Genomic DNA, 57671 nt, shown 5'->3' on the forward strand with positions numbered 1-57671 from the left:
CCGCTCCAGTCACCAAACGCGCACGCTCACGTGAGGCAACAATTCCCCCAACGCGCGCATCTTGACGTGAGGCAACTAGGAGGTGATCGCGGAATGAGCAAGGAATTGCAACCGGCGCCCAACGAGACGGCGGAAAAGGACCCAGCCGACTGGGTCACGGGTGACGAACCGATGACGGGACCGCAGCGGAGCTATTTACACACGCTGGCGCAGGAGGCAGGGCGTGAGGTCCCCAATGATCTGACCAAGGCCCAGGCATCCGACCTGATAGAAGAGCTGCAGCAGCACACCGGGCGCGGCAGTAGTTGACCGCGCGCCAAACCGATGTGCAGTCCGGCTGCGCTCGTTTGCTGTTAAGACTTGGTACGAGTAACGGTGCCTGCGATCAACTTTCAGCCCGCTTGGTGCCGATGAACTCTAGCCCGGCGCGAATAGCGGGGCGATGGCGCAAGATTCGGTAATGAGCGAGTCGGCCGAGCCCACGCGTGGTCAGTAATCGTGCACCTTGCCACGACCATGCGAGCCGCTCACTCGCGGCATAAGGGCTGTCTGGGTCATCGGGATCATGGATGAGAAGCACCGGCGGGTAGTTGGCTCGTTGACCGATCCGCGTCATGTTCGTCTCGTGCAACGGCATGGCGATTCGTTTTTCCAGACGACGTTGCAGGCCCGCGCGGATCCGGCGGCCGAAGCCGTGCCGTGCGGCGAACAGGTCGAGATAGAGAGGGAAATCGCCCATGGGCGCCAAGAAGACCAAACGCCCGACAGGTGCGCCCTGCGCCGCCGCCAATGCAGTCGCGTTCGCTCCGAGTGAGTGAGCTACCACCGCGTGGGCGGGCCCGTGGGTCTCGATCATCGCCGCAACGGCGTCGGCGCACTCGATGAGAGTGGTACGTCCGGGCGCAAGGGCACCCGGACCAGATTCGTTGTGGCTAGGCAAGTCGAATGCGACGACACGATATCCCGCCTCAACCAGCGGCTTGACGAACACTGCCAAATGCGCGCGCTGCCCGCCCCAACCATGTACCAGGTATATCGGCGTCCCTTCGCCCCATTCCTCACCAGCGATCCGATGTCCATCCCAATAAGCTTCTAGCGGTCTGCCCGGGGACACGCCTGGCGGCATGCGCAGACTCGATTCGAGAACCGGTGGGGTACACCACAACTCGACTGCCCACCGCGATCCCAAAGAGGGCGCCAACCGCTCGAGCAGCCAAAAAAGTCGGCGCACTCGGGCAGCGACCGGGGGAAGGACTCCGGAGCCGACGACATCAAGCGGGGCAAGCTCGCCGGCCTGTGCTTGCGCCGACGCCGGTCCTGGTGCTCCTTCGGTCATGAATCGCGATCATAGGTAGGCAACACCCACCGACTATAGCTGCGCTACACCGCCTGGACCCGAGCGGACAACTTCTGGACCTCTGGACTCATGCGCAGGCGACCAACCTGGGTGTCGCTTGCTTCAATTGACCAAAGATCCTCACTACGACACGCGGGCAGCTGGCCGCGATCTGCTGGGAAAGAGAGAAACTGCACCAGAAACGTTTGCCCGCAGCGCAATCCGTGCTTGATGGGCGGTGACCTCAATAGGACCAGGGGTAGACAAACAGCGGCCCGGTGATGCCGTGAGCGAGGAGCCATGCCAGTGCGCACAAGATCAACAGCTGGACCACCCAATTCACCAAATGGATCCGGTGCGCCGAATGCAGCTCGAACCGGATGACCTTGTTGAGGCTGGCAAGATCGGCGGCACTCAGGAACACTTTCCCCGTCCCGACCCTGAGCATGTAGCCGCTCGTCCCATTGGGGCGATCCACGCGGACGAGGTGGATTCGATTCCCATCGCCGTCGCGCAGGCCGATGAGGCTGGTTAGCTCGGATTGTCCCACGGTGTGCCCACCTAGCTAGGGTTCTGGCCTCCTGCTGTTGGAGACTTCACGCTACTCCGCGCGGTAATTGCACACAATACTGTGTCCCACAGGTAATTTCGTTGCACCGATGTTATTCACTGGCATGCGTTCGGAGCGGCCTTGCACATGATCTTTCCCGCCGGTGGATTACCCAGCAGCCTTGCGGTCTCAGCGAGTCAATTCGCCCGGTCTGATCTCACCGACCTCACTGCGGATAGCCCAGCCGCTGTCGCTCGGTTCCACGGCTAGCAGCTGACCGGCGAGGCACCAGTGATAGCACGGATTTCCGTACTCCGGTTAGGGCGGACCAGTTGCGGCATCAGGCGTAGTCGGCTGATACCAGGCGCGGATCGTGATCGCAGGAGCCCAAGTTCCGCGGGTCCACCCACGCCAACCCTCGTGTCGGTTCCAATCCGGCGTGGCGGAGGCTGTTCCAATACTTGCGTGGTCGCAGAATTCCGGTCGAAATGGCGGAAGCGGTTTTCCGGTTTTTGTGGCGGATCCTAATGAGCGCTCTGTCGCAATATTACGACGGCTTCTTGTGAGACGAACTTCTGAGACGCAACGACCTGGCTTAACCTGTGAACCGGGCTGGCGGGTCCGAGACATCTCGAATGTCGTCCCTTCTGAGACGCCGAGCCTTACGAAAGTGACGGCGCTCATGGCATCTCGTCGGCCCACGCGATGTGTCCCTCGAAGCCAAGCGTTCCCGCCATGTCGCGGTAGCGATCACGATAGTCGCAGTAGGCGTGGTCGTCGCCGTGAGTGTGCGCCAACAGAGCTCGAAGCCGTAGCAGCCAGATCTCGCGTATCACCAGATCCTCATCGGTTTGTGCGGCCGCTAACCGTTCGATCGCGGCTTCGGCTTCGGCCATGTCATCCTCGGCCCCACGGTCCAGCAGCGTCTCCACCAAAACACCCGTCGCAGGCACGCACCACAGCAGCAGCCGTCCCTCGCGGAACAAATGGTCGACGGCGGCACGCATGAGCGGTATCGCCTCATCGCGATCTCCACGCCGAGCCTTCTCACGCGCCAAGTACACATTGACTAGCGGTAAATCGCCCAGAAGGTAGCCCTGGCGCATGAACCCGTCGCTGATCTCGGCCAGCACCTTCTGTGCGCGGTCACGCTCCGGAGCCGTGTGGCGGTGCACCAGCGCAACGCCCAGTGTCATTCGGGCTATGGTCACCCCGAGATCATCACCGCATCGTTCGGCATTGCGTAGGGCCTCCTCGATCTCGCGAACCGCGCGATCATCGGCAGCCGACACGCCGAACGGTAATCCCGCTAAGTAGACGAAGGCGACAACCGCAGCATAAGACCAGGGGTCGGCCCTGCGGGCCATCGCCAGGCCCTCCCGCAGGTCGTCGCGCCATCCGGTGCGACCCAGCCAATACCGGGCAATAGCCCGGTTCGCAAAGGCAACCGCTAGCGGAGATCCGAAAATGAAGTTCCCTTTAAACGGATCGCCGTCGGCCAGGTCGATGACCCTCTGTGACCACCGCAGCACGTCACACCACTCGCCGCTGTGAACCTTGGCATAGCTCACCGGGAAGGATAGCCCCACCGTCAAGGTCGCATCGCGGATCGACTCGATGAGGGCCCAGGCTTCCGATGCTAGCCGTGACGCCTCGCGCATCCGGCCCTGATAGGCACGATCAATCACCAGCCCCGCCATGGCTGTGGCCAGTGAGGCCTTGTCGCCGGTGTCGCGGCACAACTGACGTAATTCATCGAAGCGTGCGCCAGGAACGTTCACATGGACTCGCCAGGCCGTCCCGCACAACATGGTGCGCGGGGCGATGCGCATGGCCGCCCGGTTGGGATCGTCGCCGGGCAGTACGTCGGCGATCGTTTGGGCGCGTTCCCAGCTCACCCGGGCGGCGGCGATGTCGCGGTTGGTCGCCCACGTTGCGGCGCGCATGTGCCAGCCGTAGGCGGCGTGCCCATCACCGGCGGCCTCCAGATGTTCGGCGATCAGCGCGGCATTTTCATCAGCCGAGGCCGGGTTACGGGCCTCAATCGCGGCGGCCAGCCGCCGATGCAGCTCGGCGCGATCCGACTTGAGTTGTGATTCGTAGGCCACCATTCGGATCAGCGGATGGTGGAACACGTACTCGGGCTGTCGGGTAAAACTGATCTGATCGATCAGCTCGCCGCCCACCAGGTCCTCCAGGAAAGGATCAATCCCCAGCGTTTCCAGTAGGTTCCTGCTGAACTTCGCGCCGACGACCGCGGCAGCGTTCAGGGTGCGTTTCGCTTTTGGGTTCAGCCGGTCGATGCGGGCGGCGATAGTGGCCTGCACCGTGGCGGGTACGGTGACCTCGGCAGCGTCGACTACGGAGACGTAAGCGCTGCGGTTGCCGCGCAGCACAGCACGCTCGGCCAAATCCCGAACCATCTCCTCAGCGAAAAACGGATTACCGGCGGCCCGCGCGGCGATCACAGAGGGCAACGCGCCGACTGAGGGGTCCGGCCCGAGGAGCTGCGAGACCAGTGCTGCGATCTCCGGATCACTCAGTGGCGCAAGGGCTATGGTTTTGGCACCGGCCACCCGGCTCAAGGCGCCTTGATATTCGGGGCGGTAGGTGACCAGCACCAGCGAGGGCGTCTGCGGCATCACCGTGACGAATTCGGCGATCATTGATTCGCTGACCTCATCGATCCAGTGCGCGTCTTCGATGACATAGACCGCCGCGGTTCCGCGGGCCAGCGACGCGGCATTGACCAGCGCCGTTAACCGCCGCCGACGGGCATCCGGGTCGATCTTCGGCAGCTCCACATCGGGATCGGTGATGCCTAGCAGGTCATGGAGAAGCAGCACGTCCTCGGGGTCCGCGTCAGGAACGCGGTCGCGCACTCGATTGCGAGCGGTCTGTCCGTCAAGTCCCTCGACACCGCTGGCCGCCCGCAAAAACCGTGCAACGGCATGAAAGGGGACCTGGCTGGTGTGCGACTCGCAGAAGGCAGTGAACAGTTCCACGCCACGCCGTCCCGCCAGCACCGCCACCTCGCGCGCCAGACGACTCTTCCCAATGCCTGGTGACCCGACCACGCCAACCACCGCGCCGTGGCCATCGATTAGACGGTCCAACAGGGCATCAACGACGGCCATCTCCCAGCGCCGACCGACCAGAGTCGACTCAGCACGCCAGGCAGCGCGAGGTCCGTCGCCCATGGCCAACAGCCGCCGAGCGGGCACCGGCGCGTCGGCACCCTTGATCTGAACCAGCTGAGATTCGCCGAGGGCCGCCGTGCCCTCAACCAGTCGAGCTGTCGACGCGCTGAGCATCACACCACCCGGCGAAGCCGCCGACTCCATCCGCTGCGCCATCCCGACCTGCTCGCCGATAGCGGTGTAACCCCACGCACCCGAACCGATCTCACCGGCAATCACCTGACCGGAGTTAAGTCCTACGCGCAACTGCAGGTCTACACCGTCACGCTCGCGGACGTCGACGGCAAACCGCTTCACCTCCTCCTGGATACCGAGTGCCGCTAAACAGGCACGAAAAGCGTGATCCTCCAACGCGAGCGGTGCGCCGAACACCGCCATGATGCCGTCGCCGGTGAACTTGTCCACCGTGCCGCCGAAGTGCTGCACAACTGCCGCGCAGCGGTCGGCGAGGTCTGCCATGATTTCGCGCAGCCGCTCCGCGCCCACGGCTGCCGCGATGTCCATCGAGTGGACGACGTCGGCGAACAGCACCGTCACCTGCTTGTACTCCGCCGATCGAGTAACCTGCGCGACCGGTGTGCCGCACTCGTTACAAAACTTGGACTTCGGGGGCAGCTTGGTGCCACACGACCCACACGACAGTCCCGCAGTCGTCAGTCCACCGTGAACGTCGTCCACGCCAATATCGTGTCACTGCTGGTCAACGGTGTCCGTCATATCGAGATGTCAACCGCGAGACGACTAAGACGAAGTTTTGCGACTCTCAAATGCGGTCATTTCGAGACTGCGCCCAGTGCTGTTCGGGCCTGATCGATTTGGTCGTATGCGTAGGTCACCACCGCGGCGGTGGTCATGGTTCTACCCTTGCTGGCGTGCGATTTATAGATCGCCTCACCGAGCACATCGCGCAGGTGGGTAATCGCGGTGGTGATTTCGGGGACCACCGCCGCAGCAATGCGGGCGAAGCCGGCGATGGTGGCCGCCGGTTCGTAGCGGCCGAGCCGGTCGAAAAGAACGGCGAGGACGGCCAGCGGGGCGCGGATGTTGGTGGTGTTGCCACAATCGTGGTAGTTGCGGATTGCCAGAGTGAGGTGATCGAAAGCGGACACGGTGTCGCCGTGTTCGGCTTCGAGTAGGGCCAGACTGTTCGCCAGCATTGACGCGCGGGAGCGGTTGCCGCTGTCTTGGGCGATCACCAGACCCCGGCCGAGGGCGTTAAGCGCCCCGATGGGATCCGCGTCACGGAAAGCCAAACCGTAGGCATCGAGCGCCAACGCGAGCAAGTACGGGTTGCCTGTTGCCTCGGCAGCCTCGATGAGGCCATCCGCGGAATCCATCGCCTCCCTACCGGAATGGGCCACTGAAAGGGCGGTAACCAGCCATGCCCGGATGTACACCGGGGTGTCGCGGCGGCGCGCGAGCTGGGCGCGGCACAATTCGGTCAACCGCTCGGGCTGCCGGATGGCTAGGTATACAAGTCCAATCGCGGCTTCGATGCCGTGGGGCAGCGCATCGCGGTTCCTGCCGAGAACGATCTGACCGGCGTCGCTGTAGCCGACAGCCGCCTCGAACCGTCCCGCGAACCAGCACTGCGACGCGATCACGTACAGCAATGCCAGGCGGGGGTGGTCGACCGCGCGGGCGGGCGCGATCAGCTCTTCAGCCCAGGCGATCGGCTCATAGGTTTGGACCATAAAGCCGAGGAACCCCACATAGTTGGCGAGAGTGGCGGCGACATCCAGATCGCCGTGGTCGGCAGCCCACCGAAACGCGGTGCGCAGATTGGCCAGCTCGAGGGCGAACCAGTCGTAGGCGTCACGCTGGCGGGGGCTGTCCCACTGGGCCATGATGTCGGGTTCGCGTGCAGCAAAGTACCGCGAGTGTGCGGCCCGAATCTCGGACGCTTCGTCGCGGGCGACGAGTTGTTCCTCGGCGAACTGGCGGATCGTTTCCAGCATCGAATACCGGGTGCGGCCCGCTGTCCGGGTGGCGACGAGCAGCGACTTGCGCACCAGCGTGCCGAGCAGATCCAGGGTGGCGAAATCGTCTGGGGCGTTTGAGAATCCCGCTACGGCGCAGGCGCTCTGCAGATCGAATCCCCCGGCGAACACCGAACACCGATACAGCAGCGCCTTCTCCCGCTCGTTGAGCAGCTCGTAGGACCACGCCACGGTGTGGCGCAAGGTGTGGTGACGTTCTAGAGCGCGTCGCGAGCCCACCAGAAGCTGCAACCGCTGATCGAGCCGATCGCGCACCTCGCCCGCGGTCATGGCCGCCATCCGCGAGGCGGCCAACTCGATCGCCAACGGGATCCCGTCGAGGCGGCGGCAGATCTCCACCACCGCGCCCGCCTCGTCATCCTCGGTCAGCGAGAAGCGCGGGGCGACGCTGCGCGCGCGTTCGACGAACAGCGACACTGCGGCAGAATCGATGCCCGAGCCCACGTCCAGCGAGGGCACCGGCCACAGCTGCTCGTCGGCAATGCCGAGTCCCTCGCGGCTGGTGGCGACAATCTTGGTCGTTGCCGAGGCCGCGAGGATGGCCTCGATCAGATCGGCGGCGGCGTCCAGCACGTGTTCGCAGTTGTCCAACACCAGCAGCCGCACTCTGCCCTCCAGGGCGGCGGCCACGCTCGCGGCCACGGTCTTGCCGGGTTGTTGGGTGATACCCAGCACCGCCGCGACCGCGTCGGGCACCGCGGCCGGATCGGTGACCTCAGCCAGTTCGAAAAACCATGCCCCGTCCGGGAATTCGTCGACCAGCCGCCCCGCCACTTCGAGCGCTAGCCGGGTCTTGCCGACCCCGCCCACCCCGGTCAACGTCACCAACCGATGCGTCTTCACCGCGGCTTGCAGCTCGGCGACCTCCGACTCACGTCCGATCAAACCGGTTGTCGCGGGCCGCAGTTTCCCGGGTGTCGTGTCCAGCGCCCGCAATGGCGGAAACTCCGTTGGCAGGCCTACTGCTCGTAGCTGAAACACCCCGACCGGCGCAGGCACATCCCGCAACCGGCGCGGCCCCAGATCGAGCAGGTCTACTCCGCTGAGCAGAGATGCCGTCGACTCGGCGAGCAGGACCTGACCACCGTGACCCGCTGCCATTACCCTCGCGGCCCGGTTGAGAACGGGCCCGAAGTAGTCCCCGTCCCGCAGCTCGGCTTCGCCGGTCGCCAGCCCCATCCGCACCGGCAACTCCAGTTTGTGCTGAGCAGCAACAGCGGCATCAACCGCCGATTTCGGTGATGAAAACGCCGCGCATACGCCGTCACCGGTGTGCTTGAACAAGATGCCCCCGTGCGCTTCGACCGCCGAGCGTAATACCTCGTCATGGGCGGCCAGGGCTTTCCGCATGCCATCAGCGTCGGTCTCCCACCGACGGGTCGAACCCTCCACGTCGGTGAACAGAAAGGTCACCACCCCTGTAGGCGGGCCCCCTGCGGACACTCGCACAGGATGTCACACCAAGCCGACTGCGACCCGGCAAACCGCGACGGACTTCGAGACTCTCGTATGTCGCCAGGAGTAAATGGATTGATTGTGACCAACCCTAAGCCGATGCCTAGCGGGATTAACCCGTTTCCAGGCTTTGTGATGAATCCGCCATTTCTACGTCACGAAGTCTGGAATTCCGTCAATTAGAACTAGAACCTACAACCCGCAATCCGTCACCGCGCCATGTTCGTGAAGCGCGATAGGTGCAGCTGGTGCGCCACGGTCACCGTCTTGGTGGGGCCGTTGCGGTGTTTAGCGAGAATGAAATCCGCCTCTCCCCCGCGCGGATCGTCGCGCTCGAAGGCGTCCGGCCGGTTCAACAGGATCACCATGTCGGCATCCTGTTCCAGCGAGCCCGACTCTCGAAGGTCCGACAGCATCGGCTTCTTGTCGGTGCGCTGCTCGGGACCGCGGTTCAGCTGGCTGATGGCGACGACGGGTACCTCGAGCTCCTTGGCCAAGAGCTTTAACTGGCGCGAGAATTCGGAGACCTCGAGCTGGCGCGACTCGACTTTCTTTCCCGACGACATCAGCTGCAGATAATCGACCACCACCAGACGCAGGTCGGATTTCTGCCGCAGCCGGCGCGCCTTGGCGCGGATCTCCATCATCGTCAGGTTCGGCGAGTCGTCGATATACAGTGGCGCCTCACTGATTTCGCTCATCCGTCGCGCCAGCCTGGTCCAGTCCTCGTCGCTCATCCGACCTGACCGCATGTCGGCGAGCTTGATCTTCGCTTCCGCCGACAACAGACGCATGACGATCTCGGACTTGCTCATTTCCAGCGAGAAGATGACGCTGGCCATCCGGTGCTTGATCGAGCACGACCGCAAAAAATCCAGTCCCAGCGTGGATTTCCCGACTCCGGGCCTGGCCGCCACGATAATCATCTGCCCGGCATGCAGACCGTTGGTCACCTCGTCGAGTTCGGTGAAACCAGTCGGCACGCCGCGCGCCACGCCGCCGTTGGAGGCGATGGCGTCGATCTCGTCCATGGTCGGCTGCAGCAGATCCTCGAGCGGAACGAAGTCCTCGGAAGTCCGGCGCTCGGCCACCTCGTAGATCTCCGCCTGCGCACGGTCGACCACCTCGGCCACGTCGGCGCCCTCGGCGCCCGCGTAGCCGTACTGCACGACCCTGGTGCCGGCCTCCACAAGGCGCCGCAGCAACGCCTTCTCAGCCACGATGGTCGCGTAGTAGCCCGCGTTGGCCGCGGTGGGCACCGTCGAGATCAGCGTGTGCAGATACGGTGCCCCGCCGATCCGGCGCAGCAGGTTGCGGCGGTCCAACTCCGCCGCGACCGTCACGGCGTCGGCAGGCTCGCCGCGCCCGTAAAGGTCCAGGATCGCGTCGTAGATGTTCTGATGAGCGGGTCGGTAGAAGTCACCGGGACGCAACCGCTCCAGCACGTCGGCGATGGCGTCCTTGCTCAGCAGCATGCCGCCCAGCACCGACTGTTCGGCCGCCAAATCTTGCGGAGGCTGCCGCCCGAAGTCCTCGCTGGGTGGTGTTGAATCCATGCCCGACGTCAAGTCATCGACGACCGCCACGGATTCCCTCCTGCCCTGCGTCACGCATCCGAACATACATTCGAGAGTCGACAGTGAGCCTAAGCCGGGGTGCTGACAACCTTCGCCATGTAGCACCCGCATGCCCGGCGCCGGGACGACGTTAGACGTTGCTGGCTACTAGTTGAAAGGGGCGCTGTTTATGAAGCTGTGCATCGTGTGTGCATATCCGTCGACACCTGTGTTGAGCGGGGTGTGTAGAACCTGTGGATTAATGCAAAGGGCTAGGACATCAGTGCAGATACCGGCCATAGAACGCCATGAAATTCGTGTGGACAAGAATCTCTACGGCGTGTCGGGCCAGGTTACTGCCCCGGGCGTGTTGGCTTTCGGCGGTGTTTTCCCAGCGTTACGGGCCGGTAAAGAGCCCAGGCGAAATACACCCCAGAAATAGTTCGCCAGACGGACATCCGCGACCACCTTCGGCGGCGAGTGCGGGCGCACGCGCGAGCGCAACGCAAACTCGGCGGCGGCCGATCAGGCCGCCGCCGGGTTTGAGCAAATCTTGCGCGCTTAGCTCTGTGCGACGACCTCGAGCGCGACCTCGACGTCGACCTCGGGGTGCAGGTGCACCGCCACCGGGTGAGTCCCCACGGCTTTGATGTGCGACTTGGGCAGCCGGACGATTCGTTTGTCCAGGTTGGGGCCGCCGGCCTTCTTGATGGCCGCCACGACATCGTTGGCAGTCACCGAGCCGAACAGCTTGCCCGAATCCGCCGCCGTCTTCACCGGCAGCGGGACGGGGCCGAGCGCCTCGATGGCCGTCTTGAGCTCGTTGGCGTGCCCGAGGTCGCGCACCGCCTTGGTTTCACGGGCCCGGCGGATGTCGTCGGCCTGCTTCTGCGCGCCGCGCGAGGCCACGATCGCCAGGCCGCGCGGGAGCAGGAAGTTGCGGCCGTAGCCGTCCTTGACTTCGACAGTGTCGCCGACGGAACCAAGGTGGTCGACGTCAGCCGTCAGAATCAGCTTCATCGTTTCGTACTTTCGGTTGGCCTGCGGCGACTATCGCGCCGAGGAGGTGAAGGGCAGCAGCGCCACCTCGCGGGCATTCTTCACCGCGATGGCGATGTCACGTTGGTGCTGCACACAGTTGCCGGTGACGCGACGCGCACGGATCTTGCCGCGCTCGCTGATGTACGTGCGCAGCAGCGCGGTGTCCTTGTAGTCGATCGCTTGATCCTTCTTGGCGCAGAAGACACATTTACGTGCCTTGACCGGCTTTTCCGGAGCCGGCCGCCGCTTGTTGGACTTGGCCATGTCTGTCTTTCTTTCCGTTCTCTATTGCTGAAGTTTCTTGAATCAGAAGGGCGGTTCGTCGTCTCCGCCACCGAATGAGCCCGATGCGGGCGCACTGCCCCACGGGTCATCAGCGGGTGCGCTCGCGGCCGGCGCCGACTGCTGGCGCGATCCGCCGCCACCGCCGAAGCCGCCGCCGCCACCGCCGCCGCTGCGGCTGGCCTTGTTGACCTTGGCTGTGGCATACCGCAACGAGGGGCCGATCTCGTCGACCTCGACCTCGACGACGGTGCGCTTCTCACCTTCACGAGTCTCGAACGAACGCTGCTTGAGCCGGCCCGTGACAATCACCCGGGCCCCACGAGTGAGGCTTTCGGCGACGTTCTCGGCGGCTTCCCGCCAGATGTTGCACCGCAGGAAGAGCGCCTCACCGTCTTTCCATTCGCCGCTCTGGCGGTCATAGATCCGCGGTGTCGACGCCACGGTGAAGTTCGCGACGGCGGCACCCGACGGGGTGAACCGCAGTTCGGGGTCGGCGGTCAGGTTTCCGACAACGGTGATAGTGGTGTCACCAGCCACAATTTCCTCCTCGTTCCACCCTGTTTCTCGCCGCTCCGGTGATGGATGTCATGAGCGTACGTTCGCTGAGCTCTCCACAGCCTAGGCAAGTGCGCCGATGGGAAGCACGCGACGCAGCCGAGGTTGTTAGTGCTTGTCGGTGCGCATCACCTTGGTGCGCAGTACCGACTCGTTGAGGCTCAGCTGGCGGTCGAGCTCGGATACCGTGGCCGGCTCGGCTTTCAGGTCGACGACGACGTAGATGCCTTCGGCGTGCTTCGCGATCTCGTAGGCCAGACGGCGCCGGCCCCAGATGTCGACCTTGTCGACGGATCCACCATCCTTGCGGACGACGTTGAGGAACGTCTCCAAGGACGGGGCTACGGTGCGCTCGTCGAGCGTGGGGTCAAGAATGACCATGATTTCGTATGGACGCATGGAAACCTCACCACCTCCTCTGGTCTCAAGCGGCCACGGGCGTTCCGTGGCAGGAGGGTCGCCTGCGTCGGCAACCGCATCAGGCTACAGCAATCGTCGTTGAGCTGCGAAATCGCGCGGTTAGGCGGTCAGCCTGTGGAGGTCGGCTCCTGAAGAGTGCTGACCAGTTCTTCGGCAAGCGCGGGTGTCGCGGCTACCACCCCAGACCAGCGACGGCTGAGATCGGGATGGATTTCCAACGGCCTGCCGCGGACATCCAGGACGGCCCCGCCCGCGGCGGGCACCATCACCATCGCAGCGGCCAGGTCCATGATCCGGTGGCTGTCGGAGCCGGCATCGGCGAAGGCATCGGTGGAGCCCTCCGCTACCAGCGCTGCTTCCAGGCAGCTGGTGGACAGGATCCGCACCCGGGCGGCGCGCCTGGCGACCCGCCACCACGCGGCGTCGTCGTCGCCGTGCGGGCGAAGCAGGCTCACCGCGGCGCCGTCGAGGCCGGTGCGGCCGCTGGTGCGGTAAGGCACCGGCTGACCCGCCACCGCATGCCAGCACCGGCCGGTGTCGAACCAACACGTCAACGCCTCGGTGGCGGCGCCGTCGACGGCTACCACTCCGGCAAACGCTGACAGCGGGACTCCTGCGGCGGCGTTGGCGGTGCCGTCGACCGGATCGACGACCAGAGTCAGCGCCGACCCGTTGTCGATGACACCGATCTCCTCGCTGAGAAGGTTGACGCGATGCTGGTTGACCACGTCGGCCACCGCGGTGTCGACCAGGATGTCCAGCCGCATGGTCGGGGTGCCGTCGGCTCCCGTCTGCACCTTTTCCGACAGTGCCGCACGGTCGTATTGGGCACGGGCCGCTCCGAACGCCTCCGCCGCGGCCCGCGCGGCGTCGGCCAGCGCGGGATGCGTCCCCTCCGGCACTTGCGGTTCGGGCACCGGCCAGGCGATGTGCGTCATTGTCCGCTCACCAACACCGAGCGCACGACCGGCCAACGCCCATCGGTGGCAAGGAGGGTCAGGTCTGCCCGCAGGCCGGGCTGAAGGCGTCCGCGGTCGGCCAGTCCCGCGACGTCCGCCGGCCCAGATGTCACGAGCCCCACCGCGGCGGCCAGACCGATCCGCTCGTCGTCGACGAGCGCGAACACCGCGGCCAGCAAGCTGGACGGCAGGTAGTCCGATGCGATCGAGGTCACCAGCCCACGCCCAATCAGTTCCTGGCCGGAGGCGTTCCCGTTGTGCGACCCGCCGCGCAGCACGTTGGGCGCACCCATCACCACCGGCAGCCCGCGGTCGCGCGCGGCCTGCGCCGCCGCCAAGGTGGTCGGGAATTCGGCGACGGTGCCACCCCGGGCCACCAGCTCGTCGACCTCGGCCGCGGTGGTCAGGTCATGACCGAGCAACCGGATCCGGTTGGCTTGCGCCAGCTCGGCCAGCCAACCCATGGCCTCCTCGCGCAGGCCGAGGCGCCCGTCGCGTTCGGCGATCAGGTCGTCGACGTGGCGCGCCGCCTGCTCGGCGGTCATCCCGCGCGAGCCCATCATGTAGCGCTCGTAGTAGGCGCGGTCGGCGTACTGACCCTGCCCAGGTGTGTGGTCCTCATGGGACACCAGCGGCACATCCGTCGTGCCGGCAAGCTGATCCTTCAGCGCCACAAGGCCTTCCGGACTGCGGACGTCCAGCCGGTACAGAATCCGGTGGTCCACCAGCCCGTCGACACGCTCCTTGACAGCCTGGCAGAACAGCTTGGCGTCCTCGACGGTGCGCGGAGTCCCCCGGCCCATGCTCTGCTCGAATCCGGCGCCGTGGAACACCGTCGTCACACCCGCCGCGCGGAGCTTGCCCTCAAGGGAGAGCAGGGCGAACTCGATCGGCAGCTCGGCGCCGGGTCGCGGCAGCCGCTCCTTCTCCAGCGCGTCGCTGTGCGTGTCCACCACACCCGGAATGCACAGCAGCCCTGCACCATCCACGTCGGCCGACAACCCGGCAGCATGCGGCTCCACGGCCGCGATGACCCCGCCCCGCACCGCCACTACCGCGTCGTCGATCACGGTGTGCGGCAACACCGCCCGCACGTGGCCGAGCACGTAGTCCGCCGGCGGCGCCGCTAATGGCCAATGTTCTACCGTCCGTTCGAACACCTGGGTTGTCACGCCACTCCCTCCAGGATCTCCGCGGGGGCACCTTCCTGGGCGATGCGGCCGTCGCGCATCAACACCACGCGAGATGCCAACCGCAGCATCGCCTCCCGATCGTGGAAGACCGCAAGCACGGCTACGCCCTGGGCCGTCAATGTCGCGATCATTTCGAGTGCCCGCTCCCGGTTTGCCGGGTCGAGCGCCGATACCGGCTCGTCAAGCATCAACAACCGCGGCGGGCGGACCGTGCCCGCCGCGAGGTTCACCCGCTGACGCTCCCCGCCGGACAGCACCGAGCAGTCCACATCCCACAACGCCGGGTCCAGGTCGAGCCGCCGCAGGGCATCCGCGGCGGCCTCGGTCGCCTCCGCGCGGTCGATACCGCGGCGACGGGCAGCCGCGGCCACGAGCTGCAGCGGCCCGGTACGGGGTGGGGCGGTCAAAAACTGTGACACGTAACCGAATTCGCGTCCTCGAACCGCGGCCATCGCCCGGTCACACAGCTTTGTCAGCTCGATCTCCTGGTCCTCCCCGGTGCGCAGCACCACCGAACCCGAGTCGGGCAGATAGGTGCGGTTCACGCACCGCAGCAGCGAGGACTTGCCCGCGCCGCTCGGACCGGCCAGCACGACATGCTCTCCGGCCCGGACGTCGAGGTCGACGCCGCGTAGCGAATGCACGACGCGGCCGTCGATGGTGTGCAACGTGAACGATTTGCGCAGCCCGCGCACGCTCAGCACCGGTTTCGCCACGGTCACCTCCTGGCCGCGGCGACCAGCCGCTGTGTGTATGGATGGTGCGGATCGTGAAAAAGCTGATCGGTCAGGCCCCGCTCGATCACCCGGCCCAACTGCATGACGATGCTGCGGTCGGTCAGCGTCTCGATCACCGAAAAGTCGTGACTGACCACGACCGCTGCGATATTGGAATCGGCGAGCAGCCCGCGCAACAAATCGAGCACGCCGGCGGCCACCGACGCATCCAGTCCGGTGGTCGGTTCGTCCAGCAGAACCACCGGTGGTTCGGTGGCGAGCGCCTTAGCGATCTGCACCCGCTGCCGCATACCACCGGAGAACGTCCCGACCGGGTCGTCCATACGGGAAAGCGGAACCTCCACTCGCTCAAGGAGTTCCGCGGCCCGACTGCGAATGTTGTGGTATCCGCGCCAGCCCGCGGCGGTGAGCCGCTCGGCGATGTTGCCGCCCGCGCTGACCCCAAAATCCAGTCCATCGGCGGGATCCTGATACACCACCGCCATGCCATCGACGCGCAGCCGTCGGCGTTCCGCGTCCGACAGGGTCAACAGATCGGTGCGCCCGTCGTCCAGGGTCGCCAGGTGAACCGAACCCGCGGTCGCGCGCTCATTGCCGATGACACAGGACAGGACTGTCGACTTACCGGATCCGGACTCGCCGATGACGCCCAGGGCCTCGCCGGGTGCGACATCGAAGGACACATCCCAGGCCGCCACGACGGCCCCGGTGCTCGGGCTTATCGCAGTGCCGAATTCGGGTCCGGTGCCGTCGACCGCATACACCCCGCCGGCGCCGTGCACCTTACCGATCGAGTCCACCCGCAGCATCCAGTCGGTGGGATCGGACCGGACGTCGCGCCGCAGGAGCGAGCCCCGATGCAGGTGCGCCGGCGGTGTCGTGCGGGCGCCGGCGCGGCGCTCCGGGTTGGGTAGCAGGTGCAGCGGTGCGCGCTCGCGATGAGCCGTGCGGTCGGCGTCGCCGGCGCGCACCCGTGCGCACCACTCGGTGTCACTGCACACAAAACCGCCGGTGGGCCCCGCCTCGACAAGGAACACGTCGTCACTGCCACACAGCTTGCAAACCCCACCCGCGCAGTACTCCACCTCGAACGGCACGTCGTCGAACGTCAGGGGGACGACATCGGTGTGCGGTGGAACTGCGTAAATCCGCTTTTCCCGCCCGGCGCCGAACAGGTTGATGTGCTCGCTGTGATGCAGCCGCGGCACGTCCCAGCGCGGAATCGGCGTGGTGGCCATGACGTAACGCCCGGCCACCAGCACGGGGTAGCCCGTGGTGCGGGTGATCATGCCGTTGCGGACGATGTCTTCGTAGAGGCTCACCCACATTGCGGCGTAATCGTTTTCGGCGTGCATGCGGGCACACTCGGCGATGGACTTCTGCACCTTCCTCAGCGGCTCGGGCACCGGCACCTGGTACACCAGCAGGTCGCCGGGCGACAAAGCCTCCTCCGGGACGCGGTGTCGGGTCTGCACCACCGTCGCCTCCCGGGTGTCGGTCGACTCGGAGCAACCAGTGGTCGCGGCGATCATCCGGCGCAGATTGGTTGCGTTGACGCCGCCGTCGTCGCCCTGATCGATGACCTTCACCGTGTCGCGCGCGCCGATCACCGACAGCGTCACCTGCAGACCACCCGAGCCCCAGCCGCGGGCCACCGGCATCTCTCGCGAGCCGAACGGGACCTGATAACCCGGCACACACACCGCGGTCAGTGCGGCACGGCGGATCTCGCGCTTACCGCTCTCGTCGAGGATGCCCGACGGCGCCTGGTCATCGGCCAGCTCGCTCAACAGGTCGGTGGTCGTGGTCATTCGCAATCCCTTCCGGCGGGCTCGGGAACGCGCACGGCTCGGCTATCCCCGGCGGCCAGCGCGGCCTGCAGCGCCTGCTTGCGCTCCACCATGGAGCGGAACGTCACGTAGTGCGGAAGCTTGAGGTGCTCCAGAAATCCGCCGGAGTCCAGGCCGTCGGTGGTCAGCAGCAGCAGCTGTTCCAGCGGACCGGTCCTGCCGAACCGGCGGTTGGCGATGTCCAGGTTCGCCATCGCGATCGCCTTACGTTCGTTGTGCCCGAAGCACATTCCGTATCCGACGTCGAACCGGCTGCGGTCCTCCTCGGCGCCGTCGAGATCCTCGATGGCTTCGGCCTCGGTCACCCGGAACTCGCCGATCGTCACAGGCTCACCCGTGTGCGGATGCTTGACCTCCAGCGGCAACCGTCCGTGCCGTACCTCCCCGAGGGTGATCTCATGGATGTCACCGTCGGGACCAAGGATCGAGCGATACCACAACGCGATGAGCGCACCGGTTTCCGCGCGCGCCATCGCTGCGAGAGATGCCGACCGCGGCGCCGGAGGCCGGGGCGGAAGTCTGGTGATGTCAAAGGGTTCCGGGTCGTCGCCGGTGCGGTGGTCGACGACGAGTCCGGCCTCGCGCAGTAAGTCGAGAAAGCGCCGCGGGCCGCGTTGGTCCGCCGTGCGCGGTTTTGCTGCCGCCGCAGGTTCATCGTCCGGAGGCGGCGGCGGCGCGGCGGTCGGCCTCTCCAGCAGCCTTTGGGTGTAGTCGGTGGTGCGGCCCAACAGCTGGGGACCGTCGGGCTCGCGGAATGCCGGAACGATGCGGCGCATGATCGTGATCCGGTCGGGGTCCACTGGCTCGCTGACGGCAAGTCGCGGCAACGTCGAGCGGTGCGCGCGCAGCAGGTGCGCGGCTTCCAGCGGGTCGCCTTCGGCCTGGCGCAGCGCCGCAGCGGCGGCGGCCTCGTCGAACAGGCCGGCCTCGCCCATCACCCGGTCGACGGCCAACCGGAACCGCGCGACGATCTGTTCGGTGCTCGCCCACGGCACCGGCGCATGGTCGCGCGCCCGGCGCACCAAGTCTTCAGCGGCGAGGATCGCTTCCAGCCCACCACGCGCCCCCGAGTAACCCATCAGTTCTCCTCCGTGATCGTGGTGGTGCGCGGCAAGCCGACGACGCGCCCGTCATCGGTCACCAGCAGAATGTCGATGCCCGCCGGATACGCGGCCACCGCGTCGGCGCGGGCCGCGACGAAACCCGTGGGCAGGCCCTTTGGAGCGATGCAGGCGGTGCCACGAATTCCCGGCCCTGAGAGCGTCCAGCGGCGTGGGCCGCCAAGCACATCGCGTACGCTGAGCGCGACCAGGGCGGCCTCTTCCGGCGCCTGGGCAGACCCGCGGGCGAAGCCGCGAACCTCGTCGTCGCTGACCGGGCGGATAGCGGCCACCAGCTTCGCCATCTCAGCCGGCCAGGTGGGCGCCGAAGTGGCCGTGGCGACCGCGTCAGCCCAGCGGTCCCCGGCGTTCTCCAACACGCACACCCCGGTACTCAAGTCCGCCAGCGCCAAGACCGGCGCGATTACCGGGACCAGCACGTCCAGCGGCTGGCTGGGTAGCGCCATCGGGACGGCGGGTCGGGCCAGCGCCTCGAGCACCGCCCGGAAGGTCTGCTGCGAAGCCGCCGGGTGTAGCGCGGCCAAGGTCTGGGCGGTCATGCCAGCTCCTCGAATTCGACGATGGTGGGAGCCAGCTCGGCCCACTCGCGGTCCTCGCGCTCCGCTTGTCGGACCGCGACCGCGCGGCACAGCCGGTCCACCTCCGCGGCGTGCGCGCGGCTCGCCTCCACCTCGGCGTCCAACACGGCGGCGGCGAGGACGGCGGCGCGGTCGTCTCCGAGCCGCATCGCCCAGCCGCGGTGACCGGCCATTTCAACCTCGGCGCGACATGCCAGGACGTCGCCGAGCAGGAAACGCTCGTCGGCCACCGGCTCACGAACCTGCGCCGACACGAAGCCGACCTCGGGCGCCACCAGCACGCGCACGTCGACCCCGTCGCTAAGGCAGGCGTCGGCCAGCTCCTTCAACTCGTCGGCCTGCGCCAAAGCGAGCAGTCCGCAGCGCTTGGCTCGCCCCAAGGGTTCACGCACCCTTTTCTCCTTCCGCTGAATCGCCTGTGGTGCAGGGGTCTTCGAGTTCGATGACCACACGCACCGCATCTGCGCGGGTCCAGGCGCTGCTGCTGAGCAACACACCGCCCGTCCCCGCATCACGGCTGATGCTGTCGATGCGCCAGACAGGCACGCTCGCCTCGATCCCCAGGCTGTGCATCACCTCGCGGGGCGGCATGTCCAAGCTGGCGCGGCACCAAGCCCGTACCGGGCGCACCCGGCCCAGCTGGCGCAGCACTGTGTCCACCGACTCGACGCTTTGCAACGCGACGTCCAAGTCGGGCACGGCTTGTACCGGGATCAGCTCCTGGGTGAGCGAGGCCAGCAGATCGTCGATGAAGAAATGCCGCACGATCCGGTACATCGGGGTCCCCACGGGCCAGCCCAGCTGCTCGGCGTGCTCTTCAGCCAGCGCGATCCGCTGCACTTCCTTGGTCTGCGAGCGCGGGGTGGCGCCGCTCGCGATCACCGTGGCATGCCAAGACGGCGGCCTGGTCCGGGCGATGACGTAGTCGATGCGCCGATTCACGAAGGTGCCCGCACCCTGGATGCGACGGACCAGCAGGCGTCGCTCCAGTTCCTGCAGCGCCGAGCGCGCCGCGGCTCGCCCGACGCCGAACCGGCTGGCCAGTTCGGGCTCGCTGGCCACCCGGGTGCCCGCCGCGCAGGCGGCCAGCTCGCCCGCCAGCTGGTCAGCGATCTCCAGATACCGCGTTGATGTCACGCCACCAGGCTGGCCGGGCAGGTCGTCCGAACAACTTCGTCGTGGCCAACGCACGCGCCACCGAAGATGAACATCCGGCACAGTTGTTTCGACCCGTTCAACTCAGCTCATGCCGCAACCAGACCGCCAGCGCCTCGACCACCAGCACGGTGACGAACACCATCAACAAAATGGTTGTCACCAACCCGAATTCGAGAATCTGTGCGCCGCTGAGCAGATCGAAGCCGATCCCCCCCGCTCCTACGATGCCCAGCAGGGTGGCCGAGCGGATGTTCACGTCGAGCTGGTACAGAACGTGGCCCACCAAACCCGGTGCGGCCTGCGGCAGCGTTCCGGTGCAGAACACCTGCCAGCGGCTGGCGCCCGTCGCACGGATGGCCTGCACCGGGCCGGGGTCGACCTCCTCGAGCGAATCAGCGATCAGCTTGCCGAGCAGACCGATGGCACCCACACTCAGCGCCAGTGTTCCCGCCACCGCGCCGAGCCCGGTGATCACCACGAACACCACCGCCAGCACCAGCTCCGGAATACCGCGGATCACCACAACAAAAATCCGAAACGCCCTGGCGACACGCGGGTTCGGCGCCACATTGCGGGCGGCCAGGCAGCCGACAGGCACCGCCAGCACCGCGCCGATCAGCGTGGCGCCCAGCGCGATCTTGACGGTCAACCACAGGTCGCGCAGCAGCTGGCCGAAAATGCCCGCGGTGTCCGGCGGCCAGAACAGCCCGGCGTTCTGCCCGATCCCCCGCAGCGAGCTCACGAAATGGATCGGATCGAGGTCCGCGCCCCACATCGACGTCGATACCACCAGCACCGCCAGCACGGCATAACCGGCGCGGCGCAGCCGCGGCCCCGTCCACGGCGGGCTGATCTGATCGCCGGTCTGCAGTGGCGCGCCGCTGCCGGGCCGCTCATCGGTGTCGCGCAGCAGCGCCCGGCGGATCGCCCCGGACAGCAGCTCGACCAGGACGCACAACGCGAGAACCACCGCGGCCAACGCCATCCCGCGCCGGTAGTCCAGTTGCTTGAATGCGGTTGCGATCGCGAACCCCAGGCCGTTCACGCCGACGAAACCCAACAGCACTGAGATCCGCAGGTTGATGTCAAGGCGGTGCAGCGCGGTCGCCACGAACGCCGGCATCACCTGTGGCAGCACGCCACTGGTCAGCTCCTGTCCCGTGCTCGCGCCGGTGGCGCGAATCGCCGCGCGGGGTCCCTCGTCGATGTGCTCGATCGCGTCGGCGTAGAGCTTGGCGACCATTCCCACCGAGTGCAGACCCATCGCCAGGACACCCGTCATCGCGCCCAGCCCGAAGATCCGCAGGAACACGATGGCCAGCACCACGTCGGGGACGGCGCGGACGATGACGATCGTGGTGCGCGCACCAAACCGGGCGCCCGTGCTGGGTGCGGTGTTGGCAGCGGCCAAAATCGCCAAGGGAACGCTGATAACCACCGACAGCACTGTCGCCGACACGACGATGGCAAGCGTTTGCCCGCACAGCTTTAGCAACTCGGGGACGCTAGGGAAGTCCAGTGGCAACATGCGGCCCGCGAAATCGACTGCGTTGCGGCCGCTGTCGATGAACGTCGCGACGTTGATCCGCAAGTCGACGACCGCCCAGCAGCCCACCAGCGCCAAGGCGAGGATGACCAGCCAAGCCAAAGTCGGCCCGGCCCGCGGCGGCCGCAGTATGCGCTCGCTATCCGCGACGGTTGCGATGGTCACGCAGGAACGCTGGCGGCGAGCAACGGCCCGGGATCCACCTTGGTATACAACGACATCGCGTTGTCATGGTCGAGCGCCGCCACCGGGGAGTCCAGCACGACGCGGCCGGCCCGCAGCCCGATGATCCGGTCACCCCAGTTCAAGGCGAGCGGGACCTGGTGCAGGCTGCACAGCACCGTGAGCCGCTGCTCGACGCTGATCTCCCGAATCAGCTGCATCACCTGGGCCGCCGATTCGGGGTCCAGCGACGCCACCGGCTCGTCAGCGAGCAGGATCTCCGGCCGCTGCATCAGCGCCCGGGCCACCGCGACCCGCTGCTGCTGGCCCCCGGACAGGGTGTCCGCGCGCTGAAAGGCCCGGTCCAGCAGGCCAACTCGGTCCAAGTGCCCCAGCGCCGCGCGACGCATGTCCCTCGGATAACTGAACAGTCCCAGTCGCGCCCAGCGCAGCCGGCCCAGCGCGCCGGTGCACACGTTCTCCAACACGCTGAGGCTGCCGACCAGGTGGAACTGCTGAAAGACGAAGCCGACCCGGCGGCGCAGGCGGCGCAGTTCGCCGCTGTGCGCCCGGCCGACGTCCGTGCCCAGCACCGTCACCGTGCCGGAAGTGGGTCGCTGCAACCCGTCAACGTGACGTAGCAGGGTCGATTTGCCCGAACCCGATGGTCCCAGTAGGACGGCGATCTCGCCGGGCGCCACCGCCAGCGAGACATCGTCGAGCGCCCGGATCTCCTGGCCGAACCGGGTGGTGACATGTTGTAAGCGGACGACTGCGTCTCCGGTCATGATTGACCCGCACACTGCTTGGCGTGGGTGGTGCGGCAGACGTTGCGGACGGTGTCGTAGAACGAGTTGTCCACCGTGGCGTAGCCCCAGCCTTTTGCTTCGCCGAGGTGGTTGCACGCCGGAGTGCAGATGCCGTTGGCGTTCATGTAGTCGACGTTGGCGTTCTGGAAGGCGTCAGACAGTTTGGTCTTGAGGATCGGCGCGAGGTCGTCGCTGATCGCGATCGGCGAGCCGGGTATCAGTTCGGACTTCCAGACCACGTTGAGCTGGCCCGGTTTCAGCTGGCCCTTCCCCGGAAGGGTGGTGTCGATCATGCTTTCCTGGGCGAACCCGGCGTCGCACTGGCCGTTGAGCACCGACAGCGCCGACGCGTCGTGGCCGCCGGCGATCACCTGCGTGACGTCCTTGTTGGGATCGATGCCCGCCTTGATCAACGCCGCGGACGGGTAGAGGAAGCCCGATGTCGAGTTCGGGTCGACGAAGCACACCTTCTTCCCCTTGAAGTCGGCGATGCTGTTGATACCGGTGCCGGGACGGGTGATCCCGTAGGAGTGGTAGCCGGGCGCAGCACCCTTGGCGACGGTCTCCGCGGCGATCGGTGTGACCTTGACCCCACTGTTCTGCGCGGTGACCAGCGAGAACGGACCGTACTGAGCAATTTGGACGGTGCCGGTGCGCTGAGCCTCGATGACCGACGAGTAGCTGGTGGCGCTTTGGAAACGGATCTTCTTGCCGGTCGCCTTCTGCAGCAACGTGATCAGGGGCTGGTAGCCCGCCTGCATGCTCTGCGCATTCTCCGAGGGAATCGCGGCGAACACGAGCTCGTCGGGGTTGCGGCCGCCGCCGGAGCCATTGCCGCTCTTACTGGCGTCGGCGCTTTGGCCGCACGATGCCAGCAGCAGCGCGGTCAGCACCGCCATGGTGGCGAAACGGACCGAGCTTCGGGCGGGTGTGGACATCCGGATCTCCTTTTTGACAGCCAAAAGCCAGAGCAGACGTCCAGATGGTTTCGGGGAACGGTGCAGCGCAGAGGAAGCAGCGGTTACCGGACGGCGAATTTCCGTTGTGAATTAGCCCCACTCGACCGCATGAGCCTCAACTTCAATAGCCGTTCAACGGGAGGCGGTTGAATCCCGATGCGACGCCGTCTGGTCACCGGGGCCGGTCGCCGCGTCATCATCGGCTGCGTCGACGGTTTCGGTCGGAAGCGCCGGCGGACGCCGCATTGCGACCGGACACAACCAGTCCGGCAGCCAGCCGGGCGGGTCGTCAGGTGCGCGATCGAACGGTCCGCCCGCTGGATCGTCGACCCGTCCGCCCCATCGCACCAAGTCCTCACCCGGCCGGTAGATCTGCCGAATCACGAGAACGCACAACACGATCACCGCGACATCTCGCGCCAGCACCGCGGTGGTGAAGAACTGCTCCGGTAATGACCGGCTGGGGTTGCCGTACAGGTAATACATCCGCGGCACCCACACCACCGCATCGATGGTCATCCACGCCAGCAGCACCCGGCGATGCGGCAGTGCGAGCACTGCCAGCGGCACAAGCCACAGCGAGAATTGCGGGCTCCACACCTTATTGGTCAGCAGGAACGCCGCGATCACCAAGAACAACAGCTGGGCCACCCGCGGCCGCTGTGGGGCGGTCAACGCGACGAATGCGATTGCGGCACAACACGCTATGAACAGCACCGCGACAACGGTGTTCAGCGTCGTCGGTGGCTGCCAGAATCCGAGCTTGGGATCGAAGCCTCGCCAGCCGGTGAACGATTTGATGACGTTGTACAGCGAGTCCATGTCGTCGCCGCGCCGCGTGTTGAGCCGGAAGAACTCCGACCATCCGCGCGGGAAGAAGATCAGCACGGGCAGGTTCACCAACAGCCAGGTCACCCCGGCCGCCACGGTGGTGCGGCCCCACGCACGCAGCCGTCCGGTGCGGATTCCCAGCAGCAGCATCGGCCCTAAAAACAGCAATGGATACATCTTCGCCGCGGCACCCAAGCCGATCAGCACGCCGGCCAGCACCGGTTTTCGTCGCGCCCAGGCCAGCAGACCCGCCATCGCGAATGCCGTTGCCAGCGCATCGAAGTTGGTGAATATCTGGAAAATCAATATCGGGGAGCCGGCCACCAGGGCCGCGTCCCACACGCGTCGCCCGGCCAGGCCCGCGCTCGCCCAGACAGTGGCCAGCCAAGCCAGCGCCAGACCGAATGCGGCAACATCGAAGAACATCACCACCTCCGCGACCACCGGAAGCGGGGCAAGCTTGCTCAGCGCGGTATAGGTCTTAGCCAACGCCATCGAGACGTACTGGTATATCCCGGTCAACACCGGATACTCCATGTAGCGCACCGCGGGCTGGCCGTCGTAACGGATCTGCTTTGCGCCGGTGCCGTCGGTCTCGACCCAACTCGACTTGTAGGGAAATCTGCCCTGGTTCAACAACTCCGCGCCGTAAAGCGGCACGGTGTCGGAGTAGCACAACTCGTAGTAAGCCCGTTGATTATCCCAGTTGGCCACCCGCTGATCGCCGGTCCCGCTGCCGGTGCTTTGCAGACAGGCTGCTTTCGTCGACCAACCGAGGGCCAGGAAAACCAACGCGATCAAGAACATCACTCGCAGCGGGGTCATCAGCCGAGAACGGCCGATCAGCGCGTGCCGGCCCACCGGCCCACCGATGACCTCGGCGAGCGCGCCGCCCAGAAAGTCGGTGCGGCTCGGGCAGTCTCGGCTCTCGGCGCTACGCAGATCCGCGGCCAGCCGCTGCGGGGAAATGGTGGCACCGTGCTCCGCCGCGCCGGTCACGGTGGCGGTGGCGGCGCCTGCGGTCCACCCGGCGGGATGCCACCACCCGGCGGGCCACCGAACGGACCGTTGCCGCCGGGCGGGCCACCGAACGGACCGCCGCCACCGGGCGGGCCACCGAACGGACCGCCCGGCTCCGGCCCGGCCGGCGGGCCACCGCCGGGTGCCGGTGGTGCCCCGGTCACCGTCGTGGGCGGCCCGATCGGGATGGTGATGCCCGGTGCGACTTCGATGCTGGGCTGGATGACGGTCTCTTTCGGCGGCGGGGGTGGCGGAGGCGCGGGCACACCTGCGTAGCCGCCGATCTCGGTCGGCTTGGGGAAGGATTCGTTGGACGTGCCCTTGAGTGCGCCGTCCATGGTGGACTTCCAGATGTCCGACGGCAGCCCCGAGCCGTAAACCGGTGAACCCCCAGCCGTCACCAGCGGCGCATCGCCTTTCACCGTGCCCACCCAGACCGCTGTCGACAGCGACGGCGTATAGCCCACCATCCAGGCGTCCTTGTTCGAGCTGGTGTCACCGAGCTGCGTGGTGCCGGTCTTGGCCGCTGACGGCCTACCGCCGGCCAGGGCGTGGCCGCGTGAATAGCTGGCGATCGGTGCCATCGCCGCGGTGACGTTGTCGGCAACGGCCTTCGGGACGCGCTGCTCATTCTTGTTGTTGTCGGAGGTGGCGGCGTCGAAGAGGACCTGGCCGTCGGAGTTGACCACCTTCTGCACGAAATGCGGCTGGTGGTAAACGCCGGAGGCGGCCAGCGTCGCATACGCCGAGGCCATGTCGAACACGCGGGTTTGGTACTGGCCGAGCACAATTCCGTTGTTCGGTGGTCCACCCTGGCCGTCCTCGGACAGGGTGTGGTCGACGCCGGGGAAGCTGGTGGCGATGCCGGCTTGGTGCGCCGCATCGGCAACGGCCTGCGGTCCGCCCTTGAGCTTGAGCATCAGCCGGTAATAGGAGGTGTTCAGCGACATCTTGAGCGCCTGGGCCAGGTTGCAGGTTCCGCAACTCTCGCCCTCGACGTTGGTGATCTTGATGCCGTTGACCGTCAGCGGGGAACTGTCGATCTGATAACCCAGGCCGATGCCCTGTTCGAGCGCGGCGACCAGCGCGAACACTTTGAACGACGACCCGGTCTGCAGCCCGGCCTGAGCGAAATCGAAACCGTAGGCGTCGGTGCCGCCGTAGTACGCACGTATCGCGCCGTCGTGCGGATCGACCGAGACCACCGCCGAGCGCATCTCCGGGTCCTGGCCGTCGAGGTTGTTCGACACCGCCTTTTCCGCCGCCTGCTGGGCCTTCGGGTCGATGGTGGTGGTGACTTGCAGACCCTGGGTGTTCAGGGTCCGCTCGTCGATGTTGAACAGCTCCATCAGCTCTCTGGTCACCTGGCGCTCAATCAGCCCGTTGGGCCCGGTCGTCTGGTTCTGGGCGCGCGCCTGATCCGGAGGCACGGTCGGCGGGAACTCTTGCGCGGAACGGTCACTCGGAGACAGCGCCTTGGTTTCCACCATGCCGTCGAGCACCCACGCCCAGCGGGCCCGGGCGCCCTGTGGATCGACCGCCGGGTCGAGCGAGGACGGCCGCCGGATGAGCGCCGCCAGCAGCGCGCCTTCGGACACCGTGAGCTGCTCGACGGGTTTGTTGAAGTAGGACTTGGCGGCGGCCGAGATCCCGTAGGCGCCCCGGCCGAAATAGATGATGTTCAGATAGGCCTGCAGCACATCGTCTTTCGACCACTCCCCCGACATCTTGGTGGCGATGACCAGTTCCTTGGCCTTGCGCATCAGACCGCTGACGCCGTGCTGGGCCGAACCCACCAGTGCGTTCTTCACGTACTGCTGGGTGATCGTGGATCCGCCCTGCAGGTCGCCGCTGCCGAACAGGTTGTTGTTCACCGCGCGCACGAAACCGCTGAAGTCGAAGCCCGGGTTCGAATAGAAATTGCGGTCTTCGGCGGCGATCACCGCCCGGCGCACATGTACCGGAACCTGGTTGATATTGACGTCGACCCGATTGCCTTCGGGCGGGATGATTTTGGCGATCTCCGAGCCGTCGCTGGCCAGGATGGTCGAAACCTGGTTGGTGCGAAGGTCACCCGGTTTGGGAATGTCGACGATGAAATACGCCATCGCGAACGTGACGATCGGCAGCAATACCAGCACGGCCGCGCAGAGATAGGCCCCGCGCCGTACCCACAGCCAGTTGATCTGCTCGGTCCACGCCCAGTCGCGCCATGGTCCGGCGGGCCACCGACCGTGACCGCCGGGTCCCTGCGGGCCTCCCGGTCGCCGGGGCGGAGGGGGCGGTCCGCTCGGCGGACCGCCGCCGAGGCCGGCCCGCTCGCGGCGGCCGGAGGTCGGACCCCGGCGATCGAGTGCGGCCTTGACCTCGTCGAGCGCGTCGCGTCGCAGGGGCGTCGAAGGCGGACCGGCCAGCGCGGCTTTAACTTCGTCGATGGGATCGTTGCGCCGCGGCGCCCGGTCATCTTTGACCGGCGGCAGGATCGTGGTCAGTCGATCGTCGGGCGGTGCCGGACGGCGGCGGCTGGGCGGCGGTGGCGCAGCCCGACGTTCGGGGTCGCGAGGACCGGCGTCCGGACGGTCTGGTTCCGGACGCTCGTTGCGACTCTGATTGCCTCCATGCTCAGACGTTGGCCCGCGAGGGTCACCGGACGACTGGCTGCGGCGTCCTTCGTTATTCAATGGCCGTGCGGGCCCCGTTGCGCGCCGTCCGGGTGCGTCCGGTTCCCCTGGGAGGAGGTGCCGGGCGTGCCGCACCGAGCACATACGACTTGACGAGATGATTCCAGCTGCAAGTCCGGCATACCTCCACCACGTGGACAGCGAACTCGTCGAAGCGGGTTGCCAGCATCACCAATTCTTCGGCCGTGCGGGCCGAGCCCGACACCGGACCCAGGTGTTCGCCGAACACCCACGACACCAGTGTCAGCTGCTCCTTGCGGCAGATCGGGCACATGACCTGGCTCGGTTTTCCGTGAAACTTGGCGGCTCGCAGCAGATAAGGGTTCGCGTCGCACACCTCGGACACACCGGTGCGGCCCGAGTACACCTCGGCCAGCAGTGAGCGCCGCCGGAGCGCGTAGTCCACCACTTGTCGCTGCAGTCGCACGCCCACCAGAGTACGTCGCCTTCCCGACCAGTGATACGCAACCGAACCGTGGCGGTCCGCGCCTGGGCGATCGCCGGCGGTTTCGGCGCCGAACAACGGCCGGACTTCTACGATCTTTCCCGTGGCGAAATGGCTCGGGACATCTGGCGGGACACCCTTTGCTCGCGGGACGACTACCCGCGCCAAGGACAGCGACCGCCAAGACACCTGCACGGTCCTCGATGGCGCCCTGGCCGACGGCGAGCTCTCCGCCGAAGAGCACCGGGAGCGGGTCAGTGCGGCCACCAAGGCGGTGACGCTGGGCGAGTTGCGGGCCCTGGTCGACGATCTGCAAGGCAATCCCGGGCAGCAGCTGCCGCCCCTCGATTCGCGGCCGAAGCTGCCGCGTGTCGGCGGGTGGGGCGTGCCGGCCGCCGCCTTCGCGGTGTCGGTGCTCCTCGGCATCGGCATCGGCTGGGGTCTGTACGGCAACACCCGTTCGCCGTTGGACTTCACTACCGATCCCGGCGCCAAACCCGACGGCGTCGCCGCCGTGGTGTTGACGCCGCCCACTCAGCTGCACTCGGTAGGCGGTCTGACCGGGTTGCTCGAGCAGATGCGCAAACGATTCGGCAACACCACCGGCTACCGGCTGGTGATATATCCGACCTACGCCGCACTGGACCGGCCGGATCCCTCCGACGACCGCCGGGTGCTGGCCTATACCTACCGCGGCGGGTGGGGCGATCCGACCAGTTCGGCCAAAAGCTCCTCGGACGGTCCGGTCCCCGTCGACCTGAGCACGTTCGACGTCACCAAGACGGTGGGCATCATGCGCGGCGCTCCCGAGACGCTGCGGATGAAGCCGTCGGACGTCAAAACCACCTACTTAATCGTCGAGCCGGCAACCGACCCGACCACGCCCGGCGCGCTTTCACTCTCGTTGTACGTCTCCAGCGACTACGGCGGCGGCTACATCTCCTTCGCGGGTGACGGCACCGTCAAACAGATGAGCTTGCCCACGTAAACGCCGGTCACCGGCACGCCCGTGTCGTCCCGAGAGTGTGACGAACTGCAAACCAACGTCCAGTGGTGTTGTGGCTAATATATCGAGACGATACGATTGCGCGAGGCGTCGAACCGTCGTAACCAGCCATGCAAAAAGGGGGTGTATCGATGCTCGAGCTTGCCATCCTGGGTCTCCTGATCGAATCGCCCATGCACGGGTATGAGTTGCGCAAACGGCTGACCGGTCTACTCGGCGCGTTCCGGGCGTTTTCGTACGGTTCGCTCTACCCGGCCCTGCGGCGCATGCAGGCCGACGGGCTGATTGCCGAGGACGCCGCCCCGGCCGGGACGCCCGTCCGGCGGGCCCGGCGCGTCTACCAGCTGACCGACCAGGGCCGTCGGCGCTTCGGTGAGCTGGTGGCCGACACGGGTCCGCACAACTACACCGACGACGGCTTCGGGGTACACCTGGCCTTCTTCAACCGGACTCCGGCAGAGGCGCGGATGCGCATTCTGGAAGGCCGCCGCCGTCAGGTCGAGGAACGGCGGGAAGGTCTGCGTGAAGCCGTGGCGCGGGCCAGTAGCTCGTTCGATCGCTACACCCGCCAGCTTCATCAATTGGGGCTCGAGTCCAGTGAGCGCGAAGTCAAGTGGCTCAACGAGCTCATTGCTGCGGAGCGGGCTATGCCCGGCCTCTCCGAGCAAACGTAAACCCCCGGCACGAACCCGCATCCCAGTCCAGAGGTTAAAGGTTAGGAGAACGCCCATATGAGTGACCAGAACGCGCCGCAGGCGTCGACGGAGGTACGAGTCGCCATTGTCGGCGTCGGTAACTGCGCGTCTTCGTTGGTTCAGGGCGTGCAGTACTACCACGACGCCGACGAGAACAGCACCGTGCCCGGCCTGATGCACGTGAAGTTCGGCCAGTACCACGTGCGCGACGTGAAGTTCGTCGCCGCGTTCGACGTGGACGCCAAGAAGGTCGGATTCGACCTGTCCGAGGCGATCTTCGCTTCGGAGAACAACACCATCAAGATCGCCGACGTGCCGCCGACCAACGTGACGGTGCAGCGCGGTCCGACGCTGGACGGCATCGGCAAGTACTACGCCGACACCATCGAGGTGTCCGATGTGGAGGCCGTCGACGTCGTTGCGGCGCTGCGCGAGGCCAATGTCGACGTGCTGGTCTCCTACCTCCCGGTGGGCTCCGAAGAAGCCGACAAGTTCTACGCACAGTGCGCCATCGACGCCGGCGTGGCGTTCGTCAACGCGTTGCCGGTGTTCATCGCCTCGGACCCGGTGTGGGCCAAGAAGTTCGCCGACGCCGGTGTCCCGATCGTCGGGGACGACATCAAGAGCCAGGTCGGCGCGACCATCACACACCGCGTGATGGCCAAGCTGTTCGAGGACCGCGGCGTGCAGCTGGACCGCACCATGCAGCTCAATGTCGGCGGCAATATGGACTTCCTCAACATGCTCGAGCGCGAGCGGCTGGAGTCCAAGAAGATCTCCAAGACGCAGGCCGTCACCTCCAACGTGCAGCGGGAGTTCAAGACCCGGGACGTGCACATCGGACCGTCCGACCACGTGGGCTGGCTCGACGACCGCAAGTGGGCCTACGTCCGGCTCGAGGGCCGCGCCTTCGGTGACGTGCCGCTGAACCTGGAGTACAAGCTCGAGGTGTGGGACTCGCCGAACTCGGCGGGCGTCATCATCGACGCGGTGCGGGCGGCCAAGATCGCCAAGGACCGTGGCATCGGCGGCCCGGTGATCCCGGCGTCGGCCTACCTGATGAAGAGCCCGCCGCAGCAGCTGCCCGACGACGTCGCGCGCACCCAGCTCGAAGAATTCATCATCTCGGGCTAAGGCCTTCGATCGCGCCCCGCACCATTAGGTGACGTTCCGAAGTCGCTAGCACCGGCGCTAGCGAACCGCGGATCGCCTGATGGTCGGGGCGCGGTGCCATGTGGTGGCTGAGGCCTTGGCGCCAATTCATCGACACGACGCTGTGCAGGTGCTTAGCATCATGTCTCGATGACCGTTCAACCCGCAGCGTTCCTCCGCACGACGCTCCCCCTCGACCTGTCCCGGCTCGAAGAATTCGATAGCGGCCGGTACCACTCCATTTGGCTGCCCGATCACATGGTCAGCTTCTGGCCCGACTCGATCTGGACTCCCGAGTTCACCGACCTGGCCACCGCGTCCCTGTCGCCGCACCGCCACCTGGATGGGTTGGCGGTAGCGGCCGCGGCGGCCGTGCTGACCGAGCGGGTTCCTCTGGTCAGCGCCGTGGTCGATACCGTGCGCCGCCATCCCGTCATGCTCGCGCAGACGGCGCTGACCATCGATCACCTCGCCAAGGGCCGTTTCATTCTCGGGCTGGGCAGCGGCGAGAGCGAGAACACGCTGCCCTACGGCTTCGACTTCTCCCGGCCGGTCAGCCGGTTCGAGGAAGCCCTGACGGTGATCCGGCTGCTGTGGGAGAGCGACGGCCCGATCGACTTCGACGGCCAGTTCTATTCGCTGCACCATGCCCGATTGGATACCGAGCCCTACCAGGGTCGCCCGCCCCAGCTGTGGATCGGCGCCAGCGGCCCCCGGATGCTCGACATCACCGGCCGGTACGCCGACGGGTGGTGGCCGGCGGGAGCGTGGACTCCGGAGCATTACGCCGAGATGCTTTCGGCGGTAAGGGCATCCGCAGAGCGCGCCGGCCGCGATCCGATGGCGATCACCCCGTGTTTCATCCAGGTTTGTCTGATCGGCGAAAACGAAGACGCCCTCGCCGACATCTTGGACGCTCCGCTGGTCAAGGCGTTCCTGTTGCAGGTCTCGGCAAAGACGTTGAGCGGCTTCGGTTTCAAGCACCCGATGGGCGACGGCTGGCGCGGGTTTCAGGACATCGACCCGGCCGTGCTCACCCGGGATCGGATCGTCGAGTTTCTGGACGGCGTCCGGCCCGAGATGGTCCTCGCGGTGGTACCTCACGGCACGCCGAAAGAGGTCGCCAAAATCGTCAAGACCTATGTGGACGCGGGCTTGCGGGTGCCCAAAATTCTCGATTACGGCGCGATGGCCGGTCTGAAATACGCACAGACTTCGGCGGCCAACGTCCGCGCTGCCGAGGACGAACTCGTGCAGCTCTGCGGAGACCTGTCGTGACAACGCTTTTGGACGCTACCGAGATGCTGGCCGCCGCTGAGGCGGAAACCGGGCTGCGCGACTACGGCGATCCCACGTTGCCGGAACGCTTCGCCGTGGCCGTCGATCATCTCAACGGCCTGGGCATGGATGCCGACGGCCGGTTCGAGGCCGCGCAGGTATGTCGCTGGCTGCTGACGTCGCGTCTGGAACTGATCGAAGACCGCAATCGCTATCCGATCGGCGCCGAGGTGATCGAGTCACCGATGTTCGTCACCGGCGAACCCCGTTCGGGGACAACGCTTATGCACGCTCTGATGTCCGTTGACCCGCAGGCACGGGCGCTGCGGTTTTGGGAGGTGATGTACCCGTCTCCGCCGCCCGGGCTTGCCGGAGCCGATGACGACCGGCGCGCCCGGGCCGATGCCGACTGGCGCGAGATCAACGCCAAGATGCCGAAATGGCTGCACAGCCACCCCTACAACGACATGCTGGGTGACGGGCTTCCCGAGGACGAACGGACCTGGGCGTTCGACTTCCGGGTGATGACGCCCACCGCGTGGTGGCGGGTACCGATGCAGTCGCTGGTCGGCGGTCTGGCCACCGACCCGGCCGCGCAATACCGGCTGCACAAGGCGATGCTGCAACAACTACAGTACAACCGGCCGCGAAAGTACTGGGTGCTGAAGGGCTTTCACGGCTTCCGGCTCAAAGAGATGTTCGACGCCTATCCCGACGCCCGGTTGGTGTGGCTGCACCGCGACCCGGTTCAGGTCGCCGCATCGCGCACCATGATGATGGCCGACATCGCCGAAGGCATGGTCGGGCCGGTCGACCTGCACGCGCTGGCCAAGATGCACCTCGAGCTGACCCGCGCCAGCATCGCCAACACGATGAGCAATCCGCTCGTCGATGATCCACGCATCCTGCACGTCCGCTACGCCGACTTCATCGCCGATCAAATCGCCACCGTCCGGCGCTACTACGCGTTCTGTGGACGCGAGCTCACCGCCGACGCCGAGTCGGCGATGCGCGCCTACCTGGCCAACAATCGCGGCGACCGCTACGGCAAGTTCCGCTACTCCACCCAACTGCTGACCGACATCGGCGAAGACCTCGACGCGCTGCACGCCGAATTCCGGCCCTTCCGTGAGCGATTCGGCGTGGCGATCGAGAACCGGGCCTGACATGTCCGGCGTGCACAAGCGGCTGTCGGTGCACAACGTAACCTTCTACGGCGAGTCGCTGGCCGCGCTCGAGGCGCACTGGGCAGCACTCGGTGTGTCCCGGCTGAGCATCCTGGACAGCCAGCTGCTCGATCCCGAGTTCGCAAAGTTATTGCAGCGCAATGCCTACTCCGTCGAGGCGGTATGCCACATCTTCGGCGGGGGCCGGCTGGAAACCGGCGCGCCCGCGGCGCGCGACGCGCTGCTGCGGGTGATCGATGCCGCGGCCACAGTGGGCGCACGGGTGGTCTACATGCTCACCGGCGGCCGGGGCGACCTGAACTGGTCACAGGCCGCCGATCGCTTCCGCGGCATGATCGCTCCGTGCGTCGAACACGCGAAACGCGCCGGGGTGGCGCTGGCCATCGAGAACGCCTCCAGCCTTTACGCCGACATCCATCTCGCCCACACCCTGCGCGATACCATCACGCTGGCCGAGGCGAGCGGACTTGGCATTTGCATCGAGCTGTTCCACTGTTGGGCGGAGGGTGATTTCGAAGCGATGGTGCAGCGGGCATTGCCACGAACCGAGCTCATCCAGCTCAGCGACTACGTGCTGGGCGACCGGGCACTCCCGGGTCGCGCGGTGCCCGGCGACGGCGCGATTCCGCTCGAAGCGTTCGTCGGCCAAGCGCTGGCCGGCGGCTACGCTCACGGATTCGACCTGGAACTGATCGGTCCCCGCATCGACGCGGAGGGCCGCTTGCAATCCGCGCAACGCGCTTGCCTGGTCGTCGGAGCGATGCTGGACAGATTGGGTGCATGACAATGGGTTTCGGTGACGGCGCCGACGACGCGTCGCTGCAATCGGCATGGACCGATTTTTGTGCCCGGCTACAGAGCGCGGGCGAGCAGGTCTTCAAAGACGCCAACCCTGCCGACGGCCTGCACCGCGCTGACGCCTACCGATTCCTCACCCAGAACCTGGGCCAAGCCTTCGATCTGGCCCTCGAAACCCGAGACACCGGTTACCCTGCGCTGCATACCTTCTGCGGCCCGACCCGCAAGCTCGGCGGGGACTGCGGCGACTTCACCTATCAACAGGCATGGATCGACGGGCACTCGACATACCGACTCACCGGCACCCGCGGCACCTCCCGCTTTTTCAACGTCACAGTGCAGGGCCGGCGCGTCCCCGGCCCCGGGGTATTGCACGAACCGTTCGGCGACACACCGGAGGCCAACCTGCTCGGCCACCAACTTGATATCGCCGAGGATGGGCGGTTCGAGCTCTACATCGGCGGGCCCGAACAGGGACCGAACTGGCTGCCCACCACGCCGGAGTCACGAAAACTGTTCATCCGTCAGGGATTTGACCGCTGGGATGAGTCGCCGGCGCAGATGCACATCGAACGCATCGACATGGCCTCCCCCAAACCGTTGCCCACCCCGGCCGACATGGCCGGGGCAATGCGGTGGGCGGGTGAATTCGTCACCGGCCTGATGTCGGACTGGCCGGAATTCCCCTTCCACTACGGAGGGGTCGACGCCGAACACCCGAACACATTCCCGCGCGTCGGTGCGACCGACGCCGATAACAAACGTGGCCGGGCCGCGGCCAACATGTATTGGGAGCTCACCGCCGACGAGGCCCTGATCGTGGAATTCGATGCCCACGCCGGGCTGTGGATGTTGACCAACATGGGTGTCTTCTTCAACAGCATGGATTACCTCTATCGCCCGGTGAGCTACACGCCGAGCCGCACCAAGGTCGACCGCGACGGGCGCATCCGTCTGGTTATGGCTCACCGTGATCCCGGCGTGCACAACTGGCTGGACACCCAGGGCTTCGAGCGCGGCAACCTGACCTACCGGCACATGCTCGAGGGCGAGCCCGTCACGCTGGACACCCGGCTGGTCAAGCACGACGAACTGCCCGAGGCCCTGCCGAAGGAAACCGCCATGGTGAGTGCAGCCGAGCGCACCACCGCGATGTGGGAGCGCTTCCATGGCATTCGCCGCCGCTATGTCCTCTAGACGCCCGGTCCTCTAGACGCCGGCGCTAGTGTCAAAGATCGTGACCGAGATCTCCGAAGACGAATTGGCCGGGCTGTCCGAATTCTCCCTACTGTCCGAGAACGCCGAGCAGGCCGGGGTGTCCGGTCCACTGCCCGACGTCGAGCGGGTCGAGTCCGGCACGGGCGAAAGCAAAATCAGCGCGTTGCGCTGGGGCAGCACTCCCCCGCGCATCGTGTTCTTCCACGGTGGCGGACAAAACGCGCACACCTGGGACACCGTCATCGTCGGCGTTGGTGAGCCAGCACTGGCGGTCGACCTTCCCGGCCACGGCCACTCCGGCTGGCGCGAGGACGGCGACTACTCGCCGCGGCACAACGCCGACACGTTGTTGCCGATCCTGCGCGAGCACGCCGCATCGGCCGACCTCGTCGTCGGCATGTCGCTGGGTGGATTGACCGCGATCCGGCTGGGCGCACTCGCACCCGAACTGGTCAAAGAACTCGTGCTGATCGACGTCACCCCCTCGGCGCTGCAACGACATTCCGAGCTGACCAAGGAGCAGCAGGGCACTGTGGCGCTGATGCACGGGGAACGCGAGTTCCCCAGTTTCCAGGCCATGTTGGACCTGACCGTCGCCGCGGCGCCGCACCGGGAGGTGAAGGCACTGCGCCGCGGCGTGTTTCACAACTCGCGCAAGCTGGATAACGGCAAATGGACGTGGCGCTACGACGCCATCCGCACCTTCCCCGACTTCACCGGCCTGTGGGACGACGTGGATGCATTGCGCGCGCCCGTGACCCTGGTACGCGGCGGATCGTCGGGTTTCGTCACCGACGAGGACGCGACCGAGCTCAGCCGTCGCGCAAAGCATTTCCGCTCCGCGCACGTGGTGGAGAATTCGGGCCATTCCGTGCAAAGCGACCAGCCCCGCAAGCTGATCGAGGTTCTGCGTGGGGTGCTCGAGGCGCGCTGAGCCACCATGACCGACCAGGATCGTCCCGCTAGGCCTGCCGGACGACCGCGCGACACATCGATCGATGAGCGGGTCCTCTCGGTGACGCGTGACTTGCTGGTGGAGGTTGGCTGGGACGAGCTCAGCATGCGGTTGGTCGCGGCGCGCTCCGGGGTGGGCCGGTCGAGCCTGAACCGTCGCTGGTCGTCGAAGGCGGAGTTGGTGCTGCACGCCATATTGGGCGAAGCGCCCGATCTGGCACGCTTTTCCGGTACCGACCTGAGTGGGTGGATTGATTGGGTGGTGCGCGGTAGCCATGAGCTGTTCAACAGACCCGACGTGCGGGCCGCGGTGCCCGGGTTGCTGCTGGCGCTGGGTGAAAACGATGAACTCCGGAAAGGGTTGTGGGAGAAGTTCAGTGGTCCGGCCGTGCAGTTGTTCGGCGAGCGGGTATCTTCGAGCACTCCCCCGCACCGGCGTCGTGCCGATCTCGACGCCCGGGCGGCGCTGGCGATGGCGGCCGGCGCAGCGCTGTTCGTCACCACGGTTGCCCGCGAGGACGACTCCGAAGCGCTACGACACCGGATCGCTGCTCTGTTGCGGACGGCGCTCTTCGATGCCACCGGCAAGCAGTGACTCGACGATGGCGGCTTTCGGGCAGCGCCAGGTGATGCCAAGGTCGCGGAGCGTTTCGGTGTCGTCGGTGGGTGTGGCGGCGGTAAGCAGCAGCGCCGCTTCGTAACTGAGGCCGTCGCCGAGCGCGACGTATCGACCGGCGGCGTCGGTGAGGCGACCGATCCCGCGCAACACGCTCGCGGGGAACGGCACCCGCCGTATCCGCCGACCCAAACCCTCTTCGAGTGCGTCGATCATCTCCGCGAAGGTGAGTAGCTGCCCGCCACAGACGTATCGGTGTGGACCACGACCCGCCTTCATGATTCGCGCGTGCACGTCGGCGACATCACGCACATCGATCATCTGCATGCCGCCACGTACACTCGGCGCCACCCTCCACCGCACGATCGGTGCCCATCCTTGTTCGGTGACGCCGGCCGCGGTGCCGAAGGCCGGACCCACGACACTCGAGGGATACGTCACCACCACCGGCGCCCCGGTCTCCTGCAACCGCCGGGCGACGCGATCGGCGTAGCCCTTGGTCTTCGCGTAGGCGCTGCGGCCACTGGCCGTGGGCGTATCGGCAGTGATGATCCCGTCGGGCGGCGGGAACAGCGCGCTGTAGCTGCTGACCAACACCACCGGGTCGAGCCCAAGATCGACCGCACGGGTCAAAACCGCTTCGGTTGCATAGGCATTGACGTCCCACATCAACTGGGCGCGACGTTCGTCGGTGCCCACCACGCCGGCGGCATGCAGCACCGCGTCTGTTCCGGCGAGAAGTTGCTCGATCGTCGAAGCGGATCGCACGTCACCGTCGAGCACCGTCACAGTCCCGAGGCCACGGAACCGGTCGATGACGGTCCCGGGCTCATCGGGAGCCACCAACAGTTTCACGTGATGACCGGCCTGAAGCAGCGCCCGCACCGTATGCGCGCCGAGGTATCCGGTTCCGCCGGTGACCGCTACATGCACTCTTCGTCTCCGCCCTTTGGTCGAGCCGCCGTGTTTATATTTCGGTGCCAATGGTATCGAAACTAGCGTAGACCTCGATGCGGCTGGGTCCCCTGACCCTGAAAACCCGCTTCGTGAAGGCGGCGACGCTCGAGTCGGTGCCCTCAGGCTGACGCGCCTACGGTGAAGGCATGACTTCTGACTTCCCCGTTCGCATCGGTGTCCAGTTACAGCCGCAACACGCTCCGCAGTACGGCCAGATCCGCGACGCGGTACGTCGCTGCGAGGACATCGGTGTCGACATCGCCTTCAACTGGGACCACTTCTTCCCGCTCTACGGCGATCCCGACGGCGCGCATTTCGAATGCTGGACGATGCTCGGCGCCTGGGCCGAGCAGACATCGCGCATTCAGATCGGCGCGCTGGTGACGTGCAACTCCTACCGCAATCCGGAACTGCTGGCCGATATGGCCCGCACCGTCGACCACATTTCCGACGGCCGGCTCATTCTGGGCATCGGTGCGGGCTGGAAACAAAAGGACTACGACGAGTACGGCTACGAATTCGGTACCGCCGGCAGTCGCCTGGACGACCTGGCCGCCGCACTGCCCCGCGTCAAGGCGCGGCTAGCCAAACTGAATCCGGCTGCCACCCGCGACCTCCCGGTGTTGATCGGCGGCAAGGGCCCGCGCAAGACGCTGCGCATGGTCGCCGAATACGGCGACATCTGGCACGGCTTCACCACCGTCGAGACCTACCCGGCCGCAGCGGCGGTGCTCGAGGAGCATTGCGCCGCCGTCGGGCGTGACCCGTCCACCATCGAGAGGTCAGCCGGTGTCGAGAACAACAGCGGGGTGCGCCGCGGCGAGGACCTGGACGGGCTGATCGCGAACGCCGAAGGCCTCACCGCGCTGGGCGTGACGCTGTTAACCGTGGGCGTCAATGGCCCGGACTACGACCTGACCGCCGCCGAAGCGCTATGTAAGTGGCGCAATAGTCGTTGAACCGGTCACATTTGCATCAAGTTGATCCGTCAAACAGCTAAACGCATCCGTCAATTCATGAGAAACTCTCAGCGCCAGATGGACCAACCCGGCGTGAAAGAGACTCAACAAAAAGATGCCGAAGAAATACGGGGTCAAAGAAAAAGACCTGGTTGTTTCGCACGTCCTTCACCTGTTGTTGACTGGGAAGCTGCGTAGCGGGGACCGCGTCGACCGCAACGAAATTGCGTTGGGTTTGGGAGTCAGCCGGGTCCCTATTCAAGAGGCGCTGGTTCAACTCGAACACGACGGCATTGTGTCCACGCGTTATCACCGTGGCGCATTCGTCGAGCGGTTCGATGAAGCCACCGTCCTCGAGCATCACGAGCTCGACGGACTGCTCAATGGGATTGCGTCCGCGCGGGCGGCGACCAGTCCCACGCCGCGCATCCTTGGACAGCTCGACACGCTCATGCGTTCGCTGCGCACGGCCAAGGACGCACGCGCGTTCGCCGACATCGCCGCCGAATACCGGCGGACCGTCAACGACGAGTACGCCGGACCTCGGCTGCACGCCACCATCCGCGCCTCGCAGAATCTCATCCCCCGACTGTTCTGGACCACGTATGAGAGTGGGCGCGACGAGATGCTGCCGTTCTATGAAGACGAGACATCGGCGATACACCGGCGCGATCCCGAAGCGGCGCGGGTGGCGTGCGTCGACCGCTCCTACCTGATGGCGCAGACCATGCTGGCCGAACTGTTCCGGCGCCGGGTGTTCAGCCCGCCCGACGACGTCAGTCGAGTCGTTCCCGGCCCCCTTCAGGTGATCGCCGACGCGGACACCATCTGCGGCGAAGCATCGCTGGCGCTGTAGAACCGCCTCTGAAGGCGCCGCATCACCGTTAAGTCGTTACGGTGACACTGATGAATTCGCGTGTGGGCCGACACACCAAGCGCCGCGGAAGGGCATTCGGCCTGGCCGCGACCATTCTCATGCTGTGCGGCATCGCGCTGGGCGGACCGGTCGCGCCGGCGGCCGCCGACTGGAATCAGTGCGCGCCGGCAGGCGTGGACAGCGCCAGGGCGTTGCCGAAAGATCTGACCGACACCCCGACCACCGGCGAGGTTGACCGCGACACAACGGCATCCGTCCAGCCGCTCGGTGCGGTGGGTGTCGACACCCTGGGTCTCGGTACGCCCGGACTGCTGACGATCGGCACGCTGTCGGACGCTCCGCCCAACATCTGCATCAACGCCACCGGCGAATTCAGCGGCTTCGACAATCAATTGCTGCGGGCCATCGCCGACAAGCTCGGTCTGCAAGTCCGCTTCGTCAGCACCGACTTTTCCGCGCTCCTCGCCCAGGTCGCGTCCCGGCGCTTCGACGTCGGCTCGGCCGCGGTGAAAGCCACCGATGCGCGCCGGCGCACCGTCTCATTCACCAACGGCTACGACTTCGGTTTCTACTCGCTGGTGGTGCCCGCCGGTTCGGCGATTCACAAGTTCAGTGAGCTCGCGGCCGGCCAGCGGATCGGCGTCGTGCAAGGCACCGTCGAAGAGTCGTACGTCGTCGACATGTTGCATCTGCAACCCGTGAAGTATCCGGGTTTCGCCACCTTGTACTCCAGCCTCAAGGCCCGCCAAATCGATGCGTGGGTGGCGCCCGGAACCCTTGCGGCGACCGTCATTCGTCCGGGTGATCCGGCGATGGTCGCCGCAAACACTTACAGCCCAGGCAATTTCGTTGCCTACGCGGTCGCCAAAGGCAACACGCCGTTGATTGACGCACTCAATTCCGGGCTGGACGCCGTCATCGCCGACGGCACCTGGGCGCACCTCTACACCCAATGGGTGCCGCGCACGATGCCACCCGGCTGGAAACCCGGCTCCAAAGCAGCGCCGGTCCCGAAGCTGCCGGACTTCGCCGCGATCGCAAAGCAACACCGCTTCGCGGCCGGGCCGCCCGTCCCGAAATCACCGCTGGCCCAGTTAGCTGACTCCTTCTTCGACTGGGACATGTACCGACGAGCCATCCCGATCTTGTTCACCACGGGGTTGCCCAACACCTTGATCTTGACTACCAGCGCCCTCGTTATCGGGCTGGCGTTCGGGATGGTGCTGGCGATGGCCGGAATCTCGTACCGGCGCTGGCTGCGGTGGCCGGCGCGGGTGTACACCGACATCTTCCGCGGCCTGCCCGAAGTGGTGATCATCTTGCTGATCGGGATGGGTGTCGGGCCGTTGGTCAGTGGACTGACCAACAAGAACCCCTACCCGCTCGGCATTGCCGCACTGGGATTGATGGCCGCCGCCTACATCGGCGAGATCCTGCGCTCCGGCATCCAAAGCGTCGACCCCGGCCAACTGGAAGCCTCCCGTGCCCTCGGCTTCAGCTATGTCACCGCGATGCGGCTGGTGGTGGTACCGCAGGGAATCCGGCGCGTGCTGCCGGCACTCGTCAATCAGGCCATCGGACTGCTGAAGGCATCCGCTCTGGTCTACTTCCTCGGCCTGATCGCCGATCAGCGAGAACTGTTCCAGGTGGGGCGAGACCTCAACGCGCAGACCGGGAGCCTGTCACCGTTGGTCGCGGCCGGTCTGTTCTACCTGCTGTTAACCATCCCGTTGACGCATTTGGTCAACTACATCGACACCCGCCTCCGCCGTGGCCGGCGCGCCGCGCCAGAGGACGACGCCGCCATGCTTGCGACGAAATTCGGCCAGGAGATCACGTGACCGCCGGCATCCAGGGCCGCGCGTCAGTTTCGCTGGCGGCCAAGGACGTTCACCAAACCCTGGGCGGAAGCAAGGTGCTGCGCGGTGTCGATATCGAAGCGCCGGCAGGCAGTACCGTCGCGATCATCGGGCCGTCCGGCTCGGGAAAGTCCACGCTGCTGCGCACCCTGAATCGCTTGTACGAGCCGGACAGCGGCGACGTTCTGTTGGACGGCAGATCGGTATTGCGCGATGATCCCGACAAGCTCCGCCAGCGTATCGGCATGGTGTTCCAACATTTCAACCTCTTCCCGCACCTCAGCGTGCTGGACAACGTCGTGATGGCGCCGCGAAAGTTACGAAAGCTGGCTGCCGACGAAGCCCGCGATCTGGCGCTTGCACAGCTGGACCGAGTTGGTCTGAAGCACAAGGCCGGTGCCCGCCCCAGCATGCTGTCGGGCGGCCAACAACAGCGGGTGGCCATCGCGCGTGCGCTGGCAATGGCGCCACAGGTGATGTTTTTCGACGAAGCGACCTCGGCGCTGGACCCCGAAATGGTCAAGGGAATACTGCAACTCATTGCCGACCTCGGTGCCGATGGCATGACAATGATTGTGGTCACCCATGAAATGGGGTTTGCCCGGTCAGCATCCGACACCGTGGTGTTTATGGATCACGGCAAGGTCGTGGAATCCGGCCCTCCCGAGCAGATATTCGAAGCCGCAGCGACCGAACGGCTGCAGCGGTTTTTGTCGCAAGTGCTTTGACTCCACTAACTGGTCGGCAATAGCTCCCTTGTAAGCACCTCATATCGGGATAGACTCCCGATTTATGGCAGACAGCGAATCGAAGCCGGCCGAGGTAGCCGAGCTCGCCGAAGGTTTGCATCGAGCGCTGTCCAAATTGTTTGCGATTCTGCGCCGTGGGGATCCCAGCGGCGCAGCGGCCGGGGAGTTGACCCTGGCGCAGCTGTCGATTCTGGTCACGTTGCTCGATCAGGGCCCGATCCGGATGACCGATCTCGCTGCACACGAACGGGTACGGACCCCCACCACGACCGTGGCGATCCGCCGGCTGGAAAAGGTGGGACTGGTCAAGCGTTCCCGCGACCCGTCCGATCTGCGCGCAGTGCTCGTGGACATCACCCCGCGAGGACGGGCCGTTCACGGTGAGTCGCTGGCCAATCGGCGCGCGGCGCTGGCCGCGATGCTGAGCCAGCTTCCGGCATCCGACCTCGACACCCTGATGCAGGCGTTGGCACCGCTGGAACGGCTGGCCTCCGGGGACCCGACATCCGGACCCGCAGGCGTGCCGCCGGCCCGCCAAGAGGCCTGAAAAGGGCCTTTCTTCAACGCTTTTCGTCTGCCTCGGTGGGATCGGTAAACTGCGGTGCATGCCCACTGCACTCATCACCGGGGCCGGCGGCGGTATCGGTTCGGCGATCGCCACAGCGCTGGCCCCCACACACACCCTGCTGCTGGCCGGCCGGCCATCCGATCGGCTCGACGCCGTCGCGGAGCGGCTCGGTGCGACCACATTTCCGCTGGACCTCACCGACTCCGGTGATATCGAATCCGCATGCGAAATCGTGGACGAACTCGACGTGTTGGTGCATAACGCGGGTGTGGCCATCCCCAACAATGTCGCTGACTCCAACGTTGACGAGTGGCGTGCCACCTTCGCCGTCAACGTCTTTGGACCGGTAGAACTCACGCTGGCGCTGTTGCCGGCGCTGCGACGGGCCCGCGGCCAGGTGGTGTTCATCAACTCCGGCGCAGGCCGCGCCGCTTCACGCAACATGGCCTCGTATTCGGCCAGTAAATTCGCGCTACGCGCCTTTGCGGATTCGCTGCGCAGCGACGAACCGGAATTGCGGGTCACGACCGTTTATCCGGGCCGCACCGACAGCGACATGCAGCGCGAACTCGTGGAATTCGAGGGTGGCACCTATGATCCGGCCAACTTTTTGCGGCCGGAGACCGTCGCGGCCGCGGTCGCGCATGCGGTGGCCACCCCACCCGACGGACATGTCCACGAGCTGGTGTTGCGGCCTGCCCAGCGCTAGGCGGCGCTAGACGACCAGGTTGACCAGCCGGCCCGGGACGACGATCACCTTGCGCGGGCTGGCGCCGGCCAAGAAGGCCTGCACCTTTTCGTCGGCCAGCGCCGCGGCCTTCAGGCTGTCTTGATCCGCGTCGGCCGCCACCACCACCCGTCCACGCACCTTGCCGTTCACCTGCACCGGGTATTCCACCGTGTCGTCGACCAGATAGGCCGGGTCGGCGACCGGGAACGGTCCGTGCACCAGCGAGGTGTCGTGGCCCAGTCGCAACCACAGCTCCTCGGCCATATGCGGGGCCAGCGGCGCCAGCATCAGCACCAGCGGCTCGACCGCGGCGCGGGGTACGGCGTCACGGTGCTCTTTGGTGAGGTGGTTGGTGTATTCGATCAGCTTGGCCGCAGCGGTGTTATTACGCAGTGCGGCATAGTCTTCCGTGACACCGGCGATGGTGCGATGCAGCGCTCGAAGCGTCTCGGTCGACAACTCTTGTGCGGGACCGTCGACCACGCGTGTGTCACCGGTCTGCTCGTCGACCACCAATCGCCACACGCGTTGCAGGAAGCGGTGGGCTCCGACAACATCCTTGGTCGCCCAGGGCCGAGAGGCCTCTAGCGGGCCCATCGACATCTCGTATACGCGCAGTGTGTCGGCGCCGTACTCATCGCAGATCTCGTCGGGTGAGATCGAATTCTTCAGGCTCTTACCGATTTTGCCGAACTCCTGAAAGACTTCGGCCTCTCCCCCGGGCCCCGGATAGAAGAACCGACCGTCCCGTTCGACCACTTCTTCGGCCGGCACGTACGAGCCGCGCGAGTCGGTGTAGGCAAAGGCTTGGATGTAGCCCTGATTGACCAGTCGACGGAAGGGTTCCCGAGAACTGATGTGGCCAAGGTCGTAGAGGACTTTGTGCCAAAACCGCGCATACAGCAGATGCAGCACCGCGTGTTCGGCACCGCCGACGTACAAGTCGACCCCGCCCGGATCTTGCGGCCCATGCTCAGCCGGCCGCGGGCCCATCCAGTAGGCCTCGTTCTCCTTGGCGCAGAACCTTTCCGAGTTAAGCGGATCGGTGTAGCGCAGCTCATACCAGGAGCTGGCGGCCCACTGCGGCATTACGTTGGTGTCGCGGCTGTAGGGCTTCAGGCCGTCGCCCAGATCCAGCTCCACGTGCACCCACTCTGTCGCCTTGGCCAACGGCGGCGAAGGTTCGCTGTCGGCGTCGTCGGGGTCGAACAGCACCGGTGAGTAATCCGGCACGTCGGGCAGCTCGACCGGCAGCGCGGCTTCGTCGAGCGCATGCGCACGTCCGTCACTGTCGTAGACGATGGGAAACGGCTCACCCCAATACCTCTGCCGCGCGAAAAGCCAGTCGCGCAACTTGAATTCGACGCGGGCCCAGCCGCGGCCATCGGCCTCCAACCGGGCGATGATCTTTTCCTTGGCCGCGGCCACATCTAGTCCGTCGAGGTAGCCGGAGTTGACCAGTAGCCCGTCGCCGGCGTAAGCGGACTCCGAAATGTCCCCGCCGGCAATGACTTCCACAATCGGGAGGCCGAACTCGTGGGCGAAGGCCCAGTCACGCTGGTCGTGGCCGGGAACCGCCATGATCGCCCCGGTGCCGTATCCGGCCAGCACGTAGTCGGCGATGAAGATCGGCACGGGTTTCCCGTTGGTGGGATTGGTCGCGTAACTGCCCAAGAAGACACCGGTCTTCGCCTTGCTTTCCTGCCGCTCGAGGTCTGACTTCGACCCGATCGCTTGCCGGTAGGCGGCGACGGCCTCGCCCGGCGTGGCGGCTCCATACCTCCACCGCGGATCGGTCCCGTCCGGCCAGGCGGAGGCCACCAACTCGTCGACCAGTTCATGCTCGGGGGCCAGCACCAAGTAGGTGGCGCCGAACAACGTGTCCGGCCGAGTGGTGAAAACTTCGATGTCGACGGTGTCGCCATCCGCCTTGGTCGCCGAGAACAGCGCCTTGGCGCCGATGGACCGACCAATCCAATTGCGCTGCATGGTTTTGACCGGTTCGGGCCAGTCCAGCACGTCGAGGTCGTCGAGCAGCCGATCGGAATACGCGGTGATCCGCATCATCCACTGCCGCAAGCGTTTCCGGAAAACCGGAAAGTTGCCGCGATCGCTGCGGCCGTCGGCGGTGACCTCTTCATTGGCCAGCACGGTGCCCAGCCCGGGGCACCAATTCACCATCGAGTCGGCCCGATAGACCAGTCGATGGCTGTCGATCACGTCGGCCCGCTCCCCCGCCGACAACTCGGCCCAGCGCCGCCCGTCTTCGAGGGCGCGGGCACCGGAATCGAATTCGGCGACCAGGTCGGCGATGGGGCGGGCCTTATTGGCGGCGGTGTCGAACCAGGCGTTGTAGATCTGCAGGAAGATCCACTGGGTCCACTTATAGAACTCGACGTCGGTGGTGGAGAAGCTGCGCCGGCTGTCATGGCCGAGGCCCAGGCGTCCCAGCTGGCGCCGGAAATTCACCACGTTGGCTTCGGTGCGGGTACGCGGGTGGGTGCCGGTTTGCACTGCGTATTGCTCGGCGGGCAGCCCGAAGGCGTCAAACCCCAACGCATGCAACACGTTATGACCGGTCATCCGGAAGTAGCGGGAATACACGTCGGTAGCGATGTAGCCCAGCGGGTGGCCGACGTGCAGCCCCTCACCGGAAGGGTAGGGGAACATGTCCAGCACGAACAGTTTGTCGTCCGGGACAGCCGCCCCGTCTGCCGGAGCCAGCGAACCGACCGGGTTGGGCACGTCGAAGGTCCCGAGCTTCGCCCAGTTCTCCTGCCACACGCCCTCGATACGGCCCGCCAGCGCCGCGGTGTAGCGATACGGCGGCGCGTCAGAGTCGGGCGCAGCGGCGCCGGCACTGCTTGCCGGCGAAGTGGTCGGGGAGTCGGTCACCTGAACAGGGTATAAGGAGCGACACGGCCGGTCCGCCGGCCACAGGTTGGTCTCGGTTCCGTTGCGCACCGATCAGGGGTTCATCCCAGGTGTATTTCGAGCCTGTTCACCCCCTTTGACCTCTGGTTACAGTCAGCCACTATCGACGGCTTCTGGTACTGAGCCATTGGAAGGACCGACGCAGATGATTGACATCGTCCCCGTCCACCGGGCACTGCTCGGCGGTGTGGTCGCTGGCCTGATGGGCTTGGCGGTTGTTGCGGGCGGCACGGCATCGGCAGACCCGTTGCCCCCGGCGCCCGCACCCGTCCCCGCGGTTCCCGCACCGGCGCCGCAAAACCTCGGACCCGAGCTGGTGCCGCCGAGCAGATACCTGGCCGCCCCGCCGGCCGCCAACACCTTGGCCCCACCGGTTACCGCCGTTGCGCCGGGAACGACGGCACCGGCCGCGGCCATACCGGCCACACCGGCGCCCGTCCCGGCGACGTCGGGGACCATCCGCGAATTCCTGCAGTCGAAGGGCGTCAAGTTCGAGGCGCAAAAGCCCGAGGGCTTCAAGGCACTCGACATCACCTTGCCGGTGCCCACGCGCTGGACGCAGGTACCCGATCCCAATGTGCCCGACGCGTTCGCGGTCATCGCCGACCGGCACGGCAGCAGCATTTATTCGTCTAACGCACAGGTCGTGGTGTACAAGCTGGTCGGCACCTTCGATCCGAGTGAGGCGATCACCCACGGCTACATCGACAGCCAGAAACTGCCGGCGTGGCAGCCGACCAATGCATCGATGACCGATTTCGGTGGCTTCCCGTCGTCCATCATCGAGGGCACCTATCGGGACGGTGACATGACGCTCAACACGTCACGGCGCCACGTCATCGCCACGTCGGGACAAGACAAGTACCTGGTGTCGCTGTCGGTGACCACCGATCGTGCGGTGAGCGTCGCCGACGCGCCGGCCACCGACGCCATCGTCAACGGATTCCGGGTGACCGCCCCCGGCGCGGCCGCCCCGGCCCCGGCCCAAGCACCCGCCGCCTCGCCGGTTGGGCGGCCCGCTCAGGCTCCGGTGGCCCCGACACCGGCTGCGGCTCCCGTCGCTCCGGCACCGGTCGCGGCTCCTGTGGCTCCGGCACCGGCTGCGGCTCCTATCGTCCCGGCACCGGTCGCGGCTCCTGTGGCTCCGGCACCGGTCGCCGCTCCCGTCGCCCCAGCCGTACCTGCCGCTCCGGCACCCGCCGCGACGCCGCTGGTTCCCCTCGCCCAGACAGCACCTACGGCCCCGGTGGGGCTCCCCGCGCAGGCTCCCATGCCGAGCCAGCCGCGCACGCCGAGCCTGCTGGCCATGGTGCCGGGGTTGCCACCGCTACCGAACTTTTCGTTCCTGCAGCACTGACCGGGCGGCGGTCAGCCGCAGAGCCGGCTGCGCGGGCCGATAACCCGGCTCGTATTGTGAGCCCATGCTGATTGCGGGCGTGCTGTGCATGTGTGCGGCGGTGGCCTCGGCGGGCTTTGGCACCTGGTCACTTGCGCACAACCGGGACTTCGGAGCCACTGCTGTGGCGCTGCGCGCGATGGCGCCGACCCAGTTGGCGGCCGCGGTGATGCTGGCTGCCGGTGGTGCGGTGGCCATGGCCGCGGTTCCAGACACCGCGCTGGTGGTGCTCATCGTCTGTGTCGTGGGCGCCCTGGGAACGCTGGCGGCAGGCTCGTGGCAGAGCGCGCGCTTTGCGCTGCGCCAAGAAGCCGCGGCGCCCGCCTGCGTCGGCAGTTGCGCCGGCTGCACGCAGTCGTGCCACTGACCTAGAGGCCGGGGGAGCGGAACGTCAGCCCCTAGTTCCGGCTGATGTCGATGGGGTGGGTGGCTAGCAGCGAGAGCGGCAGCGGCTGACGACGCAGCACTTGGCCCCACAGATCGGACCTCGGTCCGATCAGGACGTCAGAGGGCAAGGCGGACAACACAATCCAGTCGTCACGTTCGATTTCGCCTTCAAGCTGGCCGATGGTCCAGCCGGAGTAGCCGGCGAAGATCCGCACGCCTTCGACCAGCGGTGCGATCAGTTCGGGGTCGGCGTCCAGATCGACCATGACCACCCGGCCGTCGACGTGTCGCAGACCCGGCGCGTCTTGCGGATCGGCGCCGATGCGCAGCGTCGCCAGGCACAGCGCGGCGTCACGCTTCACCGGTCCTCCGATGAACATCGTCTTCGGCTTGGCCGCCAGCTTGGTCCACTGCGGCAACACGTTGTACACCGCGGTTTCGCTGGCGCGGTTCAGTACGACACCCAGCGTGCCGCCGTCGTTGTGCTCAACGATGTAGATCACGCTCCGCCGAAAAGTCGGTTCGAGAAGATCGGTGTTGGCGAGCAGCAAAGTGCCCGCACGCACGCGTTGCGCGGCGGGTGCGACGTAGTCCTCTGGATCCTCCGGCGGCGGCACCCCACCATCATCGCATCCGGTGGAAGCTCGGCCAGGGCAATCGCGAGTGCGGGCGACGGAGATTTGTAGTGTTGTCGGGACAGCTTTGACCGCGCGAGCTTTGCCAACCCCAATCGTGGAAGTCGGTTTCGTGATCCCAACCCGGATGCAGTCCAGCGCACCCGTCGAGATTTGGCGTTCGGTGCGCGGTTTGCCAGATTTCTGGCGGCTGCTGCAGGTGCGCATGGCAAGCCAGTTCGGTGACGGTTTGTTTCAGGCGGCGCTGGCCGGGGCGCTGCTGTTCAACCCGGACCGGGCTGCCGATCCCATGTCCATTGCGCGAGCGTTCACGGTGCTGTTTTTGCCTTACTCACTACTGGGGCCGTTCGCTGGCGCGCTGATGGACCGATGGGATCGGCGGCTGGTGCTCGTCGGCGCCAACGTGGGGCGGCTGATCCTCATCGCCGCAATCGGCACGATTTTGGCGGTCCGGGCCGGTGACCTGCCGCTGCTGCTCGGTGCGCTGTTCGCCAATGGTTTGGCCCGGTTCGTCGGATCCGGGCTGTCGGCGTCGCTCCCGCATGTGGTGCCGCGCGAACAGGTGGTGACGATGAACTCGGTGGCCACCGCGTCCGGGGCCATCGCGGCGTTCCTCGGCGCAAACTTCATGTTGGTGCCCCGGTTCATCTTGGGGGCCAGCGACAAGGGCGCCTCGGCCATCGTGTTCCTCACCGCGATTCCTGTGGCGATCGCGTTGCTGTTGGCATGGCGGTTCGGCGCCCGGGTGCTGGGCCCGGACGACACCCGGCGAGCGATCCATGGCCCGGTCATCTACGCGGTGATCACCGGCTGGCTGCACGGGGCGCGCACGGTGGCGCAGCGCCCGACGGTCGCCGCCACCCTGTCCGGCTTGGCCGCGCACCGGATGGTCGTCGGCATCAATTCCCTGCTCGTCCTGTTGCTCGTCCATCACATGCCCGGCCTCGAGGGCGGGGGATTCGGCACCGCCTTGCTGTTCTTCGGCGCCGCGGGCCTGGGCGCCTTTTCCGCCAATCTGCTGACACCGCCGGTGATCCGCCGATGGGGCCGTTATGCGACGGCGACCGGCGCGTTGGCGGTATCGGCGATCATCGAGGTCGCCGGCGCCCAGTTGCTGCTCCCGGTCATGGTGGCCTGCGGTTTTCTGCTCGGCGTCACCGGGCAGATGGTCAAACTCTGCGCCGACACCGCGATCCAGATGGACGTCGACGACGCTCTGCGCGGGCACGTCTTCGCCGTGCAGGACGCGCTGTTCTGGGTCGCGTTCATCGTCTCGATCACGGTAGCGGGCATCTTGGTTCCCGACGACGGGCACGCACCCGCGTTCGTGCTGTTCGGCGCGGTGCTCTACCTGGTCGGCCTGGCCGTGCACAGCATCGTCGGGCGGCGCGGCGACAACGCGAACGATCGCTAAGGTACAGACGTGATTCATCCGACGGCCTCAGCCGACAGCGGACACCGGTGACCGGGCCCGCGCCCATGGTCGAGGACCTGCGTGCCGAAAGCGACGCGCTCGACGACCTGGTTGCGCCGCTGCCGCCCGTACGCTGGGCCGACCCGACGCCGGCGCCCGGCTGGACCATCGCACACCAGATCGGGCACCTGCTGTGGACCGACCGGGTCGCTCTCATCGCGGTCACCGACGAGCCCGGATTCGCCGAGGTGTTGGCCGGCGCAGCCGCCGATCCGTCCGGCTTCGTCGACAAAGGCGCCGAAGCGTTGGCGGCCCTGACGCCGGCCGAGTTACTCGCCGACTGGCGGGTCACCCGGGGACGGCTGCACGACGCGCTGCTCACGGTGCCCGCCGGGCGCAAACTCCCGTGGTTCGGCCCACCGATGAGCGCGGCCTCGATGGCAACCGCGCGCCTGATGGAGACGTGGGCGCACGGCCTCGACGTTGCCGACGCCCTGGGCGTCACGCGGCCCGCGACCGAGCGCCTGCGGTCGATCGCTCATCTGGGCGTCCGGACCCGGGACTTCGCCTTCGCCGTCAACAACCTGACGCCGCCGGCCGGTCCGTTTCTGGTCGAGCTGCGCGGACCCGGCGGCGACACCTGGTCTTGGGGGCCGGCGGAGGCCGAGCAAAGAGTCAGTGGGTCCGCCGAGGATTTCTGCTTTTTGGTCACCCAACGGCGTCCGCTGAGCGCCCTGGACGTCACCGCCGAGGGCGCCGACGCGCAGCGCTGGTTGCAGATCGCCCAGGCTTTCGCGGGGCCTCCCGGCCCCGGTCGATGACTGCCTGAAACGAGCCCGTCAGCGCAGGGGACCGCCGTAACTGGCCCGGTTCTCGGCCTCGGCTTCTTCGCGCAGGGCGGTAATCGCGAGGTTCAATCTTTCGGCCAGCTCGCCGTGGCCGTACCCGGTCATCACACCGGGATGCAAAGTCAGTGCGAGCAACCGGCCGTCAGAATTCGCGACGGCGTAGACGTCGCCCAGGTCGACGCTGTACGTGACGGTCTCGGCCTGCGCCACAAGGGCTTCCCACTTGTCGGCCGCCTCGCTCAGTTCGCGAAGAACCGATTCGACGAGATCCTTCTCGCTGAGATTCGCGCGACTGCCCGAATCCGACACCATGACAGTATCGTCGAGGCCTCCGACCAGCGTCAATTCATATGCGAGCAGGGTGTGCGACCAACCAGGCGGGTGCTCACTCGCCGAGCTTTTGATACCAGGCCAGGTGATAGTTCGCGGACACCGCGTCTCCGCTGGCGATGCCCGCGGTGGCGGCCATCAGCAGGCACTTGAGCAGGAGCGCGGGATTGACGTTCGGATACTGAACCAGGAGCTGGTAGCGGGCGGTATCAAGGTGAACCCGCAACACGTCGACCTCCTGGTCGACGACGACCGTTCCCGCGGCGGCGGCTTCGGCCAGCCTCGGCACGATTTTGGGCAGATCGCCGCGCCCACGTGTCGTTGCTCTCAGCACGTTCGCCAGATCATCGATGGCAGGCAGCGCGCGCGGCTCCACCGACGACCTGGTCGCGGCGAAGTCGACCGAGCGGTGCAACGAATCACCGGGAGCGTAAGTGACGACCCGCGCGGTTTCGCCTATCAGTGCGCCGACCTTGCCGCTGCGACGCTCTGGTTCCAACAGCCGCACGCCCGCCGGGAGGGTGATGCCTGACGGTATCCATCCGTGAGCGAGGTCGGTGACCAGCACCGTGGTCCCGTCGGCGCGATCTCCGATCGCCCAATGCAAGCGTGGCTCCTGTCGGACCACGAACTCGAGCAGCCGGTTCAGTCGTTTGTCGTCGAATCCTGTTGGTGTCAAAGGTTTTTCAGTGCGTTTTTCGGTTGGCGGCGCGGAGGCGGTGTCGGGCGCGGCCGGCTCGTCGCCGATCGCGTGGTGACGACCGGAGTCCGCCTCGTTTGGCGCCGGCTCGGGCGCACGCTGCGCCGGCGCCTGCGCCACCACCGGGATGACCTGCGTCTCTTCGAGACGCGAGGCAGCCGCGGCTCCGGCGCGCTCGTCCTCGGTGGCAGGTTCGCTGGCCGCCTCCGGTTCGGGGATGCCGGTGACCGGCTCGTCGGCGATCGCGTGGTGGCGACCGGAGTCAGCCTGGTCGGCAACCGGTGGTTGGGTGTCGATGACCGGCTCCGCCGCGGCCGCACGGCGACGACGCCGTCCGCCCCGCGGTCGCTGGGGCGGCTCGGGCGGACTCTGCGCGGGCGCCTCGGCGACAGCATCGACCTCGCGGATTACCGGCAGCACCTGCGTCGTTTCCGGGTCGGCGGTGCGCGGCTGAACTCTGGGTGGGGGAGGAGCGGGGGCCTGGGCCCGGGCGCCGCTCTGCACCCCACGCAAGTAACGAATCGTCGACTCGACCCGGCGCACCGCACGGCCGCGGGCCTCATCGATGACCCGTGCTTCTGCCGCCTGCCGCGAGGGGTCGCTCATTCCCGATCGCTTGAGCAGTTTCAATTCGTGGTTGGCGGCGTCGGCAATTCGCTGCAGGTCGGCCTTGAGATGCTCTGCGAGAGTGGCCGTTTCGGCGGTTTCCGTCGATAACTCGGCAGGCCACAGTCCACCTGTCACCCACGGGGTGCAGTCGATAGGAGAGCTGAAAGCCGGAATCGCCAGCGATTCCCGGGTAGCTCTCCGGAGGCGCTGGCGCGCCGACATCCGACCGAAGACCGCCACCGGCTAAGCGTACCGGCACCTGCGGGCGGCTTGTGCGGTCAGTGAATTGTGCGGTCGCACGGCCCTCGGTAGCGTAAGGACATGGCTGATTCTGCACTGCAGAGGCAACTCGACGAGGTGCGCACCTTGCTCGCCCGGGCGCGAGAGTTGTTCGGCCCCAACCCGATAGAGCCGCCGACCGGTATCGCACCGGATCCCAACGCCGCCAAGCCGTGGCTACGCTAGGCCCGCCCCAGCTGATAGCCCTCTAGATCACTCCATTACGGCGGCGCAGCTTGTGCGCCAGCAACTTCTCGATGGCCGCATCAAGATCTCGGGGGGTCGGAACCTCCGCGGAAGGGGTATGCCCGGCGGCGACGATCTCGTCGCGAATTTCCAGCAACGCCTTGAGGCAGGACACGTCGGCGGTCAGCAGGATTCCCTGTGCCAGGGTCTCAGCGTCGGTTTCCATCGCCTGTTCGCTCAACGCGACGCTGTGCATATATCCGCCGCGGCAAGAGCGGACGAGGATGTGCCCACTCGGGTGAACGGTGTCGAAAGCCGGATTCGCGTCGGTCATCGACCGCGGTCGACGATGTCGCCGAACTTACCGGCCGCCTCCTGCTCGTGCTGTTCCCACATCGTCGCCGAAACGGTCAGTTTGTCGGCCAAATCGGCGTGGTCAGCGGCTTGCTGCTCATAACACTGACGCCGCAGTTCCAGCAGTTCGCGGCCCGCGTCGCGAAGTTCACTGAAGATCGGCCCGAGCGAATCCAGGCTCTCTTGGATCGCGGCGTGCGACGACGGGACGGTACGCAGATACTCCGAGGTGTCCTGGTGGTGCGCGGCAGCCTGACGTAGGTGCGCGGGCACTACATGAATCGAATCTGCCATCCGCTGTCTCCTGTGTGCGACCGCCGGTTCCGCCGGCGGATTCATTTTTGTCAGGTGGTCGACGAGCTCGCCGGCCGGGTGGGTGTCGGTGGGTCGGGCTTAGCCGGCGTCGTAGCTGACGCGGTCGGCGCCGGCGGATGCTCCCAGCCTAGGAAGCTCGGCCCGCTCACGGTGGCGATGTGTTGAATTTGGCCATCCAGAAGCGCCTTGCCCGGGCTGAGGGCGAGCGCGTGCCGATCGGTGAACATACCGATATCGCCGGGGGACACCTGCGGCGAGTCGATGGGGTTTGGGACCGCCGTTCCCGGTGGGGGAATGGTCATTCCCTGCTGCTGGAAGGCCTCCGCTATCGGGGTGCCGCCGACGGCGGCGGTGATCGCCGCCGCCAACTGTGGACTGGCCGCAGTCACCGTTTCCCCGTCGGGCAGCGTCACCGGTGTCGGACCGCCCGCCGGCTCTTCGGACGGCACGCCCTGTGGGTCGTTGTCCTTGTCACCCGGCTCGTTGGAAGCGTCTTGTGCGCTCGGGTCTTGGTCGTCCGGCAGCTCCTCGTCGACCAGATCACCTGAGCCCGGATCTGCCCGGTCGTCATTTTGTCGCCCAGAAAGCGGCAGACCTTCCCAACCGGTGGTGGACGCAGGCAGCGAGCCCAGCCCCGGGAGCGACCCCCCACCGAAGGTGGGCATCGTGGGCGCCATCGGTTGCGGCGTCAGCGGCATCGCGCCGCCCGCGGCCGGCCCCGAGGCATCCGCGGGCAGCAGTCCATCGTCGTCGCCCAGCAAAGAATCCAGCAGCGGATCCCATCCGGGGTCAAGATCGTCGATCGGCTGGTCGGCCCCGGGTGTATCACCTACGGGTACCGCGGCTCGCGCCTGTTCGCCTGGCGCCTTCGGTTCGCCTTTGGAGGCGTCATAGAGCGACGTCCAAGCGGCCATCAGCGCTGACTTCGACGTGTCATCCAAGCTGGCGTTCAGGACAACCTCGCGAATGTCTCGGAGCTTGCCGATGAGAAACCGCTGGAAGTCACGCGCTCCCGCCGGGGTGTCCAGGTCTGACCTGGCCCGGACCGCGGCCTCGGTTTCGTGCTGCAACTTGGTGAGGGCTTCTCTGCCGTCAACCGCCCGCAAGTGCGCGTTCAGGATGGCCGAGACGACCTGCATGTCCAGTTGCGAGCTCGCCGAGTTCTGTTGCGCCAGAGCGGCTTCAGCGTTCGCGATGGCATCTGCCGCAGCACCCGTTTCACCATCCGGCGGTGGCGTGGTCTCTGTGCCCGGCTGGCTCGGGGATGGGCCTGCTGGGTTTCCGGCACCGAAGACGTCGGCGTGCTGCTGGCGGATCTTGCGCAGGATTACCTCGAGCTGTTCGCGTGGGGCGGTGGGGGTGATGACGGCGTTCACTTCGCTCGGCGCCAATCCCGTCTGCCATGCGTTCGGGTCACCGGTGCGCTCTCGGACGTATTTGACCGCGGCTAGCACGTCGTCATAAACCGACATCAGCCGCGTGGCCTGCGCCGCTGCCCGAGCGGACCCGGCTGCGGGAAGTGACGCGACCTCTTCATGTTCGGCGACAGTACTCAGGCGCATAGCTGGCGACAATTCACTGCGTTACACCATGTGGACTAGTTCTGGCTAGCCGCTGTCGGCGGCGTACTGGGCCCGAAGGTTCTCCAACACAACCCTTTTCGCATGACCGAATTCACGGGCGTCGGCCACGACCGTCGTGATCTCACGTTGCTTGGCCACCAGAAACTTCTGAAACTCGCGCGCGCCCATCGGCGTATCCAGCGCGAGGTCCGCCTGATTCAGGGTGGCGCGATCGATCTGCTCGGCGATGGCATCGAGTCGTCTGACGCCTTCGCGCGCTGCCTCGTGAGCGCTGGTCAGCACTTCGGTCAGCACGCGGTCGGCTTCGGACGCGGCACCGTGCTGACTCGCCAGCGCGGACCGCCGCGCCTCGACGGCTTCTAACGAGGGTCCGGGTTGTTCCGGCATCGGCTCACCCTATTCGTCGTGCCCGCGCCGGCGGGCGAAGTTGGCTTGTCATATCGGTCGGCGTATCGCAACGTTGTTGCCCAGTCGGCTTATTCGTACAGAGGCACCCGAATAGGGCGCTTCCACAACCAGATTGTTCCCGATGGCGAGCTGGACATGGCCGGCGTGTGGAAAGACCAGATCGCCGGGCCGGACCTGGGCACGGGGCACCGGGATGCCGTCGTTGATCTGCTGATAGGTGGTGCGCGCCAAGTGAATACCGGCCTGCGCATAGCTCCACTGAACCAGCCCAGAGCAGTCGAACTGGTCGGGGCCGGTCGCGCCCCAGACGTAAGGCCGGCCCAGCCGGGACAATGCGGCGCGCACCGCCAGCGCGGCACGCTCGTTCGGGAATGCCCCGAGCCGACCGCTGCGCCGGAGCCGATATCCCAAGGCCAGCAGTTCCGCGTGCCGCCGTCGCGCCCGTAAACGGGCTGATAACACATGGGTACGTTGCGTCCGCAGACGCACCGCGCGGCGCCGCATCGCCTCTCGCTGGGCCATCGGCGTCGTCGGGACATGGGCGGCATCGGCGTGGGCCGCATCCAGGACGCTTCGGGTCAGGTCGTGAGCCTGTGCTCGATCGCGATGGGCGCCGGCGATGATGTCGGTGGCCGCGGCGTCGGTACCCGCCGCCGCCGTGAGGCGTTGCCGGCTGTGATTGACCGCCAGTTGATAACCGCGGTGCGCCATTCCGCTGTTCAGCCGCCCTGCCCGCTGCAGCATGTCGCGATAGTGACCGGTGCCCGCGTCGAGGGCCGGCGCCTGCGTACTGCCGGCGAAAAGTTGATGGGCGCGGCTCAACGCCTCGACTTCGGTTTGGCTCACGATGCCCCCTCGTCGTCGAGGTGTGCATCGTGTTGGCCCGATTCGACGTCCTCGGTGAAGGCGCGCACGCGGGGGAGCGCGCCCGGTGCGATCACTCCCCGGTTGCGGATGTCCCACATCTCGTCGACGTCGACGCCGATCAGCGCGGCGATGATCGTCTCCGGTAACGACGACTGCGCGCACGCCCGGTCGAAGCGGGCGCCCAGGCTGCTGGGCATGCGCTTCAACAACTCCATGCGCGTCGCCTCCAGCGCCTGCAGATGTTCCATCAGGCGACCGGTGGAGTCGCCGCCGGCGTTCACGGCCACCCGCCACGAGCTGGCGGCAAGCATCTCGGCCTTCACGCATTGCGCGATCACAGACAGAATATACGTCTCATATTCGTTTGATGTCGTCG

55 protein-coding genes (1 of these 55 running past the window's edge) are annotated in these 57671 nt (G+C 66.4%); 21 read left to right on the top strand and 34 right to left on the bottom strand.

Annotated features, from left to right (window positions below):
- Positions 1-93 precede the first annotated feature (93 nt).
- Positions 94-309 carry a DUF3072 domain-containing protein gene (locus A5625_RS14855; RefSeq protein WP_066994996.1) on the top strand — a complete coding sequence of 72 codons (216 nt, stop codon included), beginning with the start codon at positions 94-96 and terminating at the stop codon, positions 307-309.
- 76 nt (positions 310-385) lie between these two features.
- On the opposite strand, the gene A5625_RS14860 is transcribed toward A5625_RS14855, so the two are convergent.
- From A5625_RS14860 to A5625_RS14970, 23 genes are all read right to left on the bottom strand, one after another.
- On the bottom strand, positions 386-1336 hold the full coding sequence (locus A5625_RS14860) for an alpha/beta fold hydrolase (RefSeq protein WP_066994999.1): 951 nt from the start codon (positions 1334-1336) through the stop codon (positions 386-388).
- 244 nt (positions 1337-1580) lie between these two features.
- Positions 1581-1886: a hypothetical protein gene (locus A5625_RS14865; RefSeq protein ID WP_156748240.1), complete on the bottom strand. Its 306-nt coding sequence runs from the start codon at positions 1884-1886 to the stop codon at positions 1581-1583.
- A gap of 680 nt (positions 1887-2566) precedes the next feature.
- The gene (locus A5625_RS14870) at positions 2567-5764 is read right to left on the bottom strand and encodes an adenylate/guanylate cyclase domain-containing protein (RefSeq protein ID WP_369830011.1); all 3198 of its coding nucleotides are present in this window, start codon (positions 5762-5764) and stop codon (positions 2567-2569) included.
- Between the two features lie 95 nt (positions 5765-5859).
- Complete coding sequence (locus tag A5625_RS14875; protein ID WP_066995005.1) at positions 5860-8535, bottom strand: adenylate/guanylate cyclase domain-containing protein; 2676 nt, start codon at positions 8533-8535, stop codon at positions 5860-5862.
- 215 nt (positions 8536-8750) lie between these two features.
- Entirely contained in the window at positions 8751-10127 is a 1377-nt protein-coding gene (dnaB, locus tag A5625_RS14880) for a replicative DNA helicase (protein ID WP_066995008.1), read from the bottom strand.
- 531 nt (positions 10128-10658) lie between these two features.
- Positions 10659-11117: a 50S ribosomal protein L9 gene (gene rplI, locus A5625_RS14885; protein WP_066995009.1), complete on the bottom strand. Its 459-nt coding sequence runs from the start codon at positions 11115-11117 to the stop codon at positions 10659-10661.
- 30 nt (positions 11118-11147) lie between these two features.
- Positions 11148-11402 (bottom strand): 30S ribosomal protein S18, encoded by a 255-nt coding sequence (gene rpsR / locus A5625_RS14890; protein WP_003874730.1) that lies wholly within the window; start codon positions 11400-11402, stop codon positions 11148-11150.
- Between the two features lie 42 nt (positions 11403-11444).
- Entirely contained in the window at positions 11445-11960 is a 516-nt protein-coding gene (locus A5625_RS14895; RefSeq protein WP_066995011.1) for a single-stranded DNA-binding protein, read from the bottom strand.
- A 126-nt stretch (positions 11961-12086) separates the two neighbouring features.
- Positions 12087-12377: a 30S ribosomal protein S6 gene (gene rpsF, locus A5625_RS14900; RefSeq protein WP_007771721.1), complete on the bottom strand. Its 291-nt coding sequence runs from the start codon at positions 12375-12377 to the stop codon at positions 12087-12089.
- Positions 12378-12505: 128 nt separating this feature from the next.
- Positions 12506-13336 (bottom strand): inositol monophosphatase family protein, encoded by an 831-nt coding sequence (locus A5625_RS14905; protein ID WP_066995014.1) that lies wholly within the window; start codon positions 13334-13336, stop codon positions 12506-12508.
- The gene (locus tag A5625_RS14910) at positions 13333-14529 is read right to left on the bottom strand and encodes an alpha-D-ribose 1-methylphosphonate 5-triphosphate diphosphatase (protein WP_197516113.1); all 1197 of its coding nucleotides are present in this window, start codon (positions 14527-14529) and stop codon (positions 13333-13335) included. The genes A5625_RS14905 and A5625_RS14910 overlap by 4 nt, the downstream gene beginning before the upstream one ends.
- Positions 14526-15266: an ATP-binding cassette domain-containing protein gene (locus tag A5625_RS14915; RefSeq protein WP_232003698.1), complete on the bottom strand. Its 741-nt coding sequence runs from the start codon at positions 15264-15266 to the stop codon at positions 14526-14528. Before A5625_RS14915 ends, A5625_RS14910 begins: the two co-directional genes overlap by 4 nt.
- A 2-nt stretch (positions 15267-15268) precedes the next feature.
- Positions 15269-17098 (bottom strand): alpha-D-ribose 1-methylphosphonate 5-phosphate C-P-lyase PhnJ, encoded by a 1830-nt coding sequence (locus A5625_RS14920; RefSeq protein WP_066995019.1) that lies wholly within the window; start codon positions 17096-17098, stop codon positions 15269-15271.
- Entirely contained in the window at positions 17095-18216 is a 1122-nt protein-coding gene (locus A5625_RS14925; protein WP_066995022.1) for a carbon-phosphorus lyase complex subunit PhnI, read from the bottom strand. Before A5625_RS14925 ends, A5625_RS14920 begins: the two co-directional genes overlap by 4 nt.
- The gene (phnH, locus tag A5625_RS14930; protein WP_066995024.1) at positions 18216-18797 is read right to left on the bottom strand and encodes a phosphonate C-P lyase system protein PhnH; all 582 of its coding nucleotides are present in this window, start codon (positions 18795-18797) and stop codon (positions 18216-18218) included. The genes A5625_RS14925 and phnH overlap by 1 nt, the downstream gene beginning before the upstream one ends.
- Positions 18794-19228 carry a phosphonate C-P lyase system protein PhnG gene (locus tag A5625_RS14935; protein WP_082984413.1) on the bottom strand — a complete coding sequence of 145 codons (435 nt, stop codon included), beginning with the start codon at positions 19226-19228 and terminating at the stop codon, positions 18794-18796. The genes phnH and A5625_RS14935 overlap by 4 nt, the downstream gene beginning before the upstream one ends.
- The gene (locus tag A5625_RS14940) at positions 19221-19973 is read right to left on the bottom strand and encodes a GntR family transcriptional regulator (RefSeq protein ID WP_066995029.1); all 753 of its coding nucleotides are present in this window, start codon (positions 19971-19973) and stop codon (positions 19221-19223) included. Before A5625_RS14940 ends, A5625_RS14935 begins: the two co-directional genes overlap by 8 nt.
- A gap of 97 nt (positions 19974-20070) precedes the next feature.
- Complete coding sequence (gene phnE, locus A5625_RS14945; RefSeq protein ID WP_066995032.1) at positions 20071-21705, bottom strand: phosphonate ABC transporter, permease protein PhnE; 1635 nt, start codon at positions 21703-21705, stop codon at positions 20071-20073.
- Positions 21702-22490 (bottom strand): phosphonate ABC transporter ATP-binding protein, encoded by a 789-nt coding sequence (gene phnC, locus A5625_RS14950; RefSeq protein ID WP_066995035.1) that lies wholly within the window; start codon positions 22488-22490, stop codon positions 21702-21704. The genes phnE and phnC overlap by 4 nt, the downstream gene beginning before the upstream one ends.
- Positions 22487-23449 (bottom strand): phosphate/phosphite/phosphonate ABC transporter substrate-binding protein, encoded by a 963-nt coding sequence (locus tag A5625_RS14955; RefSeq protein ID WP_232003699.1) that lies wholly within the window; start codon positions 23447-23449, stop codon positions 22487-22489. The genes phnC and A5625_RS14955 overlap by 4 nt, the downstream gene beginning before the upstream one ends.
- Before the next feature lie 153 nt (positions 23450-23602).
- Positions 23603-25300 carry a glycosyltransferase family 87 protein gene (locus A5625_RS14960; RefSeq protein WP_232003700.1) on the bottom strand — a complete coding sequence of 566 codons (1698 nt, stop codon included), beginning with the start codon at positions 25298-25300 and terminating at the stop codon, positions 23603-23605.
- Positions 25297-28002: a transglycosylase domain-containing protein gene (locus A5625_RS14965; protein WP_066995039.1), complete on the bottom strand. Its 2706-nt coding sequence runs from the start codon at positions 28000-28002 to the stop codon at positions 25297-25299. Before A5625_RS14965 ends, A5625_RS14960 begins: the two co-directional genes overlap by 4 nt.
- Positions 27995-28429, bottom strand: a complete 435-nt coding sequence (locus tag A5625_RS14970; protein ID WP_066995143.1) for a DUF5318 domain-containing protein — start codon at positions 28427-28429, stop codon at positions 27995-27997. Before A5625_RS14970 ends, A5625_RS14965 begins: the two co-directional genes overlap by 8 nt.
- A gap of 121 nt (positions 28430-28550) precedes the next feature.
- On the opposite strand from A5625_RS14970, the gene A5625_RS14975 reads away from it, so the two are divergent.
- The 9 genes from A5625_RS14975 to A5625_RS15015 all read left to right on the top strand — a co-directional run bounded on the left by A5625_RS14975 (position 28551) and on the right by A5625_RS15015 (position 37330).
- Entirely contained in the window at positions 28551-29435 is an 885-nt protein-coding gene (locus tag A5625_RS14975) for a DUF1707 domain-containing protein (RefSeq protein WP_066995042.1), read from the top strand.
- Between the two features lie 149 nt (positions 29436-29584).
- Positions 29585-30127 carry a PadR family transcriptional regulator gene (locus A5625_RS14980; RefSeq protein WP_066995146.1) on the top strand — a complete coding sequence of 181 codons (543 nt, stop codon included), beginning with the start codon at positions 29585-29587 and terminating at the stop codon, positions 30125-30127.
- A gap of 57 nt (positions 30128-30184) precedes the next feature.
- On the top strand, positions 30185-31282 hold the full coding sequence (locus tag A5625_RS14985) for an inositol-3-phosphate synthase (RefSeq protein ID WP_066995045.1): 1098 nt from the start codon (positions 30185-30187) through the stop codon (positions 31280-31282).
- Positions 31283-31450: 168 nt separating this feature from the next.
- Positions 31451-32578 (top strand): LLM class flavin-dependent oxidoreductase, encoded by a 1128-nt coding sequence (locus tag A5625_RS14990; RefSeq protein ID WP_066995048.1) that lies wholly within the window; start codon positions 31451-31453, stop codon positions 32576-32578.
- A complete protein-coding gene (locus tag A5625_RS14995; protein ID WP_066995051.1) occupies positions 32575-33744 on the top strand; it encodes a sulfotransferase in 1170 nt (389 codons plus the stop codon). Before A5625_RS14990 ends, A5625_RS14995 begins: the two co-directional genes overlap by 4 nt.
- Position 33745: 1 nt before the next feature.
- Complete coding sequence (locus A5625_RS15000) at positions 33746-34549, top strand: sugar phosphate isomerase/epimerase (protein ID WP_066995054.1); 804 nt, start codon at positions 33746-33748, stop codon at positions 34547-34549.
- Between the two features lie 2 nt (positions 34550-34551).
- Positions 34552-35760 (top strand): DUF1214 domain-containing protein, encoded by a 1209-nt coding sequence (locus A5625_RS15005; protein WP_066995058.1) that lies wholly within the window; start codon positions 34552-34554, stop codon positions 35758-35760.
- A 40-nt stretch (positions 35761-35800) separates the two neighbouring features.
- Positions 35801-36715: an alpha/beta fold hydrolase gene (locus A5625_RS15010; protein ID WP_066995149.1), complete on the top strand. Its 915-nt coding sequence runs from the start codon at positions 35801-35803 to the stop codon at positions 36713-36715.
- 6 nt (positions 36716-36721) lie between these two features.
- Positions 36722-37330, top strand: coding sequence for a helix-turn-helix domain-containing protein (locus tag A5625_RS15015; RefSeq protein ID WP_066995061.1), 609 nt, complete (start codon positions 36722-36724; stop codon positions 37328-37330).
- On the opposite strand, the gene A5625_RS15020 is transcribed toward A5625_RS15015, so the two are convergent.
- The gene (locus A5625_RS15020; RefSeq protein ID WP_066995065.1) at positions 37268-38284 is read right to left on the bottom strand and encodes an NAD-dependent epimerase/dehydratase family protein; all 1017 of its coding nucleotides are present in this window, start codon (positions 38282-38284) and stop codon (positions 37268-37270) included. The genes A5625_RS15015 and A5625_RS15020 overlap by 63 nt on opposite strands.
- A 170-nt stretch (positions 38285-38454) precedes the next feature.
- On the opposite strand from A5625_RS15020, the gene A5625_RS15025 reads away from it, so the two are divergent.
- The 6 genes from A5625_RS15025 to A5625_RS15050 all read left to right on the top strand — a co-directional run bounded on the left by A5625_RS15025 (position 38455) and on the right by A5625_RS15050 (position 44029).
- Positions 38455-39267 (top strand): LLM class F420-dependent oxidoreductase, encoded by an 813-nt coding sequence (locus A5625_RS15025; protein WP_066995068.1) that lies wholly within the window; start codon positions 38455-38457, stop codon positions 39265-39267.
- A gap of 115 nt (positions 39268-39382) precedes the next feature.
- Positions 39383-40123 carry a GntR family transcriptional regulator gene (locus tag A5625_RS15030; protein WP_066995071.1) on the top strand — a complete coding sequence of 247 codons (741 nt, stop codon included), beginning with the start codon at positions 39383-39385 and terminating at the stop codon, positions 40121-40123.
- A gap of 50 nt (positions 40124-40173) precedes the next feature.
- A complete protein-coding gene (locus A5625_RS15035) occupies positions 40174-41985 on the top strand; it encodes an ABC transporter substrate-binding protein/permease (RefSeq protein WP_066995074.1) in 1812 nt (603 codons plus the stop codon).
- Positions 41982-42731 (top strand): amino acid ABC transporter ATP-binding protein, encoded by a 750-nt coding sequence (locus A5625_RS15040; RefSeq protein ID WP_066995077.1) that lies wholly within the window; start codon positions 41982-41984, stop codon positions 42729-42731. The genes A5625_RS15035 and A5625_RS15040 overlap by 4 nt, the downstream gene beginning before the upstream one ends.
- Before the next feature lie 64 nt (positions 42732-42795).
- The gene (locus tag A5625_RS15045; protein WP_066995080.1) at positions 42796-43299 is read left to right on the top strand and encodes a MarR family winged helix-turn-helix transcriptional regulator; all 504 of its coding nucleotides are present in this window, start codon (positions 42796-42798) and stop codon (positions 43297-43299) included.
- A 58-nt stretch (positions 43300-43357) separates the two neighbouring features.
- Complete coding sequence (locus tag A5625_RS15050; RefSeq protein WP_066995083.1) at positions 43358-44029, top strand: SDR family oxidoreductase; 672 nt, start codon at positions 43358-43360, stop codon at positions 44027-44029.
- 6 nt (positions 44030-44035) lie between these two features.
- Here A5625_RS15050 and leuS read toward each other — a convergent pair whose 3' ends face one another.
- Entirely contained in the window at positions 44036-46945 is a 2910-nt protein-coding gene (gene leuS, locus A5625_RS15055; protein WP_066995152.1) for a leucine--tRNA ligase, read from the bottom strand.
- A gap of 184 nt (positions 46946-47129) precedes the next feature.
- Here leuS and A5625_RS15060 point away from each other — a divergent pair, with 184 nt between their 5' ends.
- Both A5625_RS15060 and A5625_RS15065 read left to right on the top strand, forming a co-directional pair.
- Entirely contained in the window at positions 47130-48341 is a 1212-nt protein-coding gene (locus A5625_RS15060) for an LpqN/LpqT family lipoprotein (RefSeq protein WP_066995155.1), read from the top strand.
- Between the two features lie 64 nt (positions 48342-48405).
- Positions 48406-48747 (top strand): hypothetical protein, encoded by a 342-nt coding sequence (locus tag A5625_RS15065; RefSeq protein ID WP_066995086.1) that lies wholly within the window; start codon positions 48406-48408, stop codon positions 48745-48747.
- A gap of 31 nt (positions 48748-48778) precedes the next feature.
- Here A5625_RS15065 and A5625_RS15070 read toward each other — a convergent pair whose 3' ends face one another.
- A complete protein-coding gene (locus A5625_RS15070) occupies positions 48779-49384 on the bottom strand; it encodes a YqgE/AlgH family protein (RefSeq protein WP_066995088.1) in 606 nt (201 codons plus the stop codon).
- 145 nt (positions 49385-49529) lie between these two features.
- Between A5625_RS15070 and A5625_RS15075 the strand changes: the two genes are divergently transcribed.
- Positions 49530-50816 (top strand): MFS transporter, encoded by a 1287-nt coding sequence (locus A5625_RS15075; protein ID WP_066995159.1) that lies wholly within the window; start codon positions 49530-49532, stop codon positions 50814-50816.
- Between the two features lie 65 nt (positions 50817-50881).
- A complete protein-coding gene (locus A5625_RS15080) occupies positions 50882-51637 on the top strand; it encodes a TIGR03084 family metal-binding protein (RefSeq protein WP_369830012.1) in 756 nt (251 codons plus the stop codon).
- Positions 51638-51655: 18 nt separating this feature from the next.
- On the opposite strand, the gene A5625_RS15085 is transcribed toward A5625_RS15080, so the two are convergent.
- Entirely contained in the window at positions 51656-51976 is a 321-nt protein-coding gene (locus tag A5625_RS15085) for a DUF2710 family protein (protein WP_066995094.1), read from the bottom strand.
- Positions 51977-52049: 73 nt separating this feature from the next.
- Positions 52050-53543: a DUF5632 domain-containing protein gene (locus A5625_RS15090; RefSeq protein ID WP_066995097.1), complete on the bottom strand. Its 1494-nt coding sequence runs from the start codon at positions 53541-53543 to the stop codon at positions 52050-52052.
- Between the two features lie 81 nt (positions 53544-53624).
- On the opposite strand from A5625_RS15090, the gene A5625_RS29645 reads away from it, so the two are divergent.
- A complete protein-coding gene (locus A5625_RS29645) occupies positions 53625-53768 on the top strand; it encodes a hypothetical protein (protein WP_197516114.1) in 144 nt (47 codons plus the stop codon).
- 22 nt (positions 53769-53790) lie between these two features.
- Here the strand turns inward: A5625_RS29645 and A5625_RS15095 are convergent, their stop codons facing one another.
- From A5625_RS15095 to A5625_RS15120, 6 genes are all read right to left on the bottom strand, one after another.
- Positions 53791-54102, bottom strand: a complete 312-nt coding sequence (locus A5625_RS15095; protein ID WP_066995100.1) for a DUF2694 family protein — start codon at positions 54100-54102, stop codon at positions 53791-53793.
- Positions 54099-54416, bottom strand: a complete 318-nt coding sequence (locus A5625_RS15100) for an ESX-1 secretion-associated protein (RefSeq protein ID WP_007771671.1) — start codon at positions 54414-54416, stop codon at positions 54099-54101. Before A5625_RS15100 ends, A5625_RS15095 begins: the two co-directional genes overlap by 4 nt.
- A gap of 50 nt (positions 54417-54466) precedes the next feature.
- The gene (locus tag A5625_RS15105; RefSeq protein WP_066995163.1) at positions 54467-55909 is read right to left on the bottom strand and encodes a DUF4226 domain-containing protein; all 1443 of its coding nucleotides are present in this window, start codon (positions 55907-55909) and stop codon (positions 54467-54469) included.
- Positions 55910-56044: 135 nt separating this feature from the next.
- Entirely contained in the window at positions 56045-56407 is a 363-nt protein-coding gene (locus A5625_RS15110) for a DUF4226 domain-containing protein (protein ID WP_066995103.1), read from the bottom strand.
- 48 nt (positions 56408-56455) lie between these two features.
- Positions 56456-57274 (bottom strand): C40 family peptidase, encoded by an 819-nt coding sequence (locus tag A5625_RS15115; RefSeq protein ID WP_066995106.1) that lies wholly within the window; start codon positions 57272-57274, stop codon positions 56456-56458.
- A protein-coding gene (locus A5625_RS15120; RefSeq protein ID WP_066995108.1) for a helix-turn-helix domain-containing protein crosses the window boundary here: on the bottom strand, positions 57271-57671 show its 3' portion. It continues 382 nt past the right edge of the window; 401 of the gene's 783 nt are visible here — the last part of the coding sequence; its start codon lies off the right edge, out of view; its stop codon occupies positions 57271-57273. Before A5625_RS15120 ends, A5625_RS15115 begins: the two co-directional genes overlap by 4 nt.

This window comes from Mycobacterium sp. 1465703.0, from assembly GCF_001672975.1.
Classification (GTDB): Bacteria; Actinomycetota; Actinomycetes; order Mycobacteriales; family Mycobacteriaceae; genus Mycobacterium.

Excerpts from the sequence above, each read along its gene's own strand:
- A5625_RS29645 (WP_197516114.1), top strand. The coding sequence starts at position 53,625 with ATGGCTGATTCTGCACTGCAGAGGCAACTCGACGAGGTGCGCACCTTG.
- A5625_RS15015 (WP_066995061.1), top strand. The coding sequence starts at position 36,722 with ATGACCGACCAGGATCGTCCCGCTAGGCCTGCCGGACGACCGCGCGAC.
- A5625_RS15050 (WP_066995083.1), top strand. The coding sequence starts at position 43,358 with ATGCCCACTGCACTCATCACCGGGGCCGGCGGCGGTATCGGTTCGGCG.
- A5625_RS14920 (WP_066995019.1), bottom strand. The coding sequence starts at position 17,098 with ATGACCACGACCACCGACCTGTTGAGCGAGCTGGCCGATGACCAGGCG.
- A5625_RS15025 (WP_066995068.1), top strand. The coding sequence starts at position 38,455 with ATGACTTCTGACTTCCCCGTTCGCATCGGTGTCCAGTTACAGCCGCAA.
- rplI (WP_066995009.1), bottom strand. The coding sequence starts at position 11,117 with ATGAAGCTGATTCTGACGGCTGACGTCGACCACCTTGGTTCCGTCGGC.
- A5625_RS15045 (WP_066995080.1), top strand. The coding sequence starts at position 42,796 with ATGGCAGACAGCGAATCGAAGCCGGCCGAGGTAGCCGAGCTCGCCGAA.
- A5625_RS15000 (WP_066995054.1), top strand. The coding sequence starts at position 33,746 with ATGTCCGGCGTGCACAAGCGGCTGTCGGTGCACAACGTAACCTTCTAC.
- A5625_RS15060 (WP_066995155.1), top strand. The coding sequence starts at position 47,130 with ATGATTGACATCGTCCCCGTCCACCGGGCACTGCTCGGCGGTGTGGTC.
- A5625_RS14985 (WP_066995045.1), top strand. The coding sequence starts at position 30,185 with ATGAGTGACCAGAACGCGCCGCAGGCGTCGACGGAGGTACGAGTCGCC.
- A5625_RS15095 (WP_066995100.1), bottom strand. The coding sequence starts at position 54,102 with ATGACCGACGCGAATCCGGCTTTCGACACCGTTCACCCGAGTGGGCAC.
- A5625_RS14905 (WP_066995014.1), bottom strand. The coding sequence starts at position 13,336 with ATGACGCACATCGCCTGGCCGGTGCCCGAACCGCAAGTGCCGGAGGGG.
- A5625_RS14855 (WP_066994996.1), top strand. The coding sequence starts at position 94 with ATGAGCAAGGAATTGCAACCGGCGCCCAACGAGACGGCGGAAAAGGAC.
- A5625_RS15105 (WP_066995163.1), bottom strand. The coding sequence starts at position 55,909 with ATGTCGGTTTATGACGACGTGCTAGCCGCGGTCAAATACGTCCGAGAG.
- A5625_RS15065 (WP_066995086.1), top strand. The coding sequence starts at position 48,406 with ATGCTGATTGCGGGCGTGCTGTGCATGTGTGCGGCGGTGGCCTCGGCG.
- A5625_RS15100 (WP_007771671.1), bottom strand. The coding sequence starts at position 54,416 with ATGGCAGATTCGATTCATGTAGTGCCCGCGCACCTACGTCAGGCTGCC.
- A5625_RS15110 (WP_066995103.1), bottom strand. The coding sequence starts at position 56,407 with ATGCCGGAACAACCCGGACCCTCGTTAGAAGCCGTCGAGGCGCGGCGG.
- A5625_RS14925 (WP_066995022.1), bottom strand. The coding sequence starts at position 18,216 with ATGGGTTACTCGGGGGCGCGTGGTGGGCTGGAAGCGATCCTCGCCGCT.
- A5625_RS14955 (WP_232003699.1), bottom strand. The coding sequence starts at position 23,449 with ATGTCCACACCCGCCCGAAGCTCGGTCCGTTTCGCCACCATGGCGGTG.
- A5625_RS15035 (WP_066995074.1), top strand. The coding sequence starts at position 40,174 with ATGAATTCGCGTGTGGGCCGACACACCAAGCGCCGCGGAAGGGCATTC.
- A5625_RS15080 (WP_369830012.1), top strand. The coding sequence starts at position 50,882 with ATGGTCGAGGACCTGCGTGCCGAAAGCGACGCGCTCGACGACCTGGTT.
- A5625_RS14990 (WP_066995048.1), top strand. The coding sequence starts at position 31,451 with ATGACCGTTCAACCCGCAGCGTTCCTCCGCACGACGCTCCCCCTCGAC.
- A5625_RS14980 (WP_066995146.1), top strand. The coding sequence starts at position 29,585 with ATGCTCGAGCTTGCCATCCTGGGTCTCCTGATCGAATCGCCCATGCAC.
- rpsR (WP_003874730.1), bottom strand. The coding sequence starts at position 11,402 with ATGGCCAAGTCCAACAAGCGGCGGCCGGCTCCGGAAAAGCCGGTCAAG.
- A5625_RS15085 (WP_066995094.1), bottom strand. The coding sequence starts at position 51,976 with ATGGTGTCGGATTCGGGCAGTCGCGCGAATCTCAGCGAGAAGGATCTC.
- A5625_RS15030 (WP_066995071.1), top strand. The coding sequence starts at position 39,383 with ATGCCGAAGAAATACGGGGTCAAAGAAAAAGACCTGGTTGTTTCGCAC.
- A5625_RS14860 (WP_066994999.1), bottom strand. The coding sequence starts at position 1,336 with ATGACCGAAGGAGCACCAGGACCGGCGTCGGCGCAAGCACAGGCCGGC.
- phnC (WP_066995035.1), bottom strand. The coding sequence starts at position 22,490 with ATGACCGGAGACGCAGTCGTCCGCTTACAACATGTCACCACCCGGTTC.
- phnH (WP_066995024.1), bottom strand. The coding sequence starts at position 18,797 with ATGACCGCCCAGACCTTGGCCGCGCTACACCCGGCGGCTTCGCAGCAG.
- A5625_RS15075 (WP_066995159.1), top strand. The coding sequence starts at position 49,530 with ATGCAGTCCAGCGCACCCGTCGAGATTTGGCGTTCGGTGCGCGGTTTG.
- rpsF (WP_007771721.1), bottom strand. The coding sequence starts at position 12,377 with ATGCGTCCATACGAAATCATGGTCATTCTTGACCCCACGCTCGACGAG.
- A5625_RS15005 (WP_066995058.1), top strand. The coding sequence starts at position 34,552 with ATGGGTTTCGGTGACGGCGCCGACGACGCGTCGCTGCAATCGGCATGG.